General features: G+C 71.0%; 48 protein-coding genes and 1 pseudogene (2 of these 49 running past the window's edge). 25 read left to right on the top strand and 24 right to left on the bottom strand.

The features are described 5' to 3' along the window. The 5 genes from ACIBK3_RS21175 to ACIBK3_RS21155 all read right to left on the bottom strand — a co-directional run. Positions 1 to 1,054, bottom strand: the 5' portion of a protein-coding gene (locus ACIBK3_RS21175) for an ABC transporter substrate-binding protein (protein WP_399367493.1). Its footprint begins 230 nt before the window's first position; the window shows 1,054 of its 1,284 coding nt (coding positions 1-1,054); it begins with the start codon at positions 1,052 to 1,054; its stop codon lies off the left edge, out of view. A gap of 87 nt (positions 1,055 to 1,141) precedes the next feature. Beyond that, positions 1,142 to 1,912, bottom strand: a complete 771-nt coding sequence (locus ACIBK3_RS21170) for a cupin (protein WP_399367491.1) — start codon at positions 1,910 to 1,912, stop codon at positions 1,142 to 1,144. Beyond that, positions 1,906 to 2,832, bottom strand: coding sequence for a PmoA family protein (locus tag ACIBK3_RS21165; RefSeq protein WP_399367489.1), 927 nt, complete (start codon positions 2,830 to 2,832; stop codon positions 1,906 to 1,908). Before ACIBK3_RS21165 ends, ACIBK3_RS21170 begins: the two co-directional genes overlap by 7 nt. Continuing rightward, complete coding sequence (locus tag ACIBK3_RS21160) at positions 2,829 to 3,944, bottom strand: Gfo/Idh/MocA family protein (protein ID WP_399367487.1); 1,116 nt, start codon at positions 3,942 to 3,944, stop codon at positions 2,829 to 2,831. Before ACIBK3_RS21160 ends, ACIBK3_RS21165 begins: the two co-directional genes overlap by 4 nt. Before the next feature lie 209 nt (positions 3,945 to 4,153). Next, complete coding sequence (locus tag ACIBK3_RS21155) at positions 4,154 to 4,936, bottom strand: class I SAM-dependent methyltransferase (protein WP_399367485.1); 783 nt, start codon at positions 4,934 to 4,936, stop codon at positions 4,154 to 4,156. Positions 4,937 to 5,106: 170 nt separating this feature from the next. Here ACIBK3_RS21155 and ACIBK3_RS21150 point away from each other — a divergent pair, with 170 nt between their 5' ends. After that, on the top strand, positions 5,107 to 6,351 hold the full coding sequence (locus tag ACIBK3_RS21150) for a sensor histidine kinase (protein ID WP_399367483.1): 1,245 nt from the start codon (positions 5,107 to 5,109) through the stop codon (positions 6,349 to 6,351). Next, positions 6,348 to 6,995, top strand: coding sequence for a response regulator (locus tag ACIBK3_RS21145; protein ID WP_399367481.1), 648 nt, complete (start codon positions 6,348 to 6,350; stop codon positions 6,993 to 6,995). Before ACIBK3_RS21150 ends, ACIBK3_RS21145 begins: the two co-directional genes overlap by 4 nt. A gap of 142 nt (positions 6,996 to 7,137) precedes the next feature. On the opposite strand, the pseudogene ACIBK3_RS21140 reads toward ACIBK3_RS21145, so the two are convergent. Together ACIBK3_RS21140 and ACIBK3_RS21135 are read right to left on the bottom strand one after the other, a co-directional pair. After that, a pseudogene (locus ACIBK3_RS21140) lies at positions 7,138 to 7,282 on the bottom strand (transposase); the annotation flags it as partial. A gap of 98 nt (positions 7,283 to 7,380) precedes the next feature. Continuing rightward, positions 7,381 to 8,904 (bottom strand): class I adenylate-forming enzyme family protein, encoded by a 1,524-nt coding sequence (locus tag ACIBK3_RS21135; protein WP_399367479.1) that lies wholly within the window; start codon positions 8,902 to 8,904, stop codon positions 7,381 to 7,383. 236 nt (positions 8,905 to 9,140) lie between these two features. Between ACIBK3_RS21135 and ACIBK3_RS21130 the strand changes: the two genes are divergently transcribed. The 5 genes from ACIBK3_RS21130 to ACIBK3_RS21110 are packed head-to-tail and all read left to right on the top strand — an operon-like array spanning position 9,141 to position 15,345. Beyond that, the gene (locus ACIBK3_RS21130) at positions 9,141 to 10,766 is read left to right on the top strand and encodes an NAD(P)-binding domain-containing protein (protein ID WP_399367477.1); all 1,626 of its coding nucleotides are present in this window, start codon (positions 9,141 to 9,143) and stop codon (positions 10,764 to 10,766) included. Further along, positions 10,763 to 11,884: an alpha-hydroxy acid oxidase gene (locus ACIBK3_RS21125; RefSeq protein WP_399367475.1), complete on the top strand. Its 1,122-nt coding sequence runs from the start codon at positions 10,763 to 10,765 to the stop codon at positions 11,882 to 11,884. The genes ACIBK3_RS21130 and ACIBK3_RS21125 overlap by 4 nt, the downstream gene beginning before the upstream one ends. After that, positions 11,878 to 13,338 carry a cytochrome P450 gene (locus ACIBK3_RS21120; protein ID WP_399367473.1) on the top strand — a complete coding sequence of 487 codons (1,461 nt, stop codon included), beginning with the start codon at positions 11,878 to 11,880 and terminating at the stop codon, positions 13,336 to 13,338. The genes ACIBK3_RS21125 and ACIBK3_RS21120 overlap by 7 nt, the downstream gene beginning before the upstream one ends. Further along, positions 13,331 to 13,774 carry a hypothetical protein gene (locus tag ACIBK3_RS21115; RefSeq protein WP_399367471.1) on the top strand — a complete coding sequence of 148 codons (444 nt, stop codon included), beginning with the start codon at positions 13,331 to 13,333 and terminating at the stop codon, positions 13,772 to 13,774. The genes ACIBK3_RS21120 and ACIBK3_RS21115 overlap by 8 nt, the downstream gene beginning before the upstream one ends. 2 nt (positions 13,775 to 13,776) lie before the next feature. Further along, positions 13,777 to 15,345, top strand: a complete 1,569-nt coding sequence (locus ACIBK3_RS21110; protein ID WP_399367469.1) for an MFS transporter — start codon at positions 13,777 to 13,779, stop codon at positions 15,343 to 15,345. A 187-nt stretch (positions 15,346 to 15,532) separates the two neighbouring features. Here the strand turns inward: ACIBK3_RS21110 and ACIBK3_RS21105 are convergent, their stop codons facing one another. Both ACIBK3_RS21105 and ACIBK3_RS21100 read right to left on the bottom strand, forming a co-directional pair. Then, positions 15,533 to 16,819: an LCP family protein gene (locus ACIBK3_RS21105; protein WP_399367819.1), complete on the bottom strand. Its 1,287-nt coding sequence runs from the start codon at positions 16,817 to 16,819 to the stop codon at positions 15,533 to 15,535. A gap of 270 nt (positions 16,820 to 17,089) precedes the next feature. Next, complete coding sequence (locus ACIBK3_RS21100; protein WP_399367817.1) at positions 17,090 to 19,099, bottom strand: bifunctional polysaccharide deacetylase/glycosyltransferase family 2 protein; 2,010 nt, start codon at positions 19,097 to 19,099, stop codon at positions 17,090 to 17,092. A 385-nt stretch (positions 19,100 to 19,484) separates the two neighbouring features. Between ACIBK3_RS21100 and ACIBK3_RS21095 the strand changes: the two genes are divergently transcribed. The 3 genes from ACIBK3_RS21095 (at position 19,485) to ACIBK3_RS21085 (ending at position 21,991) form a co-directional block, all read left to right on the top strand. Further along, on the top strand, positions 19,485 to 20,618 hold the full coding sequence (locus ACIBK3_RS21095; RefSeq protein ID WP_399367467.1) for a GNAT family N-acetyltransferase: 1,134 nt from the start codon (positions 19,485 to 19,487) through the stop codon (positions 20,616 to 20,618). 83 nt (positions 20,619 to 20,701) lie between these two features. After that, on the top strand, positions 20,702 to 21,844 hold the full coding sequence (locus ACIBK3_RS21090; RefSeq protein WP_399367465.1) for an acyltransferase family protein: 1,143 nt from the start codon (positions 20,702 to 20,704) through the stop codon (positions 21,842 to 21,844). A gap of 24 nt (positions 21,845 to 21,868) precedes the next feature. Then, positions 21,869 to 21,991, top strand: coding sequence for a hypothetical protein (locus ACIBK3_RS21085; protein ID WP_399367463.1), 123 nt, complete (start codon positions 21,869 to 21,871; stop codon positions 21,989 to 21,991). On the opposite strand, the gene ACIBK3_RS21080 is transcribed toward ACIBK3_RS21085, so the two are convergent. After that, entirely contained in the window at positions 21,983 to 22,750 is a 768-nt protein-coding gene (locus ACIBK3_RS21080; protein ID WP_399367461.1) for a FadR/GntR family transcriptional regulator, read from the bottom strand. The two genes, ACIBK3_RS21085 and ACIBK3_RS21080, sit on opposite strands and share 9 nt — an antisense overlap. Positions 22,751 to 23,051: 301 nt before the next feature. On the opposite strand from ACIBK3_RS21080, the gene ACIBK3_RS21075 reads away from it, so the two are divergent. The 7 genes from ACIBK3_RS21075 (at position 23,052) to ACIBK3_RS21045 (ending at position 31,744) form a co-directional block, all read left to right on the top strand. Continuing rightward, positions 23,052 to 23,948, top strand: coding sequence for a proline iminopeptidase-family hydrolase (locus ACIBK3_RS21075; protein WP_399367459.1), 897 nt, complete (start codon positions 23,052 to 23,054; stop codon positions 23,946 to 23,948). A 22-nt stretch (positions 23,949 to 23,970) separates the two neighbouring features. Further along, complete coding sequence (locus tag ACIBK3_RS21070) at positions 23,971 to 25,695, top strand: ABC transporter substrate-binding protein (protein WP_399367457.1); 1,725 nt, start codon at positions 23,971 to 23,973, stop codon at positions 25,693 to 25,695. After that, positions 25,692 to 26,717 (top strand): ABC transporter permease, encoded by a 1,026-nt coding sequence (locus ACIBK3_RS21065; RefSeq protein ID WP_399367455.1) that lies wholly within the window; start codon positions 25,692 to 25,694, stop codon positions 26,715 to 26,717. Before ACIBK3_RS21070 ends, ACIBK3_RS21065 begins: the two co-directional genes overlap by 4 nt. Positions 26,718 to 26,723: 6 nt before the next feature. Next, positions 26,724 to 27,692, top strand: coding sequence for an ABC transporter permease (locus tag ACIBK3_RS21060; protein WP_399367453.1), 969 nt, complete (start codon positions 26,724 to 26,726; stop codon positions 27,690 to 27,692). Then, a complete protein-coding gene (locus ACIBK3_RS21055) occupies positions 27,685 to 28,734 on the top strand; it encodes an ABC transporter ATP-binding protein (RefSeq protein WP_399367451.1) in 1,050 nt (349 codons plus the stop codon). The genes ACIBK3_RS21060 and ACIBK3_RS21055 overlap by 8 nt, the downstream gene beginning before the upstream one ends. Beyond that, the gene (locus tag ACIBK3_RS21050) at positions 28,731 to 29,777 is read left to right on the top strand and encodes an ABC transporter ATP-binding protein (protein WP_399367449.1); all 1,047 of its coding nucleotides are present in this window, start codon (positions 28,731 to 28,733) and stop codon (positions 29,775 to 29,777) included. The genes ACIBK3_RS21055 and ACIBK3_RS21050 overlap by 4 nt, the downstream gene beginning before the upstream one ends. 122 nt (positions 29,778 to 29,899) lie before the next feature. Further along, positions 29,900 to 31,744 (top strand): protein kinase, encoded by a 1,845-nt coding sequence (locus tag ACIBK3_RS21045; protein WP_399367447.1) that lies wholly within the window; start codon positions 29,900 to 29,902, stop codon positions 31,742 to 31,744. Between the two features lie 6 nt (positions 31,745 to 31,750). Here the strand turns inward: ACIBK3_RS21045 and ACIBK3_RS21040 are convergent, their stop codons facing one another. Beyond that, positions 31,751 to 32,479: a response regulator gene (locus tag ACIBK3_RS21040; RefSeq protein ID WP_399367445.1), complete on the bottom strand. Its 729-nt coding sequence runs from the start codon at positions 32,477 to 32,479 to the stop codon at positions 31,751 to 31,753. Between the two features lie 345 nt (positions 32,480 to 32,824). Between ACIBK3_RS21040 and ACIBK3_RS21035 the strand changes: the two genes are divergently transcribed. From ACIBK3_RS21035 to ACIBK3_RS21025, 3 genes are read left to right on the top strand one after another with little or no spacing between them, the layout of a single operon-like run. Then, on the top strand, positions 32,825 to 33,811 hold the full coding sequence (locus tag ACIBK3_RS21035; protein WP_399367443.1) for a Bug family tripartite tricarboxylate transporter substrate binding protein: 987 nt from the start codon (positions 32,825 to 32,827) through the stop codon (positions 33,809 to 33,811). After that, positions 33,808 to 34,347, top strand: coding sequence for a tripartite tricarboxylate transporter TctB family protein (locus ACIBK3_RS21030; protein ID WP_399367441.1), 540 nt, complete (start codon positions 33,808 to 33,810; stop codon positions 34,345 to 34,347). The genes ACIBK3_RS21035 and ACIBK3_RS21030 overlap by 4 nt, the downstream gene beginning before the upstream one ends. 1 nt (position 34,348) lies before the next feature. Further along, positions 34,349 to 35,851: a tripartite tricarboxylate transporter permease gene (locus ACIBK3_RS21025; protein WP_399367439.1), complete on the top strand. Its 1,503-nt coding sequence runs from the start codon at positions 34,349 to 34,351 to the stop codon at positions 35,849 to 35,851. Here ACIBK3_RS21025 and ACIBK3_RS21020 read toward each other — a convergent pair. Genes ACIBK3_RS21020 through ACIBK3_RS21005 form a run of 4 tightly spaced genes read right to left on the bottom strand, consistent with a single transcriptional unit; the run spans position 35,826 to position 40,546 of the window. Continuing rightward, on the bottom strand, positions 35,826 to 37,214 hold the full coding sequence (locus ACIBK3_RS21020) for an acyl-CoA reductase (protein ID WP_399367437.1): 1,389 nt from the start codon (positions 37,212 to 37,214) through the stop codon (positions 35,826 to 35,828). The two genes, ACIBK3_RS21025 and ACIBK3_RS21020, sit on opposite strands and share 26 nt — an antisense overlap. Further along, the gene (locus ACIBK3_RS21015; protein ID WP_399367435.1) at positions 37,214 to 38,554 is read right to left on the bottom strand and encodes a hypothetical protein; all 1,341 of its coding nucleotides are present in this window, start codon (positions 38,552 to 38,554) and stop codon (positions 37,214 to 37,216) included. Before ACIBK3_RS21015 ends, ACIBK3_RS21020 begins: the two co-directional genes overlap by 1 nt. A 10-nt stretch (positions 38,555 to 38,564) precedes the next feature. Further along, entirely contained in the window at positions 38,565 to 39,299 is a 735-nt protein-coding gene (locus ACIBK3_RS21010) for an ABC transporter ATP-binding protein (RefSeq protein WP_399367434.1), read from the bottom strand. 11 nt (positions 39,300 to 39,310) lie between these two features. After that, positions 39,311 to 40,546: an ABC transporter substrate-binding protein gene (locus ACIBK3_RS21005; protein ID WP_399367432.1), complete on the bottom strand. Its 1,236-nt coding sequence runs from the start codon at positions 40,544 to 40,546 to the stop codon at positions 39,311 to 39,313. Positions 40,547 to 40,673: 127 nt separating this feature from the next. On the opposite strand from ACIBK3_RS21005, the gene ACIBK3_RS21000 reads away from it, so the two are divergent. Then, positions 40,674 to 43,394: an ATP-binding cassette domain-containing protein gene (locus ACIBK3_RS21000; protein WP_399367430.1), complete on the top strand. Its 2,721-nt coding sequence runs from the start codon at positions 40,674 to 40,676 to the stop codon at positions 43,392 to 43,394. 79 nt (positions 43,395 to 43,473) lie between these two features. On the opposite strand, the gene ACIBK3_RS20995 is transcribed toward ACIBK3_RS21000, so the two are convergent. From ACIBK3_RS20995 to fabG, 5 genes are read right to left on the bottom strand one after another with little or no spacing between them, the layout of a single operon-like run. Next, positions 43,474 to 44,268, bottom strand: coding sequence for an SDR family NAD(P)-dependent oxidoreductase (locus ACIBK3_RS20995; RefSeq protein WP_399367428.1), 795 nt, complete (start codon positions 44,266 to 44,268; stop codon positions 43,474 to 43,476). Positions 44,269 to 44,284: 16 nt separating this feature from the next. Next, the gene (locus ACIBK3_RS20990) at positions 44,285 to 45,493 is read right to left on the bottom strand and encodes an acetyl-CoA acetyltransferase (protein ID WP_399367426.1); all 1,209 of its coding nucleotides are present in this window, start codon (positions 45,491 to 45,493) and stop codon (positions 44,285 to 44,287) included. Then, positions 45,493 to 46,929 carry an OB-fold domain-containing protein gene (locus ACIBK3_RS20985; protein WP_399367424.1) on the bottom strand — a complete coding sequence of 479 codons (1,437 nt, stop codon included), beginning with the start codon at positions 46,927 to 46,929 and terminating at the stop codon, positions 45,493 to 45,495. The genes ACIBK3_RS20990 and ACIBK3_RS20985 overlap by 1 nt, the downstream gene beginning before the upstream one ends. A 1-nt stretch (position 46,930) precedes the next feature. Beyond that, positions 46,931 to 48,181: an acetyl-CoA C-acetyltransferase gene (locus ACIBK3_RS20980; protein ID WP_399367422.1), complete on the bottom strand. Its 1,251-nt coding sequence runs from the start codon at positions 48,179 to 48,181 to the stop codon at positions 46,931 to 46,933. 54 nt (positions 48,182 to 48,235) lie between these two features. Further along, a complete protein-coding gene (fabG, locus tag ACIBK3_RS20975) occupies positions 48,236 to 48,982 on the bottom strand; it encodes a 3-oxoacyl-ACP reductase FabG (RefSeq protein ID WP_399367420.1) in 747 nt (248 codons plus the stop codon). Positions 48,983 to 49,103: 121 nt separating this feature from the next. On the opposite strand from fabG, the gene ACIBK3_RS20970 reads away from it, so the two are divergent. From ACIBK3_RS20970 to ACIBK3_RS20960, 3 genes are all read left to right on the top strand, one after another. Further along, positions 49,104 to 50,330, top strand: a complete 1,227-nt coding sequence (locus tag ACIBK3_RS20970) for an acyl-CoA dehydrogenase family protein (protein ID WP_399367418.1) — start codon at positions 49,104 to 49,106, stop codon at positions 50,328 to 50,330. A 157-nt stretch (positions 50,331 to 50,487) separates the two neighbouring features. Then, complete coding sequence (locus ACIBK3_RS20965; RefSeq protein ID WP_399367416.1) at positions 50,488 to 50,745, top strand: hypothetical protein; 258 nt, start codon at positions 50,488 to 50,490, stop codon at positions 50,743 to 50,745. Between the two features lie 3 nt (positions 50,746 to 50,748). Next, positions 50,749 to 51,948 carry a flotillin family protein gene (locus ACIBK3_RS20960; protein ID WP_399367414.1) on the top strand — a complete coding sequence of 400 codons (1,200 nt, stop codon included), beginning with the start codon at positions 50,749 to 50,751 and terminating at the stop codon, positions 51,946 to 51,948. A gap of 82 nt (positions 51,949 to 52,030) precedes the next feature. Here ACIBK3_RS20960 and ACIBK3_RS20955 read toward each other — a convergent pair whose 3' ends face one another. From ACIBK3_RS20955 to ACIBK3_RS20940, 4 genes are read right to left on the bottom strand one after another with little or no spacing between them, the layout of a single operon-like run. Next, a complete protein-coding gene (locus ACIBK3_RS20955; protein ID WP_399367412.1) occupies positions 52,031 to 53,041 on the bottom strand; it encodes an alkaline phosphatase family protein in 1,011 nt (336 codons plus the stop codon). Positions 53,042 to 53,100: 59 nt separating this feature from the next. Beyond that, positions 53,101 to 53,973 (bottom strand): carbohydrate ABC transporter permease, encoded by an 873-nt coding sequence (locus ACIBK3_RS20950; RefSeq protein WP_399367410.1) that lies wholly within the window; start codon positions 53,971 to 53,973, stop codon positions 53,101 to 53,103. Beyond that, positions 53,970 to 54,977, bottom strand: coding sequence for a carbohydrate ABC transporter permease (locus ACIBK3_RS20945; protein ID WP_399367408.1), 1,008 nt, complete (start codon positions 54,975 to 54,977; stop codon positions 53,970 to 53,972). Before ACIBK3_RS20945 ends, ACIBK3_RS20950 begins: the two co-directional genes overlap by 4 nt. Before the next feature lies 1 nt (position 54,978). Then, a complete protein-coding gene (locus tag ACIBK3_RS20940; protein ID WP_399367406.1) occupies positions 54,979 to 56,259 on the bottom strand; it encodes an extracellular solute-binding protein in 1,281 nt (426 codons plus the stop codon). Positions 56,260 to 56,625: 366 nt separating this feature from the next. Here ACIBK3_RS20940 and ACIBK3_RS20935 point away from each other — a divergent pair, with 366 nt between their 5' ends. After that, a protein-coding gene (locus ACIBK3_RS20935) for a DeoR/GlpR family DNA-binding transcription regulator (RefSeq protein ID WP_399367404.1) crosses the window boundary here: on the top strand, positions 56,626 to 56,854 show its 5' end (the start). It continues 524 nt past the right edge of the window; the window shows 229 of its 753 coding nt (coding positions 1-229); it begins with the start codon at positions 56,626 to 56,628; the stop codon falls past the right edge of the window.

Below are 56,854 nucleotides of genomic sequence, written 5' to 3'. Positions count from 1 at the left end.
TGGTCTCGTTGACGGGGATGCCGCGGGTGGCGCCGAGGATCTTCGCCGCGTCCTGGTCGTTGAGGAGGAAGTCGACGAGCTCGGCCGACTCCTTCGGATGGCCGGTGTGGGCGGAGACGCCGAGGAACATGGACGGCTTGAAGTACTGGCCGGGTGTGCCGTCCTCGCCGGACGGCATGGGCGCGAGGGCGACCCCGTCCGGGATGAGGGCGAGGTAACCGCTGGCAGGGGCATCCCAGTTGAAGTCGCTGACGGCCTTGCCGCGGCCGAGCGGGGTGTTCTCGACGGAGCCGTCGAGCTGGGTGGTCTGCTCGGCGGGCGATACCGCGCCCTCGCGGCGCAGCTTGTCGGCGAAGGTCCACCACTGGGTCAGATCATCGGCGGTGAAGCCGAGTCCGCCGTCCTTCGTGTAGAGGGCCTTGCCCCGGCCGCGCAGCCAGACCTCGAAGGCGTCCTCGCTCTGGCCCGGGTCGGTGGCGCCGGGTTTGCCGGTCTTCTTCGCCAACTCGCGCACGGCGCCGGCCCAGTCGCTCCATGTCCAGCCCTGGCGCGGCAGCGGGACGCCCGACGCCTTCCAGGTCTTGACGTCGTAGACGACGGTCTCGGTGCCGCGGCCCTGCGGGATCGCGTACTGGGTACCGTCCACCCGGCCGGTGGCCAGCAGGCCGGGGTCGATCTCGGCGGTGTGCAGGACGGCCTTCTGTTTCGCCAGGTCGAGCAGGACGCCGCCGGAGGCGTACTGGTCGATCTGGCGGTAGTCGAGCTGCATCACATCGGGTGCGTCACCGCCGGTGGCCTGGACGGCGAGCTTCTGCTTGTAGGCGTCGTACCCCGAGAACGACGTCTGCACCTGCACGTTCGGATGGCGTTTCTCGAACAGGGCGACGGCCTGCTCGGTGCGTTCCGCGCGGTCGGGGTTGCCCCACCACGTGTAGCGCAGCACGGCCTTGCCGCCGCCGACCGACTCCCCGGATCCCCCGCACCCGGCCAGCACCGCGCAGAGCGCGAGTGCGGCGGCCGATGCGCAGAACCCCTTTGTCCTGTGTCCGGGCATGCCGAGGTCACCTCTTTCCTTCCTCGGACCTTCTTCACGGCCCCCCTGAGCCCACTTGCTCCCCCTTGCTGCCCCTTGCTGCCCCTGCTACTCGCCCTGGTACGGCAGCGTCGTCCCGGGCAGGTTGTACTCGTCCCGGCGGCCGCACATCCCGAAGCCGCCGAGCCGGGTGGGTGCGGCCTCGTAGGCGGTGGCCTCGTCGAGATACGCCGGTGCGCCGTCCGCCAGCGCGTCGAGCTGGGCGCCGGTGCGTTCGGCGGTGGCCAGCGCACCGGCCCGCCACAGCTCGCGCCAGGCGGGCACCTTGGCGCGCACCAGCCGGGCGGCGGCGCGCTGGAATGCGACGTACGGGCCGTTGTCGCCGCCGACCAGGGCCTCGCGCAGAACGAGGTAGCCCTCGACGGCGAGGTCGCGGCGGCGCCGGGCTGCCGCCGCCGTCTCCTGTCCCGTGCCGGGCGGGAGGGTCGCCGCCGCCGCGTACCTCTCGGGGTCGGCCAGCACCTCGGGCGGGAACGTGAAGACGGCGTCCCCGGCCTCGGGCAGCCCGCTGTTCTGCATCAGCACGGTGATCCGCAGATCGCCGCCCTGCACCATGCGGTGCACGGTGCCCGGCGTGAACCAGGCGACCGAGCCCGCCTGAAGGGGGATGTCCCGGTAGCCGTCGGGGCTGAGCGTCTGCACCGCGCCCCGGCCGCCGGTGACGACGTACGCCTCCGTGCACACCAGATGCAGATGGGGGCTGCCTCCGCAGACTCCGTCGGCGGCCTCCCAGTCGTAGGCGCTGAGGTGGGACAGTCCGACCGCGCCGGGCAGGGGGTGCGGAAGGGCCGGCTTCACGGGGGTGGGATCGTTCACCACGGCAGCCCCTCCAGGTACGCGCCGACGCGGTCGCCGTCCCAGGCGCCGTCCGCGACGACGACCCGGTAGCGGTAGGCGAAGGACTCGCCGGGCGGCAGCTCGAACTCCTCGAAGAACGCCCAGGAGAACGCGACCGTCGGGAACGGCTCGGAGCGCACGAACCAGTGCGACTCGTGCACGGCGCAGTGGTGGTCGAGATTCTCGGGGGCGTGCGCGAAGACCAGGGTGGAGTGCCCGTCGACGCCGTCGTGCTCCGTGGTGAAGGCGATCCACGGGCCCTGGGAGCCCATCAGCTTGTCCGCGTCAGCGTCGGTGCCCGGGGCGAAGACCGTGCCGCCGGTGAAGTCGCGCGGACCGCGCCACTGCAGACCGGTGTAGCCGGCCATCTCGCGCCCCGCGGTGGTGGGCGAGCCGAAGACGAGCGGCTCGTCGCGGAGATTGGTCAGCCGGATCGACCAGTCCAGCGCCCAGGCGCCGGTCTCCTCGTCGACCGAGTGGACCGTCAGACCGCGCTCCTCACGCGCCCACTCGGCGCCGCCGTTCTCCACCCAGGTCAGCTCCTCGGTGAAGGCGAGCCGGTCCTCGTCGACCGTGAACGCGGGGAACCCGTCGTGCCGCATCGAGCCGACCCGCTCGGGCAGCGGCAGATAGCCCTGGCCGTGGACGTAGGAGTTGCCGCCCCAGAAGTTCTGGCCGGACAGATGGCTCGCGGTCATCTGCAGGCCCTTGTGCCAGCGGTGGTCGTTGGGCCGGTAGCCGGTGACCGTGCGTCCGGCGAGGGTGCGCACCGGGTGGGCGTAGGGCTTGCTCGCCTCGAAGGGGTCGGGGTCGGGGCGGTAGACGTAGCGGAGGATCTCGGTGCCGTCCGCGGCCTCGACCGCGATGTGCTCGCCGTGGACGTGGCTGACGCGGATGCTCATGCGCGCTCCTTGGGGGCCCAGTGGGGGTGGTCTCCGTGCATGGCCGGGTAGAAGGGGTCGCCGGGGCCGATCTCGCCCGCGTGCACCGGGTCGCCCGTGAACGCCGCCTTGTAGAGGGCGGCGGCGAACTCGAGGGTGGCGCGGGCCTCGGTGCCGCTGGTGGGCGGCCTGACACCGTTGTCGTACGCGTCGAGGAGCGCGCCGAGCTGCGCGGTGTGGGAACTGGGCACGTCCGCGGCGGGGGTGCGCCAGGCCTCGGCGCGCTCGGAGGGGACGTGCGGGGCCGGGGTGTAGACCCAGTCCTCGTTGCGGTGGCCGTAGAGGTGGGTGAGCTCGACGGTCGCGTCGGCGCAGTCGATGCGGATGCGGCTGACCTCGTCCGGGGAGAGCACGCTGTTGACGACGGTGGCCAGGGCGCCGTTCTCGAACCGGACCAGGGCCGTCGAGACGTCCTCGCTCTCGGTGTCGTGGACCAGGCGCGCGGCCATCGCCCGGATCTCCGTCCAGGGGCCGAGCAGGTGCAGCAGCAGGTCGTACTGGTGGATGCCGTGGCCCATGGTCGGGCCGCCGCCCTCGGTGGACCACTTTCCGCGCCACGGTACGGCGTAGTAGGCGGCGTCGCGGTGCCAGGTGGTCTGGCAGTGCGCGACCCTGGGGGCGCCCAGCTCACCGCTCGTGATCAGCTCGCGGGCGTGGACGGCGCCGGATCCGTAGCGGTGCTGGAAGACGACCGAGGCGTACGCCCCCGAGGCCTCCTCGGCCGCCGCGATCTCGTCGTACTCGGCGAGCGACAGGGTCAGCGGCTTCTCGCACAGCACCCAGGCGCCGGCCTTCAGGGCCGCCACCGTCTGCTCGCGGTGCAGGGAGGGCGGGGTGCCGATGAGGACCAGGTCAGGGCGCACGGCGTCCAGCATCGCGGCCATCGAGGTGTATCCGGCGACCTCGCCGCCCGCGAGTTCCCGGAACCGGTCGAGGCGGTCCTGGTCCACGTCGACGGCGGCGACCAGTTCCGTACGGTCCACGTGGGCTCTGAGCGCGGGCAGGTGGCTGCCGCTGACGATCGCACCGGTGCCGACCACGGCGACGCGGCGGCGGGTTGGGAGCGGGGACATGCGGTACTCCTCGACAACGTGCGGGCACACGCAGAAAGCGCTTGCTCCGAGCGAGCCTAGGGGCCGAGGAATGTCCGGACAACCCCCCTGCAGTGATGTTGGACAGGTGTGGCCCTACGGGGGTGCTCCGGGGGTGGTGGATCACCGCGTGGCAGGAGAGTGGATCACGGGCTTCGTGGCAGAAGGGCGGGTCGCGGGCCCGGGCCTGATCAGGTCGCGTCCCCGTGGGTGACGCGGATCTTGGACTGGCCGTGGGGCAGTTGCTCCCAGTCGTCCATGAAGCGGGCCCTGAGGCCGTATCGCTCGGCCAGGGCGACGAGCGTCTCGGTGCGGTAGTAGAAGTCCTCCCGCAGCACATGGTGCTCCTCGCCCTCGGTGCGGTCGAAGGTGAAGTCGAACCAGCCGCCCGGAGCGAGTACCCGTCCGACGTGGGCGAGGCACTCCTCGATGACCGGGAGCGGCGAGTGCGAGAAGACGCTGTGCGCGTGGACGACGTCGAAATGGGCGTCGGGCAGGAACCGCAGGGTCAGGTCGCGGACAGGGGTCAGTGTGGGCAGTCGCTGCTGGAGACCCATCTGCACGATGGTGTCCTGCGCGGCGACCAGGATGTCGGGTGAGATGTCGATGCCGTGGTAGTGCCCGGTCTCCAGGTGCCGGATGAACCGCCAGCCACCGCGCAGGTTGCCGCAGCCGATCTCCAGCATGCGGTGTTCAGGACGCAGGCCGTGGCCGAGGAGGTAGTCGAACTGCATCGCGCCGAGTGCCAGCCACCGCTCCCGGTTTCGGCTGCCGACCGCCGCGTCCGGGTCGGAGCGGGTGTCGGAGCGCATCACCGCCCGGTAGTAGGAGACGTGGTCGGCGTGGCGGTGGCGCAGCCACATGTCCCGGGTGGCGCGGGCCAGATGGCGGGGCACCCGGTCGGGGTGGCGCAGGGCGTAGCCGATGCGGTGGCCGAGACCGGCGCGGTTGACAGTGAGGTTCTTGCCGGGCATGTGGTTGTCCCCTTGAGATTCCTGAGTGGTGTGGGCCGTGCCACCAGCCTCGGTGCGGGGACGGGGTGTCCGGCTCGGTCAACGGGCTCAAGCCGGCGGGCGGTTCGCAGGTCCCCCATGTCAGCCGATCGGTTGATGCGATCCGGCGTCCGCCGCGTTAGACACGGAGGATGCACCACACCGATCCCGACGAGCGCTGGCTGACCACGACCGTGGACGTCGCGTTCTTCCTGCTGCTCGGCTCCTCGTTGGTCCGTTTCCTGACCCGTGACCAGGGCGGGGCGCGCACCGGGTGGGTGGTGACGCTGTTCGCGGTCTTCTGTCTGATCTACGTTTTCGGACGCTTCCTGGCGCCCGCCCCCGGCCCCGGCTCACCTCCGACCACCCGTCATCTGGCCTGGCTGGGTTCGGTGTCCGCCGTGTGGGTCGTCCTCCTGGTGATCGCGCCGAGCGCCACCTGGTGCGCGATGCCGCTGCTGTTCGCCGGGCTGCACGCGCTGCCGCCCCGGCTGGCGGTGCCGCTCGCGGCTCTGCTCACCACCCTGGTCGTCGTCTCCGAGGTGCGGGCGGCGGACGGCTCGCTCAACCCGAACATGGTGGTGGCCCCGCCGGCCGTCGCCGCGGTCGCCACCGCCGTACTGGTCCATCTGCGGCGCCAAGGGGCCCGGCAGCGCGTCCTGATCGAGGATCTGGTCCGCACCCGCCACGACCTGGCCGTCACCGAGCGGCGGGCCGGTGTCCTCGCGGAACGCCAGCGGCTGGCCACGGAGATCCACGACACCGTCGCCCAGGGCCTGTCCAGCCAGCGGATGCTGCTCCAGGCCGCCGAGCGGGTCTGGCGAACCGATCCGGACACGGCCCACGCCCACCTGCGGGACGCGGCCCGGATCACCTCCCGCAACCTCGCGGAGGCCCGCCGGTTCGTGCACGACCTGGCACCGGCCGATCTCGCCGAGCACACTCTGCCGGGCGCGCTGGCCGCCCTCGCCGAACGGGAGAGCGGTCCCGGTCTCACCGTGGAGTTCCGGCGCGACGGCGACCCGGGCCGGCTGCCGGAACGGGTCGAGGCGGCCCTCCTGCGCATCGCCCAGGGAGCGCTGGCCAATGTCCGCGAACACGCGGCGGCGACCCGGGCCGCGGTGACCCTGACCTGCCTGGACGACCAGGTCTTTCTGGACATCGCCGACAACGGCCGCGGCTTCGATGGGAACGTCCCGAGCACCGCGGCCGTCCCGGGTGCGGACCGGGAGCGGGGGCACGGGCTGCCGGCCATGCGGATCCGGGCCCGGCAGGCGGGCGGCACGCTCACCGTGGAGTCCGCGCCTGGCGAGGGCACGGTCGTCTCGGCCGCCGTCCCCCTGACACCCTTGGCAGGCCCGCACCCCGCCGCCTCCTCGAAGGAGCCCGTTTCGTGAGTACGCCGGTGTCCGCGCCCCCTGTCCGGCTGCTGCTGTGCGACGACCACGCCGTCGTACGCGCCGGACTGCGCGCCCTGCTGTCCAGCGCCGAGGGCATCGACGTGGTCGGTGAGGCCGCCACCGGTGAGGAAGCGCTCGCGATGGCCGCCCGGCTGCACCCGGATGTCGTCCTGATGGACCTCCAGCTGGACGGCGGCATGGACGGTGTGACGGCCACCCGGCGCCTGACCGAGGACGGCCCGGCCGGTCCGCGGGTCCTGGTGCTCACCATGTTCGACACCGACGCCGACGTCACCCGTGCCATCGAGGCCGGCGCCACCGGCTACCTCCTCAAGGCCGAACAGCCCGAGGAACTGTTCACGGCCATCCGCAACGCCGCCGCCGGCCGCAGCGCACTGTCCGCCCCCGTCGCCGACCGGCTCCTGATCCGGCTGCGCAGCCCGCACCCCGCCCTGTCCCCGCGCGAGCAGGAGATCCTCCAACAGCTCGCCCGAGGCCTCGGCAACCGGGAGATCGCCCGGGCCCTGTTCATCAGCGAGGCGACCGTCAAGACCCATCTCGGCCGCATCTACGGCAAGTTGGGGGTGGAAACCCGGGCCGGAGCGGTGGCGGTCGCCAAGGAGAAGCGGTTGCTGCACTGACAACTCCGGGCGGGCGCGTGCCGTCGTCCCTGAGACGTTGGGGTACCGGCCACAGGGACACGAGACGTTGACACCTCGCGCCATCCGCGCCACCGTGATGGACCCCGCTCCCCTGCTCGGCGGTGACTTGCCCTCGCAGACCAACGCCGGCGTTCCTCCGGACCCGGAAGCGGCCGTAGACCGTCGCCCAGGGGCCGAACTCACGCGGTATCTTTCGCCACTGAATGCTGGTGCGGAACCGCCAACCCCCCGAACTGCTCCCGCAGCCGCTCGGACCGACCTGATGGCCCGGCGCCTCACCGGCGAAACGACCGCCTTCTCACACGGCCGACATCACGGGACCACACACAATTTCCACGACGAGACATCGAGAGGAAACGGTCTCTCAGGGGGTTTCGAGCAGCGCACGCAGGGCGGCCTTGTCCGGCTTGCCGCTGGGTGCGACGGGAACCTCGGTGATGGTGATGACACGGACCGGGACGCTGGCCTCGCCCAGTTCCCGGGCCACCAGCTTGACCAGTGCGTCTGCCTCCGGCGCGCCTCCGGGCTGCGGAACCACGAAAGCGTGGATGGCCTCACCGGTCCGGTCGTCCGGAACCCCGACGACATACGCCTGGTCGACGTCGGGGTGGGAGGCGAGGACGCGCTCGATGGGGCCCGCGTAGTGAAGGATGGCGTTGACGATGACGATGTCGCGTGTGCGTCCGGTCAGACGCAGGTACCCACGTGCGTCGAGCCGGCCGAGGTCCCGGGTGCGGACCCAGCCGTCCCGCAGAACCTCCGCGCTCTCCCGCCGGTCCTCCCAGTAACCGCAGAACGCGTCCGCCATCCGCACCCACACCTCGCCCGTCCGGTCCACGGGCAGGTCCCGGCCGTCCTGGTCGCGCACGGTCATATCGACGGTGTCGAGAGCGCGTCCGACACTGTCGGCGAGGCCGGGGTCGGCAACAAGCTCCTCGGGTTCGAGGACGGTGAGCATGCCCGTCTCCGTCTGGCCGTAGGCATGGTGGACCACGGGCCCGAGCAACTGGGCCGCCTCGGTCAGCCGGTGCGGGGCAAGGGGGGAACCGGCCACGACGAGGGCGCGCAGACTGCTCGTGTCCACGGTCCGGTCGCGCACCGCGTCGAGGATGCCGTACAGGCGCGGCACCGTCGTCATGCAGGCGGTGATGCGCCGGTCGGCGAACACGTCGGGGAAGTCCAGGGGCTGTTCCGGTATGACGGCGGTGCCCCCGCCCAGCAGCGACAGGCCCAGGTGCTCGAACATGACGGCGCTGGTGAGCGTGCCGAAGAGCAGGAAGCGTGCGTACCGCGCCGCGAGGCGTCGGGTGCGGTCGGTCCAGCGGGCGGGCTGCAGACTCCAGCCCTCGGACAGGGCGCCGTAGGTCACCATCGTGCCCTTGGGCCGGCCGGTGCTCCCGCTGGTGAGGTGGATGACGCCGATGCCGTTCCGGTCACCTCGCGGCGTGAGGTCGTCGGGGACGGGCGCGAAGCCCTCCGGTGGCCGGAGCGCGCCGCCGGTCTCCAGCAGTGGTATGCCGCCCGCCTCGGCGGCCAGTTCGGGCCGGCTCGCGGCGTCGTCCGTCACCACGGCGTCGACGTCGCGGGCGAGGATGTCACGGAGGTGTTCGCGGGTCAGCCCGGGGCGCAGCCCGACCACCTGACAGCCGACGACATGGGCGGCGACACGCACCGCGAACGCCTCCGGTGTGACACCGGTGTCCAGGGCCACGCGGGCTCCGGCGGTCAGGCCCGCACCCCGCAGTCCCCGCACGAACCCGGCGATCAGGACGAGCACCTCTCCCCTGGTGACCGCGCGTCCCCGGTACTCGAAAGCGGGCAGATCGGAGGCGGCGCGGAACGCGTCGACGAACGCTTGCGGAAAGACTTCCCCGGACTTGTCGTCCACTTCGTCTCCACTCTGGGCCGGAAACAACCGACGTAAAGCCGGTGTGGATGGCTGGAATTCGACCATGCCGAACGGCGGATGGGTGCACTCGGCCGCCAATGACGTCTCACGTTAACCGACAGGGCAAATACACCACCCCGAGAGGTGTGTGACCTACATCACATGGAAGCGGGGTGGCTCTGTGCTTTAACAGGCAAGTACCGTTTTCCCGCCCTCACGGAAGGCAGGACGACCTCATGTCTGATTTAGGACAGGTTGACTATCTCGTCATCGGCGGTGGCCCTGCGGGCCTGCAAGTCGGGTACTTCCTGGAGAAAAACGGCAGGGATTACCTCATCGTGGAGGAGAGCAACGCGCCGGGAGCTTTCTTCACCCGTTTTCCCCGACATCGGACACTTATCTCGTCCAACAAGGTGCACACCGGCTGGAGCGATCCGGAAATGCGCCTGCGTGTCGACTGGAACTCCCTCCTCTCGGACGAGGGCCCGCTCTTCACCACCTACTCCCCGCGGTACTTCCCCCCGGCTGACGACTTCGTCCGCTACCTGGCGGACTTCGCGCGGACGCAGAGACTGCACATCCGCTTCAACACCCGTGTCACCCGCATCACCCGGCCCCGAGGCGGCCCGTTCACGGCGACGGATCAGCACGGCAACGTTCTCCGGGCCCGGCGGGTCATCGTCGCCACGGGCGTCTCGCGGCCGTATGTACCGCCCATCGAGGGCGCCGAGGAAGCCGAACGCTACGACACGGTGACCGTCGACCCTGCCGACTTCACCGACCAGCGCGTACTCGTCATCGGGCGCGGTAATTCCGCCTTCGAAACCGCCGACAATCTCATCGAGACCGCCGCTGTCATCCACGTTGCCGGACCTGGCTCGCTCAAACTGGCCTGGCGGACACATTTCGTCGGACATTTGCGGGCCGTCAACAACAATTTCCTGGACACTTATCAGCTCAAGTCCCAGAACGCCGTACTGGACGGCGACATCCTGCGGATAGCACGGAAACCCGATGGCACCTATCTCGTGAGCGTGAAGTTCTCGCGCGTCGCGGAAGTGGTGAAGGACATCCCGTACGACCGGGTCATTCTGGCCACCGGATTCCGTTTTGATGCCTCCATATTCGACGACGACTGCCGTCCCGATCTCGTCATCAAGGACCGCTTTCCGCAGCTCACCCATGCGTGGGAATCCGTGAACGTGCCCGATCTTTATTTCGCCGGCACCATCACCCAGTCTCTCGACTTCAAGAAGTCCACCAGTGGTTTCATCCACGGTTTCCGGTACGGGGCGAAGGCGCTGAGCCGCATACTCGAACGCCGTTACCACGACCGGGAATGGCCGCACACCGTCCTGCCCGCCGCCGCGGGCCCCGTGAGCGACGCGGTCGTCACGCGGGTCAACCGCACCTCGGCCCTGTGGCAGCTGTTCGGGTTCCTCGGCGACGCGGTGCTGGTCGGCACCGACGGTGAGGTGCGCTACTACGACGAGGTTCCGGTGGCGTACCTGCACGAGGCCGCCGCCCGGGGCGAGTTCGGGGACCTGGCCTCCTATTTCACCGTCACGCTCGAGTACGGCGCCGACCACGACCAGGTCGACCCCTTCGACGTCACCGTCAGCAGGACGCCCCAGCAGGACACCGGCGGCCTCGACGCGCGCTATCTCCACCCCGCGGTACGGCAGTTCCTGCCGGACGGCACCGGCAAGCCCGTCGCCGAGCACCACATCACGGAGAACCTGGAGAACGAGTGGGACAACCCGGACGTTCACGTCGGCCCGCTGCGCTCCTTCCTCGGCTCCCGGCTGTCCGTCGGGGACGATCTCTCGGCGGGCGGGAAACTCGCCGTGCCCCAGGCATGACCGGACCGGGGACCGGCCGTCCGCACGATCCGGCCGAACTGGCACGCCTGGCCCGCAAAGAACTGAGTCCGGAGCACTACGACTTCTTCGCCGGCGGCGCGGGCGAGGAGACGGCGCTCAGGGAGAACGAGGACGCCTTCGGCCGGCTGGCCCTGCTCCCCCGGGTGCTGCGCGGCGGCGCCGATCGCGACACCCGGGTGGGCGTGCTGGGCCGGGAGTGGCCGGCGCCGCTCTTCGTCTCGCCGACCGCCTTCCACCGTCTGGCCCATCCCGACGGCGAACTGGCCACCGCGCGCGCCGCCGCCGCGACCGGCATCCCGTTGGTGACCAGCATGGCCGCCACCACCGCCGCCGCGGACGTCGTCGCCGCGGCCCGCGCGACAGACCAGGAGGCCGTGGTCTGGTTCCAGCTGTATCTGCAACCGGAGCACGAGGTCACCGCCGCACTCGTTCACCGGGCCGAGCGGGCGGGCTGTTCCGCGCTCGTCGTCACCGTCGACTCTCCTGTCTTCGGCACCCGCCACCGGGACCTGCGCAACGGCTTCCACGACCTGCCGCCCGGTCTCGCGGCCGAGAACATGCGGGACCTGCCCGGTGCCGCGGCCGGCAGCACGCGTGACATCGCCATGTGGCCGGCCGGCTGGGACGACCTGTGGCGGCTGCGCGAGCTGACCGACCTGCCGCTCGTCCTCAAGGGCGTGCTGCATCCCGAGGACGCGCGGGTGGCCGTCGAGCAGGGCGTGGACGCGCTGCTCGTGTCCAACCACGGGGGACGGCAGCTCGATGCCGCTCCGGCGTCGGTCGAGGCGCTCCCGGCCGTTGCCGAGGCCGTCGCCGGACGCGTGCCGGTCCTCATGGACGGCGGGGTGCGCAGGGGCACCGACATCGCCCTGGCCCTGGCCCTCGGAGCACGGGCCGTCGGTGTGGGGCGCCCCGTGCTGTGGGCCCTGGCGGCGGGCGGCGAGGACGGTGTGCGCGAGGTGCTGACGGCACTGCGCGAGGACTTCGGCCGGGTGCTCGCCCTCTGCGGCGGACACCGGCCCCGGGACCTCACGGCCGACCAGGTGGTCGCGCGCGGGTTCCCGCGCCGTCCGGGGACGGGAGAGCGGACATGGTGAGCCGGAAGAGGGCAGCGGCGCTGGCCGCGGGCGGCGCGCTGCTGCTGTCCTCCCCAGCCTGGCTGCCCGGACGGGTCGTCGCCCTGCGGATGAGGATCTTCGCCCGCGTCAACGGCCCCGAGGGCATGCGCTTCCCCAACGCCGTCTTCGGCCCCGACCGCTTCCAGGAGATCTACGGCCATGCCGCCGCCGGGGGCCGCAGCAAGGGCGCGGCGCTGTCCGACCTGTTCTGGTACTGGCTCGCGCCTGGCGCCGACGTCCACCAGGAGCACCTGGAGGCCGGCGCCCGCTACGACGAGGTGGCCCGGCGGACGCTCGCCATCCTCTCCGGCCCGTCCGCCGAACTGTACGCCGCCGCGGCACGGACCACCCGGCGCGTTCTGGAGACAGCGCATACGGGTCGCGTCCGGTCCGTGCGGCTGCGCGACCTGATGATGCCGGTATGGGCCGAGTTCTTCTACGAGCTGGTGTTCCAGGAGCCCTGTCCGGCCGAGGCCCGGCGGCTGATCGTCGCCAACGCCGAGGACGTGGTCAACGCGCTCAAGTGCACCCGGCTGCGCCGCATGCGCCGCAGGAACCGGCTGACCCGCTATCTGCTGCGCCGACTGGCCGCCGGTGACGTACCGCACGAACTGCCCGCCGGGCTCTCCCCCCGCCAGCAGGCGTTCTACCTCCAGGGCACCTTCTTCAACACCGCGGTCGTCCAGATGTCGGAGGCGATGGCCCATCTCCTGCTCGTCCTCGCCCAGCACCCGGAGGTACAGGAGAAGGCGGTGGCCACACCCGACGACGACCGTTATCTGTCGTACGTCATGAACGAGACGTTCCGGCTGTTCCCGCTGTTCGGGGTGGCCCATCGCATCACCACCGCGGACATCACCCTCGACGGTCTGCCCACCATCCCGGCGGGCTCCGTCCTCACCTTCAGCTATCCCGACTACCAGGCCACCGGCTACGCCGATCCCGAGCGCTTCGACCCCGGACGCTGGGCTTCCCTCTCCGTCAAGAACGCCCGCCACATCCCCTTCGGCGTCGCCACCAACCGGCCCTGTCCCGCCTGGCGCCTCGCACCGGTCGTCATGCGTGCCGCGACCCGCGAGGTGCTGGCCCGGTACGTGCTCGACTCGCCTGTCAGCCACACCCGCTCCATCCCGCACCGCGCTCCCTGTCTGCTCCTGCCCCGGGACCGGCCGGTCGCGGAAGGAACGAGGCGCGTCCTGCGCACCGCACTGACTGTCCGCGATCGGGCCGAGGATGTCGGACGCAGTCTGCTGCAACTGGTGCTCGGGACCTGGATGGTGCTGGACGCCCGCCGCACCAGGCCCGCCGCGACGTACTTCGCCCGGCATGACACCGAGGGCCGCCCGCTGGCCGCCGACCACGGCGCGCCGGGCGCCGGGGCGGGACGGGACCAGGCTGCGGCCACCTGCCCGTACCCGGGCCGGAGTGTCTGACGGCGGCGTTCATCCCGCGTTCGTCGTGCCGGTCTGCCTCAAACTCGGCCTGGACGGTTTCAGCACCTGCGCGCCGATCGCCATGGGCATCGCCGCCGGCCTGAGGCTCGTTGCCGCCCCGCCCAGGCGTCGACGCCACGTCCAGACGCTCGACGGCTGCATCGCCATGACCTGCTCGAACGTGTTCGTGGTGGTCATCATCGCCTCACTCACCGGTAACCGGCCGCTGGAGCAGGTGGCGATCTGGACCCTGTTGCCGATGTTCGTCCTGTCCTTCTTCGACAGCTTCTACGCCCGGCACCTCGTCGTCGCCCCCGACGACGCGCGCTGCCCCGACGTACTCGGCCTCAAGGACCGCCCGTCGGCCGAGCCGCATGCCACCGCCTTCGTCCGCGTCCCTGAAGACACCGACGCCCGGCCTTCCCCGAGGAGTTGACCTTGTCTGCGCCACCAATGCCGCTGATACCCCGGCCGTTACTGTTCTGGACGGGTGTCGCCCTCACCTGCGCCGGCGTCGTCGAGCACCTGTGGATGTTCATCGACTCCGCTTCCATGAGCTTCCACATGTCCATGATGGGCATGTCGTCGGTGATGTGGGTGGCCATGGTCGCCATCGTGGTGGGCGTGGTGCTCTCCGGCTTCGCGGTCGTGCAGCCGCAGAAAGCCGGTCCCAGTGCCGCCGCCACTCCGGCCCGCACCGCGACGGCGAGCCGGCGTCGCCTCATCGCCATCCTGAGCTTCGCCCTCCTGGTGGATCAGATGAAGCCGGCCTCCCTGGCCTTCATCACGCCTGGCTTGCGGGCCGAGTACCACCTCAGCGCCGCCGACGCCTCGTGGCTGCCCACGGTGGCGCTGACCGGCACCGTGCTCGGATCGCTCGTCTGGGGACGCGCGGCGGACCGTATCGGCCGCCGGGCCACCATCCTCATCGCCTCCCTGCTCTTCCTCGGCACCACGGTGTGCGGCGCCATGCCGACCTTCGGGGGCACCCTCGTCATGTGTGCCCTCATGGGGATGGCGGCGGGAGGCATGCTGCCTGTCGTCTACGCCCTGATGACCGAGAGCATGCCGCCCGGCCGCCGCGCGGCCATCATGGTCCTGCAGGCCGGGCTCACCGCCACCGGCGGCTACATGGCAGCCGCCGGACTGGCCGCCGTTCTCATTCCGCTGGCCGGCTGGCGCGTGATGTGGTTCGCCCAGCTCCCACTGGTCCTGATCCTGATCGCGCTCAACCGCTGGATTCCCGAATCGGCCGCCTTCACAGCCAGCCAGACACGAACGAGGCAGGTCCCCGCCTCTGCCCTGTTCAGACGCCCGCAGACGGCCAAAACGCTGGTGGTCAGCGCCTACGCACTGGCCTGGGGCCTGGTCTACTGGGGCTTCATCACCTTCCTGCCCAGCCAGCTGGAGTCCTCCGGCCGGCACGGCATGCCCGCCGCCACTTTGCTGTTCATCTCGTCGCTGCTCGCCATCCCCACCTGCGCGGTCGGCGCGTGGCTCTACATGCGCTGGTCGGCGAGGGGCACCATGGTCGTCTACGCGACCCTCACCGTCGCGGCCCTCCTGACGCTGGCAGCCGTCGGCCTGGACGGCAGCAGTCCCGTCCTGCTGGCCACGGTGATGCTGCTGTTCGCCGGTACCGCGGGTGTCATCGCGCTCATCGGCCCCTACACGGCCGAGATCTACCCCATGGCCATCCGGGGCACCGCCGGCGGATGGGCGGCAGCCGTCGGCAAGTCCGGCGGAGCCTTCGGCCCGCCCCTGATCGCCCTGGTCCTCTCGGCACCGGGAGGCATCCGCACCGCCGCGATGTTCGTCGCGCTCCCCATGGCCCTGGCAGGACTCGCCGTCGCTGTCCGCGGGAGCAACCCGCAGGCCGCCGCCCGGACTCCAGAGGGCACCGCGCCACTGGTCGCCGAACCCGACGACTTGGTCGGCAGCGAGGCTGTTGCCGCCCAGACCACGGCGACAACGCACCTGCCCGGCAGGGGAGGTACGGCGGCATGACCGGCGGCGTCAACGATCTGGCACTCGCCGTCTTGACCCTCTTCTTCCTGCTCGTCACCATGCCGGACAAGGACTACGGCACCCACAAAAACCCCCTGCGATCAAGGCCTGGCCGGCCAAACACCCGCGGGCGCATCCCTTGCCCGCTTCCGCCGACGGATCCCTGGCGCAGGACACTGGAACAGGATCAGTTCTGGCGCGGGACAGTCACCGGACGGTCCTGCTGGAGCTCTTGGAACAGTTTCCGGGCGCGGGCCGTGTCCCACTGCACGGCGCTGCCCTTGGACGTGGTGAGGTTCGGGTTGGAGACGGGCACGTTGAGCTGCCTGCCGCCGCCGGTGACGCCTCGCATCGCCTGGAACAGGGACATGAGCTGCGGCAGTCCGGTGTCCTTGTCCACGACGAGCGTGTCGAGGCCCGCGGAGACCGCCGGGACGGACTTGGCCGGATCGAGGAGGGTGCCGGGCCTCGCCGCCTTGGCGGCGAGGGCGGTCAGGAACTTCTGCTGGTTGCGGGTGCGGCCCAGGTCACCCTGGGCCTCCTGCTTGCGCTGCCGGACGAACGCGAGCGCCTCGGCGCCGTCGAGGGTCTGGCAGCCCCGGGGCAGGTTCGCCCCCGACGCCTTGTCCTTGATGGGACGGTCGAGGCACAGGTCCACGCCGCCGACCGCGTCCACCAAGCCGACGAACCCCGCGAAGCCGATCTCGGCGTAGTGGTCGACGCGAAGTCCGGTGTTGCGCTCGACGGTGCGGACGAGGAGTTCGGGGCCGCCCAGGGAGAAGGCCGCGTTCAGCTTGTTCGGGGCGGCACGGTAGTTCCTGCCGGTGCCGGGATCGACGTACGGCGGGAGGGTCACCCACGAGTCGCGCGGCAGGCTCAGCATCGTGGTGCCGCCGGCACCGGTGTGCAGCAGGATCATGGAGTCCGTACGGCGGCCCTCGGCCGAGCCGGTGTTCAGGTCCTTCCTGTCCTGCGAGGACAGCCCGTCGCGGCTGTCGGAGCCCACGACGAGGTAGTTGGTGCCCTTGCCGGTGGCCGCTCGGTCGGTGAGCGCGCCCAGGTCCACCTGCTGGTCGAGCCGGGTGTCGGCCCACACGTACGTTCCGGCGCAGGTGACCAGCAGCCCGCTCAGCAGGAGGACCGCCGCCCGTACGGCCCGGCGGCGCCGGGAGGGGCGCGCACGCGGAACTCTGCTGCCGCGCTCGGGGCGGCCTGCCTCGCCGGTGCGGCCGGGCGGGGCCGGTGAGGGCATGCCGGGCAGCGGTGCCGTCCGCGTCGACGGCGGCGGCGCGTAGGGCACCGCCCGGCCGGTGCCGGCGTGTGCCGGGCGGGTCTGACCGGCGGGTACCGGACCGGTCGTGCCGGCATGCGACGGGCCGGACGTAACGACGCGCGCCGGACCGGGCCTGTGCGGCGGGCCGGTCGCGCCGGCCCGCGGCGGGCCGGACATGTCGGCTCGCGCCGGATCAGTCATGCCGGTCCGCACCGGATCGGGCGTGCCGTCATGCGGCGAACCGGTCATACCGGCGTGCGTCGGATCGGACACGCCGTCACGCCAGGGATCCGTCGCGCCGGCCCGCACCGGGCCGGCCGTGCCGTCGTGCCAGGGACCGGTCGTACCGGCGAGCGACAAGCCGGTCATGCCGGCGTGCTCGATGTCGGGCGTGCCGTCGTGCGGGGCGGTGCCCGTCGGGTGGTCGGTCCAGTCGTCCATCGGCCTGTTCAGCCCCTCGGAGCGTCGGGATCATCTCGTCGGCACGCTCTTGTACGGGGCGGGACCACCGATCTGTTCAGCCGCGGTGCCGGAGCGCTTCATGCGCTGCCACCTCAGCCGGCTGCCCAGCAGCAGGGCGACAACTGACTGGATGACGACCAGGTACATCAGCTGCCGGTAGACGAAGATCTGCAGCGGCATCGACCACAGGGTCCGCCGTCGCTCGCCGTCCAGCCGCAACGCGTATCCGGCGCTGACCAGTTGGACGGCGAGGAAGGCGAACCAGACGCCGGCCGACTGCCACGGGTCGAGGAACAGCACGCCGTACAGGGCGTAGACGTCGATGACCGGCGCCAGCAGCGGGAGGACGACCTGGAAGAGCGCGAGGTAGGTCAGTCCGCGGCGGCCGAAGCGCCCGGCCGTACCGACGCCCAGGACGGCCCCTCGGTGTTTGCCCATGGCCTGGATGGTGCCGTAGCACCAGCGGTAGCGCTGTCGCCACAACTGTCGCAGCGAGGTGGGCACTTCGGTCCAGGCGACGGCGGACTCCTCGTAGAGCACCCGCCAGCCGGCCCGCCACAGGGCCATCGTGAGGTCGGTGTCCTCGGCGAGGGTGTCGTCGCTGATCCCGCCGACGCCGAGCAGCGCGTCGCGGCGGAAGGCGCCGATGGCGCCGGGGACGGTCGTCATGCACTCCAGGACCTCGAACATCCGCCGGTCGAGGTTGAAGCCGAAGCAGTACTCCAGGTGCTGCCACTTCGCGAGCAGACCGCGCCGGTTGCCGACCTTGGTGTTGCCGCTGACCGCGCCGACGGCCGGATGCGCCAGTGGCTGGATCAGCCGGTGCACGGCGTCCGGTTCGAAGACGGTGTCGGCGTCGACCATGACGATGATGGCGTTCCGGGCCTGTGCCAGACCGGTGTTGAGGGCGGCGGCCTTGCCCGCGTTGGGCTGGCGGATGACCTCCACGCGCGGGTCGTCGATCGCGGCGGCGATCTCGGCCGTACGGTCCGTCGAGCCGTCGTCGATCACGATGATCTGCAGGTCGCGGTGGGTGGACTCCAGCAGCGAGTACACCGTGGAGGCGATGCCGGCCTCCTCGTTGTACGCCGGGACGAGCACCGTCACCGGTTCCGTCACCTCCCGCATCCAGGGTGCGCCGGGCCTAAAGCGTTCCAGACGTCGGACATGGGCGCGGGCGAAGAAGGCGAGCCCGGCCAGGCGCAGGACGCCGAGGGCGCCGGCGATCCCGAGGACCCAGGTCATGGCGTGCGAGAAGGCGCGTCCGAGGGCGGTGCCCCAGATCAGGGCGGTGCCCTGCCAGCGGGCGGCGGCCCCGGCCGGCGTGTACGGGGTGAGGCCGAGCCCGTCGGACACGGTGGTGAAGCGGTCGACGCCGCGGTCGCCGAGGAGCTTGCGGGTCTCCTGGTAGGCGGTCTCGGTCTGGCTGAACTGCCGGACCAGTCCCTGCGCCGGTTTGCGGGCGGCCTTGTCGGCGGTGACCAGGACATAGCCGCGGGCGGTGGCCTGTCGCGCCGCTTGCCACTCCCGCCCGCACAGCGTGTCCGGCGAGGTGGTGCGCGGCATCCGCAGCAGCGAGGTGTGCAGGTTCACGGTCCCCGCCAACGCGGCCTGGGTAAGGTCGAGTTCGGCGGCGAAGCGGGCGGGCGAGGCCTCGCCGAGGACGGCACCGGTGTACGTGTTCGAGCCGATCTCGTGGCCCTCGGCGCGGATCCGCCGGACCAGGTCGGGGTGGCGGGCGGCCTGGGCGCCGTAGAGGAAGAAGGTGGCGTGCGCGCGGCGGCCGCGCAGCAGGTCGAGCAAGCGCGGGGTCCACACCGGGTCGGGGCCGCCGTCGAAGGTGAGCGCGACGGTGCGGGCGGGCATGGCGGCGGTCTGGATCCGGTTGCGGTTGATGCCGATCACCGGGCCGTTCCCGGCGGCCACCGCGTCCGGGGCGGGTGAGGTGCAGGGGGAGCGGGTCTTCGCGGCGTCGACCTCGTGGTTGCTCCAGCCTTCGAACAGCAGCGCCGCGAACATGGCGGGGAGGACGAGGATCAGTAAGAGCCAGTGCCCGCGCGGGTCGCGGGACTGCTTGTGGCGGCCCCTCACGGCACATCGTCCCCCGTCCCGGGAGAGGCCCCGCGGGGAGCTCCGGCGGCACACGGCAGAGGCACGTTTCTTCTCCCGCCGTGGGCGCCTGAGCGCGGGCGGAGGGAGGACGGCTTCTTCCACTGCCGGATGGGGCTTGTGTGACGCATGGGGCGCGAGTCTAGACGCGGTCCTGCCCTCCCGTGGCGTGATCGGTGAGGCTCACAGCAGACGAGGATCACCCGTTGCCGCAGACACCTTGACAGCGTGCGTGCTGTTTCGCGACGTTTGATCCTTGCCGAACATCTCGGCATTCCGGGGGGAGCGGTCGCGCATGCGCACCACGAGCAGACTGGACATGACGGTTCACAGAACCGGCGAACTGGACGCCTCGCTGCGCGGGGCCTGGCACCGGGCGATGGACGAATCACCCCTGTACGCCAACCCCTTCCTGGCACCGGAGTTCGCGATGGGGGTCGGCAGACATCGCGGCGGGGCGCGGGTGGCGGTCCTGCGTGAGGGCGGGGAGCCCGTGGGGTTCTTCCCGTTCGAACGCAACGCCGTGGGCGTCGGCCGGGCCATCGGTCTCGGCCTGTCCGACTGCCAGGCCCTGATACACAGACCCGGGGTCACCTGGGACTCCGACGAACTGCTGCGGGCCTGCGGGCTGTCCATCTTCGAGTTCGACCATCTCGTCGAGGAGCAGAAGCCGTTCGGCAGGCATGTCACCGGGACCTTCGCCTCTCCGGTGATCGACCTGGAGCCCGGCGGTGACGACTACGCGAAGTGGCTGCGCGGCACCTACCCGGGGCTGGCGAAGACGACCCTGAAGAAGGAGCGCCGTCTGGGGCGTGACCTGGGCGAGATGCGGTTCGTCTACGACGAGCGGGACCCGGCGGTCCTGCGCACGCTCATGCGGTGGAAGTCCGCCCAGTACCGCAGGACCGGACGGATGGACCGGTTCGCCCGGCCCTGGATCGTCGACCTGGTGAACCATCTCTTCCACGTCCGCGAGGAGCACTTCACGGGCGTGCTGTCGGTGCTGTACGCAGGGGACCGGCCGGTGGCCGCCCACTTCGGGCCGACGTCACGCACGGTGTTCGCGGCCTGGTTCACCGCGTACGACCCCGGGCTCAGCTATTACTCCCCCGGGTTGATCATGCACCTGCGGATGGCCGAGGCGGCGGCCCGGGAGGGCGTACGGCTGATGGACCTGGGACGCGGCGACAAGGAGTGGAAGGACTGGCTCAAGACCCGCGAGCTGCGCGTCGGCGAGGGGTTCGCGGTCCGGCCGCACCCGGTGGCGGCGGCGCACAAGCTGTGGCGCAGGCCGGTGCGCGGGCTGCGGAACACGGTCCTGGCCCATCCGACCCTGCGCGATCCGGCCGACCGGCTGCTGAAGACGGTCGGCACGCTGCGCTCCTCGGCCCGGTCCGGCCCGGACCGGACGAAGGCCCCGTTCCGCTGAGCGACCACGCGACCTTCGTGTGACGTGTGCCACGACTTGCCCCGTGGAGGTTTACGGCATTCCAAGTCGGTGATGCGCTCGGGATGTCTCAGCGCGACACCTCAATCGTCACTGCCGGTGACACCAGCACCATCGCTCCGCCTCGGGAAAGGCCGCCGTCGGAGTCGAGCGCGACGCCTTCGCCGACCCGGGCCGATCCCGGGCCGGCGAAGCGGCGCGACGCGTTCTTCGACAACGCCAAGTACCTGACCATCGTGCTGGTCGCGGCGGGACACGCGTGGGAGCCGTTGCGGGACGGCAGCCGGGCGGCGAGCGCGCTCTACATGTTCGTCTATGCCTTCCACATGCCGGCGTTCATCATCATCTCCGGCTATTTCTCACGGAGTTGGGACGCCGGCCCGGCCCGGATCAGGCGGTTGGTGACGCAACTCGTCGTTCCCTACGTGGTGTTCGAGACGGCGTACACCCTCTACACCCGGTGGACCGACAGCGCCCCGGACCGTCCGATCAGTCTGCTGGATCCGCTGTATCTGACCTGGTTCCTGGCGGCGTTGTTCATCTGGCGGCTGACCACCCCGCTGTGGCGGACCATACGGTGGCCGCTCCCTGTCGCCCTCACCATCGCCGCGCTGGCCACCGTGGCGCCGATCGGCGACGATCTCGCCCTGCAGCGCACCCTGCAGTTCCTGCCGTACTTCGTGCTGGGCCTGTGTCTGAAGCCGGAGCACTTCCGGCTGGTGCGCCGCCGACGGGTACGTCTGCTGGCGGTGCCGGTGTTCGCCGGCGCGCTCGGCGTGGCCTACTGGGCGGTGCCGCGGATGGCCGGCGCCTGGTTCTTCCACGACGACAGTGCCGTGGAACTGGGCGCACCCGCCTGGGCCGGTCCCGTGATGACGCTGGCGCTCTTCGGGTGTTCCCTGCTGCTGGTCGTCTGCTTCCTGTCCTGGGTGCCCGGCCGGCGCACCTGGTTCACCGCGCTGGGCGCGGGCACGCTCTACGGCTATCTGCTGCACGGGTTCGTCGCCCAGGGCGCCAAGTTCTGGGGCTGGTACGGGCCCGCCTGGGTCCACGGGCCGCTCGGCGAGATCACCGTCACCGTCGTGGCCGCCACGGTCGTGACCGTGCTGTGCACCCCGCCCGTACGGCGGGTCTTCCGGTTCGTGGTGGAGCCGCGGACGGACTGGGCGTTCCGCCGGACCGACGCCGCGGAACCCGCCCGCGGCTGACGCACACCGCGTCACAGTGGGCGCATGGGCGAACCGCGGGACGGCACAGGGCCGTTGTGGGGCGACCGGGACGGCCTGCCGACGTACCCGCCGGCCGGCGCACTCGTCGACCGGTGGGACCGCGGACGGGTGATGCGGTCAGGGTGACTCCGCGGCCCGGACCCGGGCCAGTACGTCGCGGATCATCCCGGCGCTGATCATGAAGTGCTCACGGGCGATCTCCTCCGCGCGCTCCGGCTCGCCCGCCGCGATGGCCTCGTACAGGGCCGTGTGCCCCTCGCCGGCCCGGTGGAAGTGGGTCCGCTCGCCGCGGCCCCAGGGCTCGACCGGGAAACCGAGGCTGATCCGGGTCAGCAGGTCCCGGCTGAGCAGGGCGATCTGCGGGTTGTGGGTGGCCGCGCAGATGCTCCGGTGGAACGCGCTGTCGGCGGCCTGTTCCTCGCGGGGGCTGCTCGCGGAGAGATGGGCGGCCAGTGCCTCGCGCATCGGTTCCAGGTCCTCGGGCCTGCGGCGCCGGGCGGCCGTCGCGGCCACCATGCCTTCCACCAGGCCCCGCAGGTCGAAGAGCTGCTCGAACTCCTCCCACCGGGGCAGCAGCGTACGACGGACCGCGGCCGCGGAGGACGCGGTCCAGCTGTCGCGGACGAAGGCTCCCCCGTTGCGGCCACGCCGGGTCTCTATGACACCCAGGGCCTGCAGGCGGGCGACGGCCTCGCGCACGGTGGGGCGGCTCACCTGGAGCAGTCCGGTGAGTTCGCGTTCGGGCGGGAGCCGTTCGCCCGGCAGGAAGTCGCCGACAGCGATCGCGGTGAGCAGCCGGTCGGAGACCTCGTCGACCGCCGAGGCCACCCGCACGGGGCGCAGCGAGGACGTCGGAGCGCCGCCGAGCAGGACGCGGTCGAGCACGCGGGAGAACTCGTCCCCCGGTTCCGGTGACGCGGTTTCAGGTGACGTGGTTTCAGGTGACGCGGGTTCCCGTGACTCAGGTTCCCGTGACTCAGATACGGATGTCAGGAGTCCTCCCCAGCAAGCGACGCCTCTGTAAACGCGCGGGGGCCACGTGAACTCGCGGTTACGTCTTGCCCCGCCCCAATCAAAAGGTCTTGTGCACTGACCTTTTACCCCATCACTATCTCATCCATCCGTCACACCCATCTCGTTTCAGACAGAGGTCGGCTGGTTTCCGGCCGGTCTGGGAGGCTTCCTCGTGGCGATCCCCGAACCGAACCGCACCGGAACCGTCGACTTCAACGGCTGGTCCACCTGGTACCGGATCACGGGCGAACCGGGCAGGACACCCTTGGTCGTCCTGCACGGCGGTCCCGGCGCCGGTCACCACTACACGCTGAGCATCGCGGGCATCGCCCGGCAGGGCCGCCCCGTGGTGCACTACGACCAGCTCGGCACCGGACTGTCCACCCACCTGCCCGACAAGGGCGCCGACTTCTGGACCGTCCAGCTCTTCCTCGACGAACTCGACCACCTGCTCAAGACGCTGGGCATCGCGGACGGCTACCACCTCCTCGGCCAGTCCTGGGGCGGCATGCTCGCCGCCGAGCACGCCGTACGCCGGCCGCCCGGCCTGCGCGGCCTGGTCATCGCCGACTCCCCCGCCTCCATGGAGCTGTGGCTGGCGGCGGCGAGCGAGTTGCGCGAGGCCCTGCCCCCTGAGGTGCAGCACACCCTGCTGGCCCATGAGACGGCCGGGACGACCGACCACCCGGACTACCGGGCCGCCGAGCAGGTCTTCAACGAGCGCCATGTGTGCCGTCTGGTCCCCAACCCGCCGGAAGTGCAGGCCACCTGGGACAACATCGAGGCCGATCCGACCGTGTACCACACGATGAACGGGCCCAACGAGTTCCATGTCGTCGGGACGTTGAAGGACTGGTCGGTCATCGACCGGCTGCATCTGATCGAGGCGCCGACCCTGCTGGTGTCCGGACGGTACGACGAGGCGACTCCCGAGACCGTCAAGCCCTTCGCCGACCACATCCCCGACGTGCGCTGGCACTTCTTCGAGCACTCCAGCCACATGCCGCACGTCGAGGAGGAGGAGCTCTTCCTCCGGGTCGTGGGCTCCTTTCTCGACTCCACCGACTGATCCCCCGACGGGAGTTCCCTGGATGTCCCGCACCACAAGACGGAGCGCGGTCGCCGCCGCCACTGTCGTCCTCGCCCTGACCGCCGCCGCCTGTTCGTCCTCCGACGACGGCTCCTCCTCCGGCCCGACCGCGTCCACGTCGGGCTCCGGTTCCGCCGCGTTCCAGCCGCAGCACAAGGGCGGCACGCTGAAACTCGTCGCCCACGCGGCCGCGGGCAGCTTCGACCCACAGGTCAACTACACGCTCCAGTACTGGCAGTTGTACCAGTCGATGTACGACGGGCTGCTCTCCTTCAAGAAGGTCGGCGGCCAGCAGTCCTTCACCGTCGTCCCGGACCTCGCGGCGGCGATGCCGAAGGTGACCAACGGTGGCAAGACGTACACCTTCACGCTCCGCAAGGGCATCACCTTCTCCAACGGCAAGGCCCTGACGACCGACGACGTGGTGGCGTCCTTCCAGCGCATCTTCAAGGTCTCCAGCCCCACCGCGGGCACCTTCTACAACGGCATCGTCGGCGCCGACGCCTGTCTGAAGACGCCTGCCTCCTGCACGCTCAAGGGAGGCGTGACCGGTGACGCGACGGCCGGCACGGTCACCGTCAACCTCACCGCCCCGGATTCGGAGTTCCCGTACAAGCTGGCCGTCCCGCACGCCAGCGTCGTACCGAAGGACTCGCCGGTGAAGGACGCCGGCACCACGCCGCTGCCGACGACCGGCCCCTACATGGCCGCCTCCTACGACCCGAACCGGGCACTGAAGCTGGTGCGCAACCCGCACTTCAAGGAGTGGTCGCGCCCGGCCCAGCCCGAGGGCTATCCCGACGTCATCGACTACGCCTTCGGGCAGACGGTGGAGTCCGAGGTCACCGCCGTCCAGAACGGCCAGGCGGACTGGATGTACGACCCGCCGCCCGCCGACCGGCTCAACGAGATCGGCACCAAGTACGCCTCCCAGGCGCACGTGAACCCGCTCACCGCGTTCTGGTACGCGACGCTGAACGTCAACCTGGCCCCGTTCAACAACAAGCTGGCGCGCCAGGCGATCAACTGGGCCGTCGACCGGTCCGCCGTGGTGCGGCTGTACGGCGGCAAGAACCTCGCCTCTCCCGCGTGCACGATCCTGCCGCCGGGCTTCCCCGGACACGTCGACACCTGCGCCTACACCAAGGGCGGCGGCACGACCTGGTCGGCCGCGGACCTGGCCAAGGCCAAGGAGCTGGTGAAGCAGTCCGGTACGGCGGGGCAGGAGGTCGGCATCGTCGTCCAGGACGACGACGTCAACAAGTCGATCGGGCAGTACCTGCAGAGCCTGCTCACCCAGCTGGGCTACAAGGCGAAGCTCAAGCCGCTGTCGGGCAACATCCAGTTCACCTACATCCAGAACACCAAGAACAAGGTGCAGCTGGCGCTGACGTCCTGGTACCAGGACTATCCGGCGGCCTCCGACTTCCTCAACGTGCTGCTGTCCTGCGCCTCGTACCATCCCGGCAGCGACTCCAGCATCAACATCGCCGGGTTCTGCGACAAGGGCATCGACGCGAAGATGCAGACCGCGCTGAAGACCGCGCAGACCGACCAGAAGAGCGCCGACCAGCAGTGGGGCAGCATCGACCAGGAGCTGATGGCCCAGTCCCCGGTCGTTCCGCTGATCAACCCGAAGCTGATCGACTTCACGTCGAAGCGGGTCGGGAACTACCAGTTCAGCAAGCAGTTCTACATGCTCGTCGGGCAGATGTGGGTCAAATGAGCCGCACGCTTCCCGCTCCGTCGACCGAGGCCCGGCGTTCGCCGGGCCCCTGGCGGACGGCCGGTGCCGACCTGGTGCGCAACAGGTCGGCGCTGGCCGCGGCCGTCCTCCTGCTGATCGTCGTGGTGGCGGCCCTGTGCGCGCCGCTGTACGCCGGCCACATCGCGCACACCGACCCGTTCCAGTCCCATGTCTCCGGCACCACGGTCGTCGACGGCAGAACCGTTCCGGTGCTGACCCCGAGCAGCACCGGCCTCGGCCTCGGCGTCACGCCGATCGGCCCCACCTGGGACCCGGCCCACTACTTCCTCGGCGCCGACAACCAGGGCCGCGACGTCATGGCCCGCCTGCTGTACGGCGGCCGGACGAGCCTGTTCATCGGGTTCACGGCGGCCCTGCTCACCTGCGTCCTCGGTACGGCCGTCGGAGTGGTCGCCGGGTACGCGGGCGGTGTCGTGGACGCGGTGATCTCCCGGATCCTGGACGTCATCTGGGCGTTCCCGGTGTATCTGCTGGCCATCTGCCTGTCGGTCGTCCTGCTCACCAACGGGCTGCGCCTGGGGCCGCTCACCGTGGACGCGGGGAGCCTGTGGCTGCCCGTCACGATCATCGCGGCGATCTATGTGCCGTACATCGCCCGGCCGTTGCGCGGGCAGGTGCTGGTGCTGCGCAACAAGGAGTACATCCACGCGGCCGTCGGCTCCGGCGCCCCCACCTTGCGCATCCTGCGCCGGGAGGTGCTGCCGAACGTGCTGCCCACGGCGATCGTCTTCGTCCCGCTGATGACCGCGCTGGCCATGCTCACCGAGTCGGCGCTGTCCTTCCTGTCCGTCGGCGTCCAGCCGCCCGACGCCAGCTGGGGCACGATCATCGAGGACGGCCTGGGGCTGCTGTACACCCGCCCCGCCGTCACCATCGCCCCCGGCCTGCTGATCGCCCTGACCACGGCGGCGCTCAACGTCCTCGGCGACGGGGTGCGCGACGCGCTCGACCCGGGCGCCCGACTGCGCGGAGGGGTGTGACCGGCCATGCTCCAGTTCGCGCTCAAGCGCTTCGGCTCAGCCCTGCTGGTGATGTTCGCGATCAGCGTGCTGGTGTTCCTGATCTTCTTCGCCACCCCGGGAGTCGACCCGGCGGCCCGCATCGCGGGACGCAACGCCGACCCGGCCACGCTCGCCCAGGTACGGCACTCCTTCGGCCTCGACCGGCCGATGCCCGTCCGCTACCTGCTGATGATGCGTCACCTGCTGGTCGACCGGGACCTGGAGTCGTTCGTCAACCGGGGCTCCCGCGTCATCCCGCAGATCCTGCAGGCCACCCCGGTCACCCTGTCGCTGGTCATCGGCGCGGCACTGATCTGGATGACGGCCGGCATCATCATGGGCACGGCCGCGGCGGCCCTGCGCGGCAAGGCCGCCGACCCGCTGATCATGCTGGTCGGCGTGGTCGGCGTCTCGCTGCCCGCCTACTGGCTCGGCGAGGTCGTCAACCTCATCACCCAGAAGCAGCTGCACGACTCCGTGTTCTCCTGGGTGCCGCCACCGGGATACGTCGGCCTGAGCCAGGACGCCGGCCAGTGGGCGCTGCACATGCTCTTCCCCTGGCTGACCCTGGCACTGCTGTACGCCGGGATCTACGCCCGGCTGCTGCGCGGCGAGGTCGTCACCGCGCTGAACGAGGACTACGTCCGCACCGCCCGCGCCAAGGGCCTGTCGGAGCGGCGCATCCTGGTCCGCCACGCCCTGCGCTGCTCCCTCATCCCCATCGTGTCGCTGTTCGGCCTGGACTTCGGGGCGCTCGTGGGCGGCGCCGCGCTGCTCACCGAGGTCGTCTTCGGCCTGCCCGGCATCGGCAAGCTCACCTTTGACGCCCTGCAGAACCTGGACCTGCCCGTGATCATGGGGACCGTGCTGTACGCGGCGTTCTTCGTGGTCCTCGCCAACGCCCTGGTGGACATCCTGTACGCACGACTCGACCCGAGGGCCCGCCATGCCTGAACCCCTGTTGGACGTACGTGACCTGCGGGTGTCCTTCCGCACCCGCCAGGGCTCCGTCACCGCCGTCGACGGCCTCTCCCTCTCGGTGGCGCCCGGCGAGGTCCTGGGCGTGGTGGGCGAGTCGGGCTCCGGCAAGAGCGTGTCCATGCTGGCCGTGCTGCGGCTGCTGACCAACCCGAACGTGACGGTGTCCGGCGAGGTCCGCTTCCGGGGCCGCGACCTGCTCGCGCTCCCCGACAAGGAGATGCGCGCGGTACGGGGCCGGGAGATCGCCATGGTCTTCCAGGATCCGATGACCGCGCTCACTCCCGTGTACACGGTCGGCTGGCAGATCGCCGAGCAGATCCGGGCACACGACCGGGTATCCCGGCGGGAGGCCCGGGCGCGGGCGGTACGGCTCCTGTCGGACGTCGGCATCCCGGACGCGGCCGCGCGGGTGAACGCCTACCCGCACGAGTTCTCCGGCGGCATGCGCCAGCGCGCGGTCATCGCGATGGCCCTGTCCTGCGACCCCGCACTGCTGATCGCCGACGAACCGACCACGGCCCTCGACGTGACCGTGCAGGCGCAGATCCTCGACCTGATGCGGGAGCTCAACGGGCGCGGATCGGCGGTCGTGCTCATCACCCACGACATGGGGGTGATCTCGCAGATCGCCGACCGGGTCCTGGTCATGTACGGCGGCCGGGCCGCCGAGGAGGGCCCGCGCCGGGCGGTGTTCCACGGCCCGCGCCACCCGTACACCTGGGGGCTGCTCGACTCGGTGCCGCGGGTCGGCGGTGCCCGGCTGCGGCGGCTGCCCACCATCGCGGGCGTGCCCGTCTCTCCGGGCGCGCTCCCGCCGGGGTGCGCGTTCGCGCCGCGCTGCCGGCTGCGGCACGACCGCTGCGCCGAACTGCCCGCGCTGGCCGCGGGCAACGGCGACGCCACCCACCGCGACGCCTGCTGGCTGCCTGAGGACGACCGCGGCTCGCTGCGCCTGACGGCACGGGCGGCGGCGACCGAGGGTCCTGACATGGAGAAGGAGGCGACGGCACAGTGACGGCGCAGAACACCACGGCGGTGGACGGCAACAGGGACGCCCGGCTCGACGGGGACGTGCTGCTGCGCGCCACGGACGTCACCAAGCACTACCTGCTGCGGGCGGACGGACTCGCCCGGCGGCGCAGGGTGCTGCGCGCCGTGGACGGGGTGTCCCTGGAGGTCCGTGCCGGGGACACGCTCGGCATCGTCGGTGAGTCGGGCTGCGGCAAGTCGACCCTCGGCCGCTGTCTGGTCCGGCTCACCGAACTCACCAGCGGGCGGGTCGAGTTCGACGGGCAGGACATCAGCACCCTGTCCACGCGGCGGCTGCGGCCCGTACGGCCCGGGATGCAGCTGGTCTTCCAGGACCCGCAGGCCTCCCTGAACCCCCGCCGCCGGGCCGGGGACATCGTGGCGGAGCCCCTGCTGGTGCACCGCTACGGGGACGGGGCCGCGGTCCGCCGCCGGGTCGCCGAGCTCTTCGACGTCGTAGGACTGGCGGCCGGGCATCTGGACCGGTACCCGCACGAGTTCTCCGGTGGCCAGCGCCAACGCATCGGGATCGCCCGGGCGTTGGCCACGAACCCGAAGCTGATCGTGGCCGACGAACCGGTCTCCGCCCTCGACGTGTCGATCCAGGCCCAGGTGCTGAACCTGTTCGCCGACCTCCAGGAGGAGTTCGCGCTCACCTACGTCTTCATCGCCCACGATCTCGGCGTGGTCCGTCACGTCTCGGACCGGATCGCCGTCATGTACCTCGGCGAGATCGTCGAACTCGCCGAGACGGAGGCGCTGTACGAGTCCCCCGCCCACCCGTACACCCAGGCACTGCTGTCCGCGGTCCCGGACATCGACGACGGCAGCCCGGTGGCCGACGGCCCGCGCCGGGAACGGATCGTCCTCACCGGCGAGGTGCCCAATCCCGTCGACAAACCGACAGGGTGTCCCTTCCGCACCCGCTGCCCGTACGCCCGCGAGCGCTGCGCGCTCGAACGTCCCCGGCTCGCCCCGACGGGCAACGGCCGCCAGACCGCCTGCCACTACCCGTTGACGAGCGCGTGAGCCGACGTATGTGGCGGAAAGCCTGAACCTGCGCCGGTGCTGAGTTAGCCTCTTCTTCCCTTGGGGACGAACGGGCGTACGTCGAACAGCACTTCGGGGGATGCGTGTCAGAACAGCGGCCAGTGCCATCGGGGTCCCTCACCAGCGAGGCGGCCCCGCTGCGGCAGACCGGTGCCGTGCCCCTGCACCGCGGCGAGCCGGGCCGTATCGGTCCCTACCTGCCGCTGGCGCTGCTCGGCAGCGGCGGCATGGGGCGCGTCTATCTGGCCTGTCCCGCGGACGGCGGTCCCGATCTGGTGGCGGTGAAGGTCATCAGGCCGGAGTACGCGGACGACGCCAACTTCCGGCGCCGGTTCGAGCGGGAGGCCTCGGTGCACGCCCGGGTCCGCACACCGCACACGCCGACGTTGCGCGGTACGGGCTTCCAGAACGAACTGCTGTGGATGGCCACCGAGTACCTGCCCGGGATCGATCTGGCGGACGCCGTACGGGAGCACGGGGCCCTGGAGACCACCGCGGTGTGGCGGCTGGTGGCGGAACTGGGGCAGGCGCTGGCCGACCTCGCCGCCGCCGGGATCGTGCACCGGGATCTCAAGCCGTCCAACGTACTGCTGTGCGTCCAGGGCGCGTACGTGATCGACTTCGGCCTCTCCAAGGCCGTGGACGCGAGCGCCCTCACCGGCACGGGCAACCGGGTGGGAACGCCGGCGTACATGTCGCCGGAGCACCTGAGGACGGGCATGTCGGACACGCGGTCCGATGTGTTCTCCCTGGCCGGGACGCTCGTCTACGCGGCGACGGGGCGTGCTCCGTTCGGCGACGGCTCGGGAGTCGACGTCATGCACCGCGTGGCGTTCGAGGAACCGAACGGAAAGCTCATCGGGGAGATCTCGGCGGCGGACCGGGCGCTCGGTGCGCTGCTGGCCGCCTGCCTGGCCAAGGAGCCCGAACGGCGGCCCACTCCGCGGGAGCTTGTCGACACGGCCGGGGCACACGCCGGGACGGCCGGCTGGCCCGAGCCGCTGGCCAGTAGGGCGCTGGCCAGGCAGCGGGCGTTCGAAGTGCTCCGCCACCTCCCCGTGGAACGGAAGGCCCGCTTCCGGACCCCGGCCGACCCGCATGTGCCGACGCCGCCGTACCTGTCGGGCCCTTCGCAGACAGAGCCACCGCACCTGGCCGGCCCTCCCGAGGCGAGGATGCCGACCCCGGCCGGTCCGCCCGAGGCGGTCGTGTCGGTCCCGGCCGGTCGGGCGGATCCAAAGCGGTCCGCGAGCGACCCGTCCGTCGCCACCCCGCCGGAGCCGTTACCCACGGCGGAGGCACACCCCGTCCGCGTCCGCGTCCGCGTCTGGAAGCGGAAGAGGCCGCTGGCCGTCGCCGCGGGCGTCGTCCTCTGCGCGGTGGCCGCGGGGGTCTTCGTGCTCGTTCCGCAGGACACCCCCGCGACCGCCGCACCTCCCGAGGCCGGCGCGCCGAGCAGTGACGGCGGTGTGCCCGGCGGTGCCGTCTCCCCGCCCAGTCCCGGCGCCGCACGGCGGACGGCCGTCGCCGGCGAGAGCGCCGCGCACACCGGCGGCGCCACCACGCGTCCCGAGTCCTCCGGCTCGACAGCCGGGGCGGACCGCACCGACCCTCCCACCGCCCCCGCTGTCGAGCCGAGTTCCTCCGCCGCCCCGACCACCGCGACGAGCAGTACCCCCTACGAGCCGGCGACCCCGCCCTGGATCTCCGACTGCACGTACTACTCCGGCAACGGACGCACCCGCCAAGGGGACAGCGGCAAAAGGGTGCGGCAGGTGCAGTGCATGCTCACGAAACGCGGCTACGGAGTGGGGAGTGCGGGTACGGACGGCGAGTTCGGTCCCGGTACGGAGTCCGCGGTGCGCGGCTTCCAGAGCGCCAAAGGGCTGGCCACCGACGGCATCGTGGGCCACGACACCTGGACCGCCCTCCGCGACACCGAGTGACGTCCGTCAGAAGCCCTCTGGTTTTCCCGGCCGCCCGAGGAACCGGTAGCGGCGCTCGGGCCGCCCGGTGCCCCCGTAGCGCAAGGACACGTCCGCGATGCCGGTGGTGTGGAAGTACTCCAGGTATCGGCGGGCGCTGACGCGGGAGATACCGACCGAGGTCGCGCACTCGGCGGCGGACAGGGAGCCCTCCGCGCCCCGGAGGGCGCGCTCGACCAGCGCGGCGGTCTCCACACTCATCCCCTTGGGCAGCGTGCCGGGCGGCGGCGCCGGTGCCGTCGCTTTGGCCAGCACCCGGTCCACGTCGGCCTGGCCGCGCACCACGGCGGTGAGCAGCCGGCCGCGCTGCTGGGCGTAGCGCTCCAGACGGGCCCGCAGATCCTCGAACGCGAAGGGCTTGAGGAGATAGTCGACGACACCGTGGCGTACGGCGCCGCGGACCGTGTCGGCCTCCCGTGCGGCGCTGATGACCATGACGTCGCAGTCGTGACCGGCGGTGCGCAGCCGGGGGATGACGTCCAGGCCGAAGACGTCCGGCAGGTACAGGTCGAGCAGGACGAGGTCCGGGCGCAGTTCGTCGACGGCGTGGGCCGCCTGCTCACCGGTGTGGGCGACCCCCACGACCCGGAACCGTCCGACGCGTTCGACGAAGGTGCGGTGGACCTTGGCCACCATGAAGTCGTCGTCGACCACGAGCACATCGATCGTGTCGGTCGTGACAGCCGTACGGCTCATCGGGGCGCTCCTTCCGCCACCGCGTCGGTGAGGTGGCTGACCGTCGTGCGGGCGGTGAACCTGGACCCGTCGGGGGTGTTGGTCACCGAGATCTCCTCTCCGTGACGCTCGCAGACCAGGCGGGTGAGCGCCAGACCGATGCCCCGCCCTCCCTCCGCGCGCTCCGGGGTGCGGCCGGTGCGGGGCGTTGTGCACACAACCCGTCGACCGGTGACCGCAATGACCACAACCTCCGTTGGTTGCGGAACCGAGACAGGCCCGCGGCACGGCGGCACCATGTGGCCCACGTCACGCTCCCCGAAGGCAACCCCCAACTCATCGACGTACCGACAGGTGGTGGTACTCGTGCGCCTGCGCACCCCTCTCGCCCTGCTCGGGTCCGCCGTGCTCGTGCTCGTGGGACCGCCGCTGCTCACGGCCGGCAGCGATGCCGCGACGGGCACGCAGATCCCGGGCCTGCGTTTCATGGTCCCCAACACGCCCGGCGGTGGCTACGACATCACGGCCCGGACAGCCGCGAAGAACGCCGAGGACGCCGGACTCACGCACAACATCGAGGTGTTCAACCTCCCCGGCGCCGGCGGCACCGTCGGCCTCAGCCGGCTGGTGAGCGAGCACGGCAACGGCAAGCTCGCCATGTCGATGGGGCTCGGTGTGGTGGGCGCCGTCCGTTCCAACCACGCGCCCAAGACGCTCGCCGACACCACGCCGATCGCCCGGCTCACCGAGGAACAGGACGTCGTCGTGGTCGGCAAGGACTCCCCGTACAAGACGATCGACCAGCTCGTCGACGCCTGGAAGGCCCGCCCCGGCAAGCTCCCGGTGGGCGGCGGGTCCTCGCCCGGCGGGCCGGACCATCTCGCCCCGATGCTGATGGCGCGGGCCGCCGGAATCGCCCCCAAGGACGTCAACTACATCCCCTTCGACGGCGGTGGCGAACTGCTCGCCTCGATCCTCGGCGACAAGGTCGCCTTCGGGGTGTCCGGTGTCGGCGAGTACCTGGACCAGATCAAGGCGGGCGAGTTGCGGGTGCTCGCGGTCACCGGTCCCGAACGGGTCGACGACCTGGGGGACGCGCCCACGCTCAAGGAGTCCGGCTACGACGTCGACTTCACCAACTGGCGCGGCATCGTCGCCCCGCCGGGCCTGTCCGACGCCGAGCGCGACAAGCTCGTACGCCTCGTCGAGGAGTTGCACGACTCCCCCGAGTGGCAGAAGTCCCTGCGACACAACGGCTGGGACGACGCGTTCCTGACCGGCGAGAGGTTCGGCGACTTCCTGGGCGCCCAGGACAAGCGCGTGGTGTCGGTGCTGAAGGAGCTGGGGCTGTGACGACGCAGACCACTGATATTCCCGGCACGCCGTCGGACGAGCGGCGCTCATGGCTGCGCGAGCACTCCGAACTGGGTGTGTGCGTCCTGCTGCTGGCGCTCGGCGTGCTGGTCCTGACCGACGCGCTCACCATGGACGTCGACCTCACCCAGCGCGGACCCGTCGGACCGAAGACCGTGCCCGTCGTCGTCGGCATCGGGCTGCTGGTCATCGCCGCGCTGCTCGCGGTGGACGTGCTGCGCGGCGGTCGGGGCCAGGCCGAGACCGGCGAGGACGTCGACCTCTCCGAGCCCGCGGACTGGCGCACGGTGCTACTGCTGACCGGGGTGTTCCTCGGCGCGGCTGCCCTCATCGAGCCGCTCGGCTTCCCCCTCGCGGGCGCGCTGCTGTTCTGGGGGGCGGCCTTCGCGCTCGGCAGCCGCCGGGCCGACCGGGATCCGCTCATCGCGGCCGTGCTGTCCCTCGTCACCTACGTCGTCTTCAACAATGTGCTCGGGGTGCCGCTGCCCGGCGGCCCGTTGATGGGAGTGCTGTGACGTGAACGCCCTCACCTCCCTGATGGACGGCTTCGGTACGGCCCTGACGCCGGTCAACCTGTTGTGGGCGGCCGTCGGTGTGCTGCTCGGCACCGCGATCGGCGTGCTGCCCGGCATCGGCCCCGCGATGGCGGTCGCGCTGCTGCTGCCGGTGACGTACGGGCTGGATCCGACCGGCGCGTTCATCATGTTCGCCGGCATCTACTACGGCGCGATGTTCGGTGGCTCGACCACCTCGATCCTGCTGAACACGCCCGGCGAGAGTGCCGCCGTGGTCGCGGCCATGGAGGGCAACCCGATGGCGAAGTCGGGGCGTGGCGCGCAGGCGCTCGCGGCCGCCGCCATCGGTCACTTCGCGGGCGGGCTGATCGGCACGGCCCTGCTGGTCGCGCTCGCGCCGACGGTCGCGCATCTGGCGGTGGACATCGGCGCACCGGACTACTTCGCCATCATGGTGCTGGCGTTCATCGCCGTGACGTCCGTGCTGGGCTCGTCCCGCATCCGCGGTCTCGCGTCCCTGCTCATCGGTCTCACGCTGGGTCTGGTGGGCCTCGATCAGATGACCGGCCAGCAGCGGCTGACGTTCGGTTCGCTGCAACTCGCCGACGGAATCGACGTGGTGATCGTCGCGGTCGGTCTCTTCGCGATCGGCGAGGCCCTGTGGGTCGCCGCGCATCTGCGGCGCCTGCCGGCCCAGCCGATCCCGGTGGGCCGACCGTGGCTGGGCCGCGACGATGTGCGGCGGACCTGGAAGTCGTGGCTGCGCGGCCCGTTCATCGGCTTCCCGTTCGGCGCGATTCCGGCGGGCGGCGCCGAGATCCCCACGTTCCTCTCCTACGTGACGGAGAAGCGCCTGTCGAAGCACCAGGAGGACTGGGGCCGCAAGGGCGCCATCGAGGGCGTGGCGGGTCCGGAGTCGGCGGCGTCCGCCTCGGCGGCGGGCACCCTGGTGTCGATGCTGACCCTGGGGCTGCCGACCACGGCGGTCGCCGCGGTCATGCTCGCCGCCTTCCAGCAGTACGGCATCCAGCCCGGTCCGCTCCTGTTCGAACGCGAACCGGACCTGGTGTGGGGCCTGATCGCCTCCCTGTTCGTCGGCATGGTGCTGCTGCTCGCGCTCAACCTGCCGCTGGCACCGGTGTGGGCGAAGCTGCTGCGCATCCCACGGCCCTATCTGTACGCGGGGATCATGTTCTTCGCGGCGGTCGGCGCGTACGCGGTCGGCGGTGAGGTGATCGACCTGGTGATCCTCCTGATCATCGGCCTGATCGGCTTCGGCATGCGCCGCTACGGCCTGCCGATCCTGCCCGCGGTGATCGGTGTCATCCTCGGCCCGAACGCCGAGCAACAGCTGCGCCGGGCGCTGCAGATCAGCGACGGCAACGTCACGGGACTGGTCGACACGCCCTTCGCGGTGACCGTGTACGCGGTGATCGTGCTGCTGCTGGCCTGGCCGCTGCTGAAGAAGCTCGGCGGTGTCACTCGTCGTTCACCCAGCGCATGAGGCGTTGCAGCGGGTAGAAGCCGTCGTGGGACAGTCCCGGCGGCATGCCGCCCGCTCTGCCGAGGGAGACCACGCGCTGTACTCCGGCGCAGGCGAGGGCGTCACGCAGTTCCGCCTTGCGGGCGTCGGGATACACGCCGACCGTCTGGGTGGCGACCCCGGCATGGGTGACGGCTTCGGACAGGGCGGCGACCGGGACGACGTCGACGATCTTCCCGTCGGGGTGGAAGTCCACGGGTTCCGGTGAGCGGATGACCAGGCCCCGGCCGTCGTAGCCGCCCCACACCCGGTACTCGGGGTCCATGGAGCGCAGGACGTCGATCTCCTCGCGGAGTTCCCCGGCGACCCGTGGCCCGCCGGCCGAGCTGAACTCCCGTGCCACTGCGAGGCGTTCGCACAGCAGGGCGGCGTAGCGGTCGGCGTCGTCCCAGGAGCCCTCGACGAACTGGAAGCGGCTGGCCACGCACGCCTGCTGGTTGAAGAACGTGGCGTCGGCGGCGCCCGCGTCGGCGGCCCGGGCGAGGCTCTCCTCGGACTCGAACGCCTCGCGGCCGATCATCGAGATGGACGTCTTGGGGTCGAAGGAGACGAGCTCGAATCCCGGACCGACGTACTTCACCGCGCTGCGGATGGTGGCCTCACCGCCCCAGGCGACCAGTTTGTCGAAGAACTGCGGGCGGAACAGCGCACTTTCCACCGTCTCGTCGCCGCCGCGCCAGTACACCGCGGAGAACGAGCGCACCACCGGGTGTCCGGGGGCGACCGCGGCCATGGTGCGCAGGATCGCGGTCGCGGTGAACAGGTCGTTCGAGGGCAGCTTCAGCAGGTTGACGCCCTTGGTGAGGGCGCCGCGCACGACGGACATGGCGGCGACGCCGGGTGCGTTGCCGGCGATGATGTGCACCAGCCGCGGCGGGAACGCGCGGGTGGCGGCGATCCTGTTCTCGGGCAGCCGCACCTCGCGCCAGCCGTCGAGGACGTCCGCCCCGCCGAGTTCGTGGTCGATCTGCGAGTACAGGCCGGCTCGCTGGAAGCTGCGCCACAGCACGGCGTAGGCGCGCTCCAGCACCTCCGCGGGCAGGGGGCTGACCCGGACCATCCGGTCCAGGGCTTCGCCGAGCAGGCCCTCGCGGTCCGCCTTGAGGGCCTCGCCGGTCTCCACCAGCAGGTCGACGATCTCCGCGACGGGCACATGGAAGGCGGGGCCCGGTTCGGAGCGGGGCCACACGAGGCGGTCCAGGTCGAGGGCCGGTGCGGTGAACCGGCCGAGGTCGACCGGGGCGCTGTTGTCGACCTCGCCCCGGACCACGTGGACGACGGCCACGGAGGCGGCCGCGGTGTCGTCGAGTGTCGTACCGCTCATCAGTGGATCATCCCCCGCACGTAGGAGTCGAGCGTCGCGGCGCAGGTGATCTTGTCGTCGCCGCCGAGGTCGCCGTAGCGCCGGATGTCCGGCAGGACCGTCGGTCCCGTGCGGCCGCAGGCGCAGGGCGAGAAGTCCACGAAGACCCGGTCGCCGCTGATGAGCCCGCCCCAGCGTCCCTCCAGGGAGACGTCGAGGAAGGCGAACCGCCCTTCCACGACACCGTGTTCGGGGTTGAGGAGCGTCTCACCTGGCTCGTCGAGCACCAGGGGGATCACCCAGGGCGGCACATGGTAGTTGCCCTGCTCGCAGGCGAGGCAGGAACCCTGGAGCTCGGTCATGCCGTAGCTGCGTACCCGGCGCACACCGTCGTAGAAGGCGGCGAGCTGCTGCTGGTAGTCGTCGGGCAGGGCGCGGCCCTTGTTGCCGCCGCCGCTGAGCACCAGCGTGTCCGGGTGCAGGCTGCCGTCGGCCACGCCACGGGCGCGCAGGGCCTGGATGAGGGTGAACTGCTGGTTGTTCATCCCGGCGATCAGCAGCGGCTCGTCGCGGTGGGCGGCGATGTCGTCGACGATCTGGGTCATGGCCGCGCCCAGTTCCCCCTCGCGGGATTCGGAGGCGGTCTCGAAGGAGCTGATCTCCTGCGGGGTCGCGGTGCCCTCCGCGATCCGGCGGCGCAGCAGCGCGCTGCTCATCAGCTCGGAAACCCGCATCGGGTCCTCGGTGAGCAGCCGGGTCTCGCCGGGTCGGGCGAAGACGTCGGCGTGCCGGCGGAAGCCGTCGATGGAACGCATCGGGCCGCTCGCCGGCGCGAGCAGATAGCCGCGGCGGGTGGGTTTCGGGGGCAGGGGGTCGGGCCAGCAGGTGAGGTTCTCCAGGATGTCGTGCAGGAAACTCAGGTCACTGGCATCACAGTTGAGGAAGGAGACCTTTCCCGAGGTGCCGCTGGTGATGTACGGGCGGTGGCCGGCGGCGGTGATGCGGTCGGTCCACTCGTCGATGTCGCGGACGCCGTGCATGTCGACGTCGCCGGGTTCGACCGCCGACACGGTCGTGTACCAGCGCAGCAGCCGGTCCCAGCGGCCCGCGGTGATGAGGGAGACGGGGTAGGACTTGTAGCTGGTGTGCGAGAAGAGCAGCGGCACGAGGTCGTCGAGGCCGGTGACCTCGTCCACGCCGGTCTCCGCCGCCCGGGTGCGCAGCAGCGGAACCCGCTCGCGGTGGGCGGTGAAGGTCTCCCGGGCGGCCTCCAGCTGCAACTCCCCCAGCTCGTCGGCGCCTTGGTCGAAGGTGTCGCCGGAAAGGACGAGGGATCGGATCTGCTCGCGTGCGCTTGCCACAGCTTTCACCTCATTCGGTCGCGTAAGTTGTCTTTTCCGCCGCGTGAGTCGCGCTCGCCGCGAGGTACGACGACTCGATCGCGTCCAGGTTGCCGCGCAGTTCCTTCGGGGTGCCGGCCATGGTGACGCGGCCGCGATGCAGGACGTACACGCGGTCGGCGATGTCCAGCACCTTGCGCACATGCTGTTCGACCAGCAGCGCGCCGAGGCCGCGGTCGGCCGCCTCGCGCACCGCGCGCAGGAGGCGGTCGACCACGAGCGGGGCGAGACCGAGGGAGAGTTCGTCCGCGAGCAGCAGCTTGGGCGCGCGGCACAGGGCGCGGGCCAGCGACAGCATCTGCTGCTCGCCGCCGGAGAGCATGCCCGCGCCCGTCTTCAGGCGCTTTTCGAGCTCGGGGAAGAGCTCCAGCGCCTGCTTCGTCGTCACCCGGCCGACCCGCAGGTTGTCCGCGGTGTCGAGCCGGGTGAAGACCGCCCGCTCACCGACGTACGCCAGGCCCTGGCGGGCGCGGCGGTGCAGCGGTGCGCGGCCGGGCTCGCCCAGCCAGCGAACCTCGCCGCCCATCGGGGCGAGGCTGCCGGACAGTGCCCGCAGGGTGGTGGTCTTGCCCGCGCCGTTGGGACCGAGGAGGGCGACGACCTCGCCGGGCCGGACCTCGAGGTCGAGGTCGCGGACGACGGGCTGGCTGCCGTATCCGGCGGACAGGGAGCGGGCTTCGATCAGGGGTACGTCGGTGTCGTGCACGGGCCTGCTCCTCAGCCGGACAGGGCCGCGAGGACCTTGCGGACGTCGACGAAGGTCGATCCGGGCTTGGCCCACTCGATCTTCCCGCCGCGGATGGTCAGTTCGGTGGCGGTGGTGTTGTGGATACGGTCGAGGCCCTTGATCGGCAGGGCCGTGGACGCCTTCCAGCTCAGCGGCGGGGTCAGGCCGCCGGTGCTGATGCCCGGGGTGGTGTCCAGCTCCTGCACCAGGGCCTTGGAGTTGATCGTCGGGAGCTTCTTGGCGGCCTCGGTGAAGACCTTGAAGGCCACCCACGTGGTCTCGTTGGCACCGTTGGTGGTGTCGATGTCCTTGTCGCCCTTGGTGGCGGCGACGAAGTCCTTCCACGCGGCGTCGGAGGTCGGCGGGAAGTAGCCGGTGATCGCGGCGCCCTCCAGGGGACTGCTGCTGCCGCCGGTGCTCTCGGCCAGCTGCGGGGTGAGGTTGCCGACGACGCTGCCGAGCTTGGTCTTGGCGCCGGACTGGATGTACGACTTCACGAACAGGCCCGAGGCGGTGCCCATGATCACGTCCACGCAGTCGCTGCCCTTGGTCGCGGCGACCTGCGGGGCGAGGTCGGTGGCGGTGAGGGGCACCTTGAGGTCCTTGGCCGGTGCCCCTCCGGCGGAGACGGTGCCGACCGTGAGGAACTGCGAGACGACGGCCGCGGCGGCCACGTCGTACCGCACACCGGTGATCTTCTTGCAGCCGCTCTGCACCAGCTGCCGGCCGTGTGCGGCGAAGATCACCGGGGTGCCGCCGTTGACCGGGAAGGACAGCGGGTTGGAGAACTCAGCCGCCGAGACGCCGGTCCCGCCGAGGTAGGGGATGCCGGCCTTCTGCAGGATGGGCATGTACCGGTCGCCCGCGAGGCTGTACGAGCCCACCACCGCGACCACCTTCTCGGCGACCGCCTGCTGGGCGCACTTCTCGGCCTCGTCGGGGTTGTTCTTCTCGTTGCAGGTGAGCACCTTCAGGGGGGCGCCCTTGATCCCGCCGTTGGCGTTGATCCACTTCTCGTAGGCCTGGGCGGTGAGCCGGACCCCGGGCTGGGCGCTGCCCTGGGTGTCCTCCGGCGTCCAGACCATCACCTTGACCGGTGCGCCCTTCAGCGAGGAGGTCTCGGCGGAACTGCCGGCCGCCTTGCCCCCGCACCCTGCGGCGAGCAGGACTCCCGTCACCGCGAGACAGCTCGCAGCGGTGGTTCTGCGTCGTCGTGAGTCGTTCATGGTTCCTCCGCGGGGCTCGTCATCGAGATGGCGACAGCATGGGGTGCGTTTTCGAGTTAGTGAAGTACTCTCGGCACAATTATTTAAATGAATGTGCTGTCTCGCCCTATCTCCGGGAGGTTCCCCGATGGACGACATCCTGCGGTTCGCGCTGCTCGGCCTGGGGTTGGGCGCGCTCTACGCGCTCACGGCGCACGGCATCGTGCTGGTCTACCGGGGCTCGGGCGTCCTGAACTTCGCGCACGGCGCGATCGGGATGGCCGGCGCCTACGTCCAGTGGGAGCTCTCCGCGCAGCACGGGATGCCCTACTGGCCCGCCACCGCCTGCGGGGTGCTCACCTCCGCGGTGCTGGGCGTCCTCACGCACCTGTTGGTGCTCCGTCCGCTGCGCCGGGCGTCCTCGCTGGCCCGGCTGGTCGGCACCCTGGCGGTGTTCATCGTGCTCACCGCGATCGCCGTCAAGCGCTACGGCGACAGCCTGCAGCTGGTGCCGGGCAAGCTGCCCACCGAACTGCTGACGATCGCCGGGGCGACGGTCTCCGAGGACCGGGCCTGGCTGCTCGGCATCGCGCTCGCGGTGACCGCGGTCCTCCACCTGCTCTACAAGCGGACACTCTTCGGCCTGGGCACCACCGCGGTCGCCGAGAACGAGGCCACCGCCGCGTCGCTCGGCTGGTCCCCCGACCTGATCGCCACCGGCAACTGGGCGCTGGGCTCGGCTCTCGCGGGCCTGACGGCCATCCTGATCGTGCCGGTGATCGGCCTGTCGGTGACCGGGCTGACCACCCTCCTGCTGAGTGCGCTGGCGGCCGCCCTGGTCGGCAGGTTCTCGTCGTTCCCCATCACCCTGGCGGGCGGTCTGGTCATCGGCCTCGTGCAGTCGGAGCTGACCCGCTTCGGCTCCGACGTCACCGGGCTCGCCTCTTCCGTGCCCTTCCTCTTCATCGCCCTGGTGCTGGTCGCCCGGGGCCGGGCACTCCCGCTGCGCGGCACGTTCCTGGACCGGCTGCCCGGCCTGGGCACCGGGAGGGTACGCAAGGTACCGCTGGCGCTCGCCGTCGTGGTCGCCCTGGTACTGGTCAGTGTCTCGACGCCGCTGTGGGCCGACGCGATCACCACCACCCTGGTCCTGTCCCTCATCATCCTGTCGATCATCGTGGTCACCGGTTACGCCGGGCAGGTCTCCCTCGCGGCCTACGCCCTCGCCGGGACCGGCGCGTTCATCGCCGGTCACGCGGCGGCCGACTGGGGCTGGCCCTTCGAGCTCGCCCTGCTGGCCGGCGTGGTGGGCACCGTGCCGATCGGTCTGCTGTTCGCGCTCCCGGCGGTCCGCACCCGCGGCGTCAACCTCGCGATCATCACACTCGGTCTCGGCACCACTCTGGAGGCGATGGTCTTCCAGAACACCGACCTGTCGACGACCACCGGCAGCGACGGCATCGCCGTGGGCAAGCAGACTCTCTTCGGCATCAGCATCTCCGGCGTCGACCATCCACAGCGGTACGCCTCGGTGGTGCTCGTGCTGTTCGTCGCCGCCACGCTCGTCGTCGCGAACGTGCGACGCAGCCGGACCGGCCGCCGCCTCATCGCCGTACGGGCGAACGAGCGGGCCGCCGCCGCCCTCGGCATCGACGTCCGCGCGGCCAAGCTCTACGCCTTCGGCCTGTCCGCCGCCATCGCCGCGCTCGCCGGAGTCCTCACAGGCTTCCGCTCGACCTCGGTGGTCTTCTCCGACTTCGCCAGCTTCAACTCCATCACCGCGCTCGGGCTCGCCGTCATCGGCGGTGTCGGCTTCCTCGTCGGCCCGCTGTTCGGCGCGACCTTCGCCGCGGGCACGGTCGGCGCCCGGTTCGGGGACCTGGTGCTGCCCGGGCTGAGCGAGTGGATGCCGCTGATCGGCGGGATCATCCTGGTGCTGACGCTGGTGGGCAACCAGGACGGCATCGGCAAGGCAGTGGGCGAGCAGGCGGCGGGCGTCCGGCGCAGGCTGTCCCCGAAGCGGGTGCCGACCGTCAGCACGACCGCGGACGGGGTCGAGGTCGAGGTCGAGCCGGCCGCCGTCCCGGACGTGACCCGCGCCGCGCCCCTCTCCCTCCACGTGCGGGACCTCACCGTCCGCTACGGCGGTGTCGTCGCCGTCGACGGGCTCTCGCTGGACGTGGAGCCCGGCCGGGTCGTGGGGCTCATCGGCCCCAACGGCGCCGGCAAGACCTCCGCCATCGACGCCGTCACCGGCTTCACCCGGGCCGCGTCCGGCAGTGTGCGCCTCGGGGACCTGGACGCCACCCGGCTGTCGGTGCACCGGCGGGCGTCCGCCGGGCTCAGCCGGTCCTTCCAGTCGCTGGAGCTGTTCGAGGACATGACCGTCCTGGACAACCTGTACGCGGCCTGCGACCGGCCCGGCCGGTGGGCGCACCTCACCGACCTGATCCGTCCCGGCAGCCGCCCGCTCCCCGCCCATGTGCTCGTCGCGGTGCGGGAGTTCGGCCTCCAGGACAGCCTGGACCGGCCGGTGGGCGACCTGTCGTACGGAGAGCGGCGGCTGCTGGCCATCGCCCGCGCGGTCGCGGCCTCGCCGTCCGTGCTGCTCCTCGACGAGCCGGCCGCGGGTCTGTCGGACGACGAGACCCGGGAACTGGCCCACCTGGTGCGGCGGCTCGCCGAGGACTGGGGCATGGGAGTGCTGCTCGTGGAGCACGACGTCGACATGGTGATGAGCGTCTGCGACCAGGTCGTCGTCCTGGACTTCGGCCGCCGGATCTGCGCCGGAACGCCTGAGGAGGTCCGGAGTGATCCGGCGGTGCGGGCCGCCTACCTGGGCGACCTGGAGCCGGAGGCGGTGTCCTGACGGACCGCCGCCCGCCCGGGCGGCAAGAAGCCGGAGGCGCGCTCTGGAAGCGCCTCCGGCTACGGGGGAATGCCCCGCGTCACGCGTCCCGCAGGTCCGCGACATACGGCTGATGGGACAGCAGCCCGCCGTCCACGCGCAGGGTGTGCCCGGTGATGAAGGCCGACTCGTCGGACGCGAGGAACACGACCGCCGACGCGACGTCCTCCGGGAGCCCCAGGCGCGGGGTGAGGTGATGACGCAGCATCGCCTCCCGGATCGCCCCGTGCGCCGAGCCGGAGCTGGCCGGCGTGACGATGAAGCCGGGCGCGATGGCGTTGCAGCGCACGCCCTGCTTGCCGTACTGGGTGGCCACGTACTGCGTGAGGTTGATGAGGGCGGCCTTGGACGCGCCGTACGCCGGATTGCGCAGGTCGCCGGAGAGGCCGGCGCCGGACGAGGTGTTGATGATCGAGCCGCCGCCGCGGGCGACCATGTGCGGGACGGCGGCCTGGATGGCGACCATGGTCCCGCGCAGGTTGATGCGCATTGTGTCGTCCCAGACCGCCGGATCGGCGTCCACGACGGCGAGGTCCTGGCGGGCGGCCAGGTGGGTGGCCGCCGCGTTGTTGTGCAGGACGTCGAGACCGCCGTACGTCTCCACCGCCGCGGCCACCATGGCCCGTACGCTCTCCACGTCCCCGAGGTCGACCCCGACCGCCGTCGCGGAGCCCCCGGCGGAGCGGATCTCCTCCGTCACCGCCTTGGCGCCGTCGAGGTTCAGGTCGGCGACCACCGTGTGGGCGCCCTCGGCGGCCAGGCGGCGGGCGGTGGCCGCGCCGATGCCGGACGCGGCCCCGGTGACGACGGCGATCTTGTCTTCGAGTCGCGCCATGGCGGTACCGCCTTCTCTATTCGGTGAGTTGACTTCCGACGACCGACACGAACGAGACGCACTCGCCGGGTCCGCCGCCGAGGTTGTGGGTCAGGGCGAGCGAGCGTCCTTCGGCCACGGACTTCACGGTCCGCTCGGCCGGTGCCTCGCCGCGCAGTTGCAGCCACGCCTCGAACATCATGCGCAGCCCCGAGGCGCCGATGGGGTGGCCGAAGGCCTTCAGGCCGCCGTCCGGGTTGACCGGCAGCGAGCCGTCCAGATCGAACGCCCCGCTGACGACGTCCTTCCAGCCCTGACCGCGCTCGGAGAAGCCCAGGTCCTCCATCAGCACCAGCTCGGTGGGCGTGAAGCAGTCGTGGACCTCGGCGAGCGCGAGCTCGGTGCGCGGGTCGGTGATGCCCGCCTGCCGGTACGCCTCCCGCGCGGAGGCGACGACCTCGGGGAAGGTGGTGAAGTCGTACTCCGGGTCGAGGAGCCCGTCGGCCGGCCCCGCGGCGAAGGACAGCGCCTTCACGAAGATCGGCTTGTCGGTGTACCGGTAGGCGTCCTCGGCGCGTACGACGATCGCCGCCGCCGAGCCGTCCGAGACGCCCGAGCAGTCGAACACGCCGAGCATGCCCGCGACGATCGGGGCCGCCTTGATGCGCTCCGACGGCACCTCCTTGCGGAACTGGGCGCGGGGGTTGCGGGCGCCGTTGAAGTGGTTCTTCCAGGCGATCCTGGTCATGACGTCCTTCATCTCCTCCTGCGCCAGGCCGTACTTGTCGGCGTAGGCGGGGGCGAGGAGGGAGAAGTTGGCCGGGGCGGTGATCTCCCCGCGGCTGTCGTCGCCCGCGCCCGGGATGGCGGTTCCCGACAGCCCGGACATGCCGGAGTCCTTGAGCTTCTCCACGCCGACGGCCATCGCCACGTCGTACGCCCCGGAGGCGACGGCGTAGCAGGCGTTGCGCAGGGCCTCGGAGCCGGTCGCGCACATGTTCTCGACGCGGGTGACCGGCTTGTTGGGCAGGTGCAGCGCCCGGCTCAGGGTCAGCCCGGACACGCCGGACGCCTGGGTGCCGAACCAGTACGCGTCGATGTCGTCGAGGGTGATGCCGGCCGAGGTGACCGCCTCGCCCACGGCGTCGATCAGCAGGTCGTCCGCCGAGCGGGTCCAGTGCTCGCCGAAGGGCGTGCAGCCCATGCCGACGATCGCGACCCGGTCCCTTATTCCGTGCGAGCCCATCAGTGTGTCCCCTCGGTCTCGCCCGCGCGCACCGGCCGGGCCTTCCAGAAGTAGTTGTGCACCCCGGACGCCGTGACCGTGCGCCGGAAGGTCATCTCCACCCGGGCGCCGATGACGGCGTCGGCCTCGGTGGCGTCGGTGAGCTGGCAGCGGAACCGGCCGCCGCCGTCGTAGTCGACGACCACGACGAGCATCGGCGGGCTCGGCGTGTGGGCCAGCCGGTCGACGGTGAACGTGGCGACCGTGCCGCGCACGTGCTGCATCGGTTCGTCGGTCATGGCGTCGACGCTGTGGCAGGAGGTGCACACCCGGTCCGGCGGCAGATGCCGGGTACCGCACTTCTCGCAGCGGGAGGCGACGAAGCCGTACTTCCAGGCGGTGCGGCGGTGTGCGGGCGGGGCGTACGGCGGCTCGGGGTCCGGCCGGCGGGGTGGTTCGCGGTCGAGGAGGCCGCGCCAGGACAGGTAGGTGGCGTACGGCATCGGGGCGCTGCCCGCGGCGATCTGCCCGGCGACCGGACGGGCCGCACGGTGGGCCGGGAGCGCGTCGGTGGTGCGCAGCAGGAGGACTCCGGCGCCGTCTCCGAGGACGACGAGGGCGATGGTCTCGCCGGGCCGGGCCCGGTCGAGGACGTCGGCGAGGAGGAGGCCGGGCTGGGCGGTGCCGGCGTTGCCGATCGCTCCGGCCAGGTCCGCGGTCACCGCGTCGGGACGGACCCCGGCGGTACGCCGGACCGTGGCGCACGCGCGCGCGTGCAGGCCCGCGACCACGAAGTGGTCGATCGATCCGATGTCTACGCCCGCGTGGTCGAGGGCCGCGGTGAGCGCCTTGTCCGCGAGGGACACGTAGATCTCCTCGGCGAAGCGCTCCTCCCAGACACGGGAGGAGGCGGCGCCGGGCAGGCGCCAGCGTTCGAGGATCTCGTCGCTGACCGTGTCGTGGGCGAGCAGCTCCGCGATGACGGGGGCGCCGTTGCGGTGGCCGCCGAAGACGAAGGCCGCCGCGCCGTCGCCGCCCGCGGTCTCGTCGCCGCCGCCGGGCAGGCCGGTGCGCAGGTCGGACAGGACCGTCAGCGTCGGGATCGGGGAGCGGGCGGCGGTCAGCAGCGCGCCGAGGCCCGAGCGGACGGAGCCGGCCATGTCGGCGGCGAGCACATGCTCGTCGAGGCCGAGCGCGGCGTGCACGGCGGTCGCGTTCGTCTTGTCGAGGTAGGCGGGGGCCGCGGTGGCGAGGAAGAGCTGGCCGATGCGGCCGCGCAGGCCGTCGCGGGCCAGGGCGCCGCGGGCCGCCTCCACGGCCATGGACGTGGTGTCCTCGTCGTAGCCCGCGACCGCGCGGGTGCCCTTGCCGCCCCGCGTGCCCAGTACGGCGGCGACGTCGGCCCGGGCGAGGCGGTGGTACGGCACGTAGGCGCCGTATGCGATCAGTCCGGCCATATCAGCGACCTCCATTGGCGTTGATTGCGTCCGTCGGCCGCTCGAAGACCGCGGCCAGGCCCTGGCCGCCGCCCAGGCACATGGTCTCCAGGCCGTAGCGGGCCTGGCGGCGGTCGAGTTCGTGCAGCAGGGTGGCGAGGATGCGGCCGCCGGTGGCGCCCACGGGGTGACCCAGCGAGATGCCGGAGCCGTTGACGTTGAACCGTTCGAAGTCGGTCTCAGTCAGGTCCCAGGCGCGGGTGCAGGCGAGCACCTGGGCGGCGAAGGCCTCGTTGAGTTCGATCAGGTCGATGTCGGCGAGCTTCAGGCCCGCCCGTTCCAGGGCCCGGGCCGTGGCGGGCACCGGACCGATCCCCATCGTCTCCGGCGGTACCCCGACCACGGCCCAGGAGACCAGGCGGCCCAGCGGGCGCAGGCCGAGTTCGGCGGCGCGCTCGGGGTGGGTCACGACGCAGAGCGCGGCGCCGTCGTTCTGGCCGCTGGCGTTGCCCGCGGTGACGGTGGCCTCCGGGTCCTGGCGGCCGAGCACGGGACGCAGCGTCGCGAGTTTCTCCAGCGTGGAGTCGGGGCGCGGGTGTTCGTCGGTGTCGACGACCGTCTCGCCCTTGCGGGTGCGTACGGTGACGGGCACGATCTCGTCGGCGAACCGGCCCTCCCGCTGGGCCGCGACGGCCTTCTCGTGGGAGCGCAGGGCCAGCTCGTCCTGCTCCTCGCGGGAGATGGCGTACTCGCGCCGCAGGTTCTCCGCGGTCTCCAGCATGCCGCCGGGGACGGGATGGTTGACACCACCGGACGTGACGCGCCCGCGCGCCAGCCGGTCGTGCAGCGTGGTGCCCGCACCGCGCACGCCCCACCGCACACCGGTCGTGTAGAACTCGGCCTGGCTCATGGACTCGACGCCCCCGGCCAGCACGAGGTCGCTCGCGCCGGTCTGCACCTGCATCGCGGCGGTGATGATCGCCTGGAGCCCGGATCCGCAGCGGCGGTCGATCTGCAGTCCCGGCACCTCCACGGGCAGACCGGCGTCCAGGGCGGCCACGCGGCCGATGGCCGGGGCCTCGCCGTTGGGGTAGCACTGGCCCAGCAGGACGTCGTCCACGGCCGCGGGCGGTATGCCGGTGCGTTCCAGCACGGCACGTACGACCGTGGCGGCGAGCTCGGCCGCCGTCACGTCGCGGAAGACGCCGCCGTAGCCGCCGACGGGGGTACGCAGGGGTTCGCAGATCACCGCGTCACGCAGGGGGGCGGGCATCGGGTGGGCCTTTCGTCGGTCGTGTGTGTGGTCGTACGGGGCTGAGGTCGGCGTTCACATGTACCGGCCGCCGGTCACCTCGATCACGGCTCCGGTGATGTAGCTCGCCAGGTCGGAGGCGAGGAACAGGACGGTCTGGGCGACCTCGGCGGGTTCGCCGGCGCGGCCCATCGGGATCTCCGCGAGCTTCGCGTCCCAGGCGGCCTTGGGCATCGCCTCGGTCATGGCGGTGCGGATCAGGCCGGGCTGCACGGCGTTGACGCGGATGCCCGCCTTCGCGAGTTCCTTGGCGGAGGCTTTGGTGAGGCCGACGAGTCCGGCCTTGGCGGCGCTGTAGTTCGTCTGGCCGAAGTTGCCGACCTTGCCGGCGATGGAGGAGATGTTGACGATGCTGCCGCCCCGACCGTGCGCGCGCATCGCCTCGGCGGCGAACCGGGTGCCGTTCCAGGCGCCGGTCAGATGGACGTCGACGACGGCGCGGAAGTCGGCGAGGGCCATCTTGCGCAGGGTCGCGTCCCGGGTGATCCCGGCGTTGTTGACCATCACGCCGACCGGTCCGAAGATGTCGGTGCCGTGGGCGACGAGGGCGGCGACCTCGTCCTCGTCGGTGACGTCACAGCGCAGCGAGGTGGCAGCCACACCGTTCTTGACCAGGCGTTCGGCGGCTTCCGCCGCGGCGTCCTCGTTGATGTCGCCGAGGACGACGGAGGCGCCCTCGGCTCCGAGGACACCGGCGATCTCGAAGCCGATGCCCTGTGCGCCGCCGGTGATCACCGCGTTGTGGCCGTCCAGCAGTCCCATGTCAGCCGCTCCTGACTCGACGCCATCCTCTGCTATTCCTTACAAATAGATAACCTATTATGCTGAAACAATCAATACAGCGATCGGCTGGGTGAGCGGGCCGGACGAGGAGAGACGCCAGGTGGACATCAGCTATCCCCCGGAGACCCAGACGTTCCGTACCGAGGTCAGAGCGTTCCTCGCCGAGACGCTGCCGCCGGACTGGAAGGGCATCGGCGCCCTCGACGAGGAGCCCGCCTGGGCCTTCGCCCGCGACTGGCGCCGGCTGCTCGCCGAGCGCCGCTACCTCTCCCTGACCTGGCCCGAGCAGTACGGCGGCCGGGGCCTCACCAAGCTCCACCAGGTGGTGCTGATGGAGGAACTGGCGCTGGCCGGGGTGCCGTTCGGCCTGCCGCAGGACACCTTCGGTGTGAAGATGCTGGCCAACACGCTGCTGCGCTGGGGCACGGACGAGCAGAAGGCCCACTTCCTCCCCCGCATCCTCAGCGGCGATGACACCTGGTGCCAGGGGTACTCGGAGCCGGACGCGGGATCCGACCTGGCCTCCTTGAGGACGCGCGCCGTGCGTGACGGCGAGGAGTGGGTGATCGACGGCCAGAAGGTGTGGACCTCCGGCGCGCACCACAGCGACTGGATCTTCGTCCTGGCCCGCACGAACCCCGACGCCCCCAGGCACCGCGGCATCTCCTTCCTGCTCGTCCCGCTCGACCAGCCCGGTGTCGAGGTGCGGCCGTTCCGCATGATGAGCGGCCAGCTGCACTTCAACGAGGTCTTCTTCAACGGGGCCCGCACCCGCGCCGACCTCGTCGTGGGCGGCGTCGACAACGGCTGGACGGTCGCCCAGAGCCTGCTCGGCGTGGAGCGCGGGGAGGAGGCGGCGACCAACCCGATCCTCTTCAGGGCGGAGGTGGAACGCCTCGTCGAGCTGGCCCGGCTGTACGGCAAGGACCAGGACCCGGTGATCCGGCAGCGCATCGCCTGGTGCTGGTCCAAGGTCGAGATCATGCGCTATCTCGGGTACCGGATCCTCACCGGTTGGCTCAAGGGCACCGAGCCCGGCCCCGAGTCGTCCATCGCCAAGCTGTACTGGAGCGAGTACCACACCAAGGTCACCGATCTGGCGATGGACATCATGGGCCTGCACGCCCAGGTGCCGGTCGGCCGCCCGCCCCTGCGCACCTACCGCACCGACGACCCCGGCGCCGCGAACTCCTCGGCGTCCTGGTCGACGACGTACCTGATCGCCCGCTCCGGCACGATCTACGCGGGCACGTCACAGGTGCAGCGGAACATCCTCGCGGAGAAGGTGCTGGGGCTGCCGCGCGAGCCGAGGGCCGCGGCGGGTTAGAACCCGGCCGGGAGATGCTGTGCCGCCTGCGACGACAGAGCGCGTCGGGGGCGGGGCGGGCGACGCACGGTGGGCCGGATCGTCATGCCCGTTGGGCCCCCGGCCCCAGTGGGTCTATCGTCGGGAACCTGGGGCCAGACGATGGAGGACGGCCGTGATGCCGCAGGACGAGGCCGTGATCGGCTGCACGGGGAAGCTGCTCATCGGAACCCGCGGATCCGCGGGCCCCGGCGAGATCCTCGTGCGGGTCAGAGGCGGCTCCGAGACCTTCCTCGCCTGGTCCGAGGATCCCCTGCCCACCGGAGCGACCGTGCTCGTGATCGAGTCGCGCGGCTGCCGCGAGGTCGGCGTCATCGAGTGGGCGGATCCATTGGACGCGCTCGTGGCGATGCCGCCGGCGCCGACTGAGGAGTAGACAATGTTCGGATACCGCGTTCCCGCTCCCGACGAGGCGATGCTGATCTCGGGAGGACGGCGGGGACTGGGGGGCGCGCCGTTCCGAGTGGTGACGGGGCACGGCAAGTTCGTTCTCCCGATCTTCCGCAAGACCCGGTTCCTCACCCTGTCGATGTGCGAGTCCGAGGTCACCGAGACCTGCGTGACCAGGCAGGGCATCTCGCTGCACGTCCGCGCGGTCATCGCCTTCAAGGTCGGCAACGACCACGAGAGCATCATCAACGCGGGCCAGCGGTTCCTCTCCGACCAGGACCAGATGTCGGTGCTGACCGGCCGGATATTCGCCGGCCACCTGCGGGCCATCATCGGCTCGATGACGGTCGAGGAGATCGTCACCGAGCGGCAGAAGCTCGCCGCGGAGGTCCTGGACACCTCGAAGACCGAGATGGCGAAGATCGGTCTGATCGTGGACTCGCTGCAGATCCAGTCGATCGACGACGGCGACACCGGCTACATCGACGCGATGTCCGCGCCGCACAAGGCGGCCATCCAGCGGCAGGCCCAGATCGCCCAGGCCCAGGCCACCCAGGCCTCGGTCGAGGCGGAGCAGGCGGCGGCCCGTAACCAGGCGGAGTACGCCCGGCAGACCGCCGTGGTCAAGGCGGAGTACTCGGCCGAGGTGGACCGGGCGCAGGCGAAGGCCGCGCAGGCCGGACCGCTGGCACAGGCCCACGCCCAGCAGGAGGTCCTCGACGCCCAGACGGACCTCGCCCTGCGCCAGGCCAAACTGCGCCAGCAGCAGCTGGTGTCCGAGATCGTGAAGCCCGCCGAGGCCGAGGCCGAACGGATCAGGGTGCTCGCCGCCGCCGAGGCCCAGCGCATGCGGATCCAGGCCGAAGCCGCGGCCTCCTACGACCGGGTCGCGCTCGACCGGATGCTGATCGACCAGCTCCCGCAGATCGTGAAGGAGGCCGCGGGCGGCCTCGCCGGCGCCAACGTCAACGTCCTCAACGGCGCCGACGGTCTCGGCGAGATCGCCGCCGGCCTGGTGTCCCAGGGCCTGACGATCCTCGACTCGGTCCGGCAGAACCTCAACGGCCATGACTCCTCCGACGGCCGCCGTCCCCCGGAGGACAGCGCCAACGGCAACAACAACGGCCTGCTCCAGTTGCACGCGCGCAAGGACGGCAAGTCGGGCGACGGGCCGGTCGACGTCGACTAGGGGCTCCCCGTACCGCGATGTATCTGCGCTTTCGCCCGGTGCGGTGACAGACGTACCGGGCGTCGCGACGCCGCGGAAAGGATCAGAAGCCCCCCTGGCCGGGCCGGGGCAGGACGCGGCCCTGCAGGCCCCAGGCGGGGTCGACGGGGATGCCGAGACGGTCCAGGACGGTGGGGGCCACGTCGACGAGGCGGGGGGTGTCGAGCAGGGTGCCGCCGGGCATGCCGGGCTCGGCGAGGATGACGAAGACCTCTCGCTCGGCACGTGTGTCGCCGCCGTGGCCGCCGGTGTCGAGGTGGCCGTGGTCCGTGGTGACGAGCACGGTCCAGTGTTCTTCGGCGCGGCCGGGGTGGGAGCGCCGGGCGTCGATCGCGTCCAGCAGCCGCCCGAGGTGGGCGTCCTGGGCGAGGAGGGCGTGGTCATAGGCGGGGCTGAGGGGGCCCGTGGTGTGGCCGGCTTCGTCGGCGGCGCCGAAGTACACGAACACGACGTCCGGGTCGCCTTCCGTGAGCCAGTGCACGGCGGTGCCGGCGACCAGGCGGTCCGCGGCTTCGTAGCCCTCCGGATCGCCGTCGTGCACCACCCGTCGGCCGATGGCGGGGCCGAGCGTGCCGCGGTGGACCAGTTCGGCCCACGACACCGCGGCCGCGGCGCGCAGACCGGGCCGGGCGGTGACGGCGCGGCTGAGGAAGTCGGGGTAGCGGGAGTAGTCGGCGCCGGTGAAGTCGTTGCCGGTCACCCCGTGACGGTCGGGCCACACTCCGGTCAGCACGCTCGACCACCCGGGTCCCGAGTCGGTGTAGGCCATGCTGGTCGACGGCCCGCCCTCCGCCTGCCCGTCCACCTCGCCGTAGGGCAGCAGACTGGTGCCGTGGGCGCCCGCCGCCATCAGCCCTTGCAGCACGGGCGCCGTGGACGGCGAGCGAAGCCGGCCGGGGGTCCCCCCGGCCGCGGGCTCGGGGACGGTCAGCCGGTCGAAGCGCACCCCGTCCAGGCCCACCACCAGCACCTTGCCGCGCTCCGCGCCGTCCACCGTCCCCTCCTCAGCATGCTCACCGGCCGCCGGCCACCCCGGCGGATCGACATCCGTCATTCCTCACCTCTCTCGACGCCGAGGAGCCGCCTCCTCGCAGACCGGGGGCGACAACGGCTTCAGCTGCCCTGCACGGCACCTTCCGTCGCGCCCGCGATGAAGCCTCGGGCGAAGATCGAGAAGACGATGAGCATCGGGACGGAGGCCATGAGCACACCGGCCATGACCATGCTGTAGTCGGTGTTGTGGGCGACGTTGAGCTGGGCGAGCGCCACCTGCAGGGTGACGTGGCCGGGCTTGGTGAGCACGACGAGCGGCCAGATGTAGTCGTTCCAGGCGTTGACGAAGGCGTAGATGGCGAGGAAGGACAGCCCCGGCTTGATCATGGGCAGCGTGATGTTCCAGTACTGGCGGAAGAACCCGGCGCCGTCGATGCGCGCGGCGTCGAGGAGTTCGTCCGGCACGCCGCTCTGGATGTACTGGCGCAGCCAGAAGATTCCGAAGGCGTTGGCGAGGGCGGGCGGGGCGAGTGCCCTGAGCGTGCCGACCCAGCCGATCTTGGAGACGAGGATGAACTGCGGGAGGATGCCCAGCTGCAACGGCAGCATCATGAACCCCAGCAGCGCGGCGAAGAGCACCCTGCGTCCGGGGAAGTCGAACTTGGCGAAGGCGAAAGCGGCCAGGGAGTCGATGAACAGCACCAGGACGGTGGTGACGGACGCGACGATGATGGTGTTGAGCATCGACCCGAAGAAGTCGATGGTCTTGAGCATGTGCCGGATGTTTTCCAGCAGGTGGGAGCCGAAGGTCAGCTTCGGCGGACTCTTGTAGATGTCCTGGGTGGTGTTGGTCGCCATGATGATCGTCCACACGAACGGGAAGACCGAGATCAGGACAGCCAGGATGAGGAAGACGTGCGCGCTCAGGCCCCTGGGGCGTCGGGGGGACCGCCTCGTGTCCATCGCCCTCGGCGTCGTGCCCGCTGCTGTCATGGTTTCCTCCCTCGTTGCACGATCCGCCAGTTGATGACGACCAGCACGATGATCAGTACGAAGAAGGCCCACACGATGGCAGCGCCGTAGCCGTAGTCGTTGTTGACGAAGGCCGACTGGTAGAAGTAGAGCAGCGTGGTCAGGCCCGCCTGGCCGGGGCCGCCGAGGCTGGGGTTGGCGGCCTCGCTGGCGAAGAGGACCTGGGGTTCACTGAAGCTCTGCAGGCCGTTGATGGTCGAGATGATGACGGTGAACAGAATGATGGGCCGCATGATCGGCATGGTGATCTGGAAGAAGGTGCGGACGGGGCCGGCGCCGTCCAGTTTGGCCGCCTCGTAGACCTCCTTCGGGATGGTCTGGAGCCCGGCCAGGTAGATGATCATGTTGTAGCCGGTCCACATCCAGGTCATCAGCAGCGCGATGACCAGTTTGATCAGCCACGGGTCGCTCAGCCACGGGACGGGCGAGATGCCGACCGTGTCCAGGATCGCGTTGACCAGACCGAAGTTGTTGCTGAAGACCGCGCCGAAAAAGATCGCCACGGCGACGATCGAGGTGACGTTCGGCACGTAGAGGGCGATGCGGTAGAAGCCCTTGAACCGGCGCACCGAATGCAGCAGCGTCGCCAGCACCAGGGCACCGACGAGCGTGGGCACGGTGGACAGGACCCAGATCACCAGGGTGTTGCGGATCGACAGCCAGAAGACGGGGTCCTTCCACAGGAACCGGAACTCCTGAAGGCCCACGAAGTGCATGGTGCCGATGCCGTCCCAGCGCTGGAAGGCCAGATACAGCGAGTAGATGACCGGGAAGAACGAGAAGGCGAGGAAGACCAGGTAGAAGGGCGAGATCGCCAGGTACTGCCGCCAGTAGGACAGCGCCCCGCGACGCCTGACCCGTACGGCGCCTGCGGGCGGGGTGCGCCGCGGGCGGAAGCGGGCCGGGCCCGGCCCGCCGCGGTGTTTGGGCACCGCGGCGGGGCCGGTGACCGGAGGTGAGGACATGTCAGCTCACTCCCTGCCGCTGGCCGATCTGCTTGGCCTGGCTGACCGCGTCCTTCCAGGCGTCGTCGGGCTTCTTGCCCTTCGCCTCGATGTTGGTCAACTCGGTCAGGTAGGGGGCCATGACGGCGGCGTCGGCGGGTGCCTCGTAGCTGTCGGGGATGGCCTTGGCGGCCGGGCCGAAGACCTCGATGATCTTCTGTCCGCCGAAGAAGGCGTCCGGACCTGTCATGGCCGGCATCGCGTAAGCGGCAGGACAGGCAGGGAAGATGGCGGCGTCGGTGAATCCGCGGGCGTCGTTGGCCGGGCTGAGGATCCAGCTGATGATCTTGAATGCCTCTTCGGGATTACGGCACTGCTTGGGCAGGGCCAGATAGGAGCCGCCCTGGTTGGCCGGTCCTCCGGGGTTCGGGCTGACATGCCACTTGCCCTTGGTGTTGGGGGCCGCCTGCTCGATGTCCAACGCGTGCCAGGCCGCGCCGAGTTCGGTGGTGAGGGTGCCCTTGCTGAGGGCGGCGTTGTGCGTGTTGTCGTTGATCTTGCCGTCGAGGCCGAGCTGGTAGGGGCGGACGGAGAGATCCCAGGCGGCGCGTATGTGGTCCTGGTCGCCGATGAAGTGGTTGTTCTTGTCGATGAACCGCTGGGTCCCCTGGCCGACCGCGATGTTGAACACCGAGCCGAGGTTGTTGATCAGGTAGGTGCCGGGCAACGCCTTCTTCAGCTCGGCGCCGAGCGCGTAGTAGTCGTCCCAGGTCTTGGTTTCGGCGGCGACCTTGGCCGGGTCGGAGGGCAGCCCGGCCTTGTCGAACAGGTCCGCGCGGTAGTAGAGCGCGGTGGGACCGATGTCGATCGGGAAACCGATCTGCTTGCCGTCGGTGGTCTTGGCGAGCTCGGTCTTCCAGCCCAGGTACTGGGAGGCGAGGTTCTTGAAGCCCAGCTCGTTCAGGTCCAGGAAACGGTTGCCGTTGGGCAGGAAGGAGGCGATGTCCTCCCCCTTGATGCCGGTGATGTCCGGGACGGCGGCACCCGCCGCGAGGGTCGTGGTGAGCTTCTGCTTGAAGTCGCCGCCGATGGAGGCGACGGTCAGCTTGACCTGGCTGCTGAAGTGCGTCTTGGCCTCGGCGACGACCTTGTCACTGAGCGCGCCTCCCCAGTACCAGAGGGTCAGGTCCTTGCTGTCCTTGCTGCCGCTCGATCCTGAGTCGCCGCCACATGCTGCGGTGGCGCCGGCCGCGGCGGCCGTCAGGGCGGCGGCCTGAAGGAATCGTCTGCGGGAAAGATCCACGATCTTCTCCTAGTTCTGGGCGGGTTCTGCGCGTCGGCCATATCGGGTATGTCCGACAGGACCTGTGAGTCGTGAGCCGTGGAGGGGTGCGGCGGGAGGGCCGGGTGGCTGAAGAGCATCGGCGTGGTAGGAACTCTTCAGCCACCCGGGGCGTGTGAGCTGGTCCTCTCAGACGGTGCCGAGGCGTCCGTGACGGCGGGATATGCCGTTCGTCCGCTTCGGCCGACCGGAGTGGGGTCCGGACCTCGCTTGAATTACGCAAGAGAGTGCACCCGGTGCGCGACTTTGACAAGGGTCAAGCGAATATCGAGACATTCATGCGTGACTTTGCTTGAGTTTGAAGAGTTCGCGAGTATGGTCAGCGGCATGCTCGCTGACCGAAGACATCAGCTGATCCTTCGCGCCCTGCGCTCGGACGGGCCCATCTCGGTGGTCGCCCTGGCCGAGCAGGTCGGGGCGAGTCAGGCCACGATCCGTCGGGACCTCGTACAACTTGAGGACGAGGGACTGCTCAAGCGGGTCTACGGCGGTGCCGCCCCCGTGCTGGGCGAGGACGACCCGTTCGCCGACGTGGCCGGCGTCCGGGTCGAGGCGA

This window comes from Streptomyces sp. NPDC050287 (assembly GCF_044459385.1).
Taxonomy (GTDB): domain Bacteria; phylum Actinomycetota; class Actinomycetes; order Streptomycetales; family Streptomycetaceae; genus Streptomyces.
Note: the sequence above shows the minus strand (reverse complement) of the source record. Positions and strands in the feature narration are given on the sequence as shown.

Excerpts from the sequence above, each read along its gene's own strand:
- ACIBK3_RS21165 (WP_399367489.1), bottom strand. The coding sequence starts at position 2,832 with ATGAGCATCCGCGTCAGCCACGTCCACGGCGAGCACATCGCGGTCGAG.
- ACIBK3_RS21160 (WP_399367487.1), bottom strand. The coding sequence starts at position 3,944 with ATGTCCCCGCTCCCAACCCGCCGCCGCGTCGCCGTGGTCGGCACCGGT.
- ACIBK3_RS21155 (WP_399367485.1), bottom strand. The coding sequence starts at position 4,936 with ATGCCCGGCAAGAACCTCACTGTCAACCGCGCCGGTCTCGGCCACCGC.
- ACIBK3_RS21150 (WP_399367483.1), top strand. The coding sequence starts at position 5,107 with ATGCACCACACCGATCCCGACGAGCGCTGGCTGACCACGACCGTGGAC.
- ACIBK3_RS21130 (WP_399367477.1), top strand. The coding sequence starts at position 9,141 with ATGTCTGATTTAGGACAGGTTGACTATCTCGTCATCGGCGGTGGCCCT.
- ACIBK3_RS21125 (WP_399367475.1), top strand. The coding sequence starts at position 10,763 with ATGACCGGACCGGGGACCGGCCGTCCGCACGATCCGGCCGAACTGGCA.
- ACIBK3_RS21120 (WP_399367473.1), top strand. The coding sequence starts at position 11,878 with ATGGTGAGCCGGAAGAGGGCAGCGGCGCTGGCCGCGGGCGGCGCGCTG.
- ACIBK3_RS21105 (WP_399367819.1), bottom strand. The coding sequence starts at position 16,819 with ATGACTGATCCGGCGCGAGCCGACATGTCCGGCCCGCCGCGGGCCGGC.
- ACIBK3_RS21100 (WP_399367817.1), bottom strand. The coding sequence starts at position 19,099 with ATGTTCGCGGCGCTGCTGTTCGAAGGCTGGAGCAACCACGAGGTCGAC.
- ACIBK3_RS21095 (WP_399367467.1), top strand. The coding sequence starts at position 19,485 with ATGCGCACCACGAGCAGACTGGACATGACGGTTCACAGAACCGGCGAA.
- ACIBK3_RS21090 (WP_399367465.1), top strand. The coding sequence starts at position 20,702 with ATGTCTCAGCGCGACACCTCAATCGTCACTGCCGGTGACACCAGCACC.
- ACIBK3_RS21085 (WP_399367463.1), top strand. The coding sequence starts at position 21,869 with ATGGGCGAACCGCGGGACGGCACAGGGCCGTTGTGGGGCGACCGGGAC.
- ACIBK3_RS21070 (WP_399367457.1), top strand. The coding sequence starts at position 23,971 with ATGTCCCGCACCACAAGACGGAGCGCGGTCGCCGCCGCCACTGTCGTC.
- ACIBK3_RS21065 (WP_399367455.1), top strand. The coding sequence starts at position 25,692 with ATGAGCCGCACGCTTCCCGCTCCGTCGACCGAGGCCCGGCGTTCGCCG.
- ACIBK3_RS21060 (WP_399367453.1), top strand. The coding sequence starts at position 26,724 with ATGCTCCAGTTCGCGCTCAAGCGCTTCGGCTCAGCCCTGCTGGTGATG.
- ACIBK3_RS21055 (WP_399367451.1), top strand. The coding sequence starts at position 27,685 with ATGCCTGAACCCCTGTTGGACGTACGTGACCTGCGGGTGTCCTTCCGC.
- ACIBK3_RS21040 (WP_399367445.1), bottom strand. The coding sequence starts at position 32,479 with ATGAGCCGTACGGCTGTCACGACCGACACGATCGATGTGCTCGTGGTC.
- ACIBK3_RS21020 (WP_399367437.1), bottom strand. The coding sequence starts at position 37,214 with ATGAGCGGTACGACACTCGACGACACCGCGGCCGCCTCCGTGGCCGTC.
- ACIBK3_RS21005 (WP_399367432.1), bottom strand. The coding sequence starts at position 40,546 with ATGAACGACTCACGACGACGCAGAACCACCGCTGCGAGCTGTCTCGCG.
- ACIBK3_RS21000 (WP_399367430.1), top strand. The coding sequence starts at position 40,674 with ATGGACGACATCCTGCGGTTCGCGCTGCTCGGCCTGGGGTTGGGCGCG.
- ACIBK3_RS20995 (WP_399367428.1), bottom strand. The coding sequence starts at position 44,268 with ATGGCGCGACTCGAAGACAAGATCGCCGTCGTCACCGGGGCCGCGTCC.
- ACIBK3_RS20990 (WP_399367426.1), bottom strand. The coding sequence starts at position 45,493 with ATGGGCTCGCACGGAATAAGGGACCGGGTCGCGATCGTCGGCATGGGC.
- ACIBK3_RS20985 (WP_399367424.1), bottom strand. The coding sequence starts at position 46,929 with ATGGCCGGACTGATCGCATACGGCGCCTACGTGCCGTACCACCGCCTC.
- ACIBK3_RS20980 (WP_399367422.1), bottom strand. The coding sequence starts at position 48,181 with ATGCCCGCCCCCCTGCGTGACGCGGTGATCTGCGAACCCCTGCGTACC.
- fabG (WP_399367420.1), bottom strand. The coding sequence starts at position 48,982 with ATGGGACTGCTGGACGGCCACAACGCGGTGATCACCGGCGGCGCACAG.
- ACIBK3_RS20965 (WP_399367416.1), top strand. The coding sequence starts at position 50,488 with ATGCCGCAGGACGAGGCCGTGATCGGCTGCACGGGGAAGCTGCTCATC.
- ACIBK3_RS20960 (WP_399367414.1), top strand. The coding sequence starts at position 50,749 with ATGTTCGGATACCGCGTTCCCGCTCCCGACGAGGCGATGCTGATCTCG.
- ACIBK3_RS20955 (WP_399367412.1), bottom strand. The coding sequence starts at position 53,041 with ATGACGGATGTCGATCCGCCGGGGTGGCCGGCGGCCGGTGAGCATGCT.
- ACIBK3_RS20950 (WP_399367410.1), bottom strand. The coding sequence starts at position 53,973 with ATGACAGCAGCGGGCACGACGCCGAGGGCGATGGACACGAGGCGGTCC.
- ACIBK3_RS20945 (WP_399367408.1), bottom strand. The coding sequence starts at position 54,977 with ATGTCCTCACCTCCGGTCACCGGCCCCGCCGCGGTGCCCAAACACCGC.